This window comes from Fodinicurvata sp. EGI_FJ10296, assembly GCF_040712075.1.
In the GTDB taxonomy this organism is placed as follows: Bacteria; Pseudomonadota; Alphaproteobacteria; order DSM-16000; family Inquilinaceae; genus JBFCVL01.
Genome location: NZ_JBFCVL010000001.1, coordinates 65172 through 122284 on the forward strand (window position 1 = coordinate 65172; position 57113 = coordinate 122284).

Here is a 57113-nt window from a genome sequence, read left to right on the forward strand (position 1 = left end):
GGCATCGATCCGGTCGAAGACGGCGGTCAGGCGGGGGTCGTCAGCTGTCGGCTCCGCAGCCGGCTCTGATGAAGGCGTCGTCCGTGACGTCATGCGATCGGTCATCCGTTTGATCTCGGCTTGGGATGCCGAATCGGCCAAAGCCGATCCAGAATCATAGATGTACCGACGCACGATAGTCTGCCTTGAACGGATTTCGCAAGGATGGGGAACCCTCAACACGCCAACAACCCTGGCTCATTCTCCTTCGCGGTTCGAGAGCAGCATCTGCAGGTCGGCCATCAGCGTCGTGATCCGCTCGGCGGCTTCCCCCGTCTGTTCCGCCAGCGTCTTGATTTCGGTCGCAACCACCGTGAAGCCGGCGCCGAATTCACCGGCGCGGGCGGCTTCGATGCGCGCATTCAGCGCCAGCAGCTTCAGGGTTTTCAGGACGCTCAGAATAACGGTGGTATCGGCAACGATGTCCTGGCTGGTGCGCGCCACTTCCTGGAACATCAGGGCGTTCTTCTCTTCGTCCCGCTTGCGCAGGGCGATATCGACGACCAGACCTTCCAGACAGGCCAACCGTCCGTCGTCGTCGAAAACACCGCCGCCGATCTCACGTACCCAACGGCTGCCGCCGTCCGGCAGTGCAATACGGTACTGGACCTCCCAGCCGCGACGCTCTTTCACGGCGGCGTCGATCGCGGCATCGACGCTTCCGGCATCCTCGTGGTGGATCACGCCGGCATACGACTGCCGCGCCCCTTCGGTGAAATCCGTCGCCTGACGGCCGGTAAGGCGCGGGACGTCACCTTCCATGACCAGCATTGTATAGTCGGCATCATTGCGGCACCGGTAGAGAAAGCCGTTCATACGACCCGCAATGCTGATCAGCGCCGCAAGCCTGTCCGCGTCGCGATCCTCGACGATTTATATCATCGGTTGGCCTTCCGCATCCTGCACTGCCCGTGAACCCGGCCCCATGCCCCCGACCTGCGCGATCGAGTGCGGCCGCGGAGCGCGGAAACAGGGACGCATTAGCACTCCAACAATAATAACGTGTATTTATCATTTGATCTACTAGTTTTCGGATTGCTCTCGACACCAGATCGGCCACCGCGACACGTTGCCAATAACGAGCACAAATAGACTAAACTCTATTATAAGTTGATTCTTCGTTCGCTTTATAATGTTTTTACTATTCGCGGTCAGGTTGGGATTGCAGTTCGTATTTTCCCAAGCATGCGGCTTCGAAAATGCCGCCCATCGCCATAGGAGATCAACAGGCATGGCGACCGAGACCACCGAATCCAATAGTAAAAGCGGGTCGTCCAACGACCAACCCGAGTCGCACCACAATGACGACACAGCCGCCGGCCATGGCGGTGAAAGCCGCGGCAAGTTGGGGATCCGGGGCAAGTTGATGATCGCCTTCGGTGTCGTCGCCATGATGACCGTGCTGGCGAGCGGTGTTGCGCTGTTGTCGTTCCAGGGCGCGGAGGACGCCTTCACCGACATCACCGAGGAAAACCTGCCGGCGATATCCGCAGCACAGGATCTGGCGACGGCCACCAATCAATTCGCCGACGACATGACCAGTCTTTCCGAGGCCGAATCGACTGACGCCGTCACCCGTTTCGCCAACAACCTCCAGAACGATGCCACCGCCATGCATAGCGAACTGGATCGGCTTGAGAGGACCTTCGGCGCCGACGAATCGATCCGGATCATGCGTGGCGACGTCGAGTCGATGCTGGAGCAGTCCGACGCCCAGACGGATCTGGTCAACCGGGCGATCGCTCTGGACGCCTCGCTCAACGAGCGCCTCGTCCGACTGCGCGAGCTGCATCAATCCGCTCTGAATCTCGGCCGCCCGCGCGTACAGGCCGCGCGCATGAACATCGTACGCTTCGGGCTGGATCTCCGGGATGATGTAAGGTCAGCCGTGAACAACGTGACGGAGACGACATCCGGACAACTCGTCAACAGCATGGCGCTGCGTGGCGATCTGATTCAGATCGTGAGTCTTCTGCAGCGCTCGGTGAACGCCCTGACCGTCGAGGACGTCAACATCCTCCAGGAAGAGTTTGACGTGATAGCAGCCCGGGTCGCGGAAATTCGAGAGGAACTCGACGCCGGCACCGATCAGTTTTTCTTCAATCGCAATCTTGATCGGCTGCTGTCTTTCGGAACAGCAGGTTCGGAAACCAATCTCTTCGAGTTTCGCCAGCAATATCTGGGTGGCGATTATTCCGCGAGCCTGATCCGGCAGACGGTCGAAGTCGAAGAAGAAATGCGCAATACGTCGGGCAGCCTTCTGGAGACGATCGACCGGCTGACGCTGCAAGCCCGTCAACAGACGGAAGCTGCCGGTACGTTGCTGATGAACAATACCGAGGAAGTCGTCGACGAGCTTACGAACGTACAGACCCGCAACGTCGACGAACTGCAGGCGGTCGTGGCGAACACCAACCTGATCGTCGGGGTATTGAACGAAGCGGCGATTTCCGGGACCCTCGATCGCATCGGTGAACTGAATGATCAGTTCGCATCGGCAGCCAGCACCCTGGCCACGACGCTGTCCAATCTCGGCGGCCGAATGGACGTCGATGACCTCAACGAGACGGTGATGGCGATCATACAACTGGGCACCGGGGCCAACAGCATTTTTGACGATCGCACTGAACGGCTCGAACTCACCGAAGCTCTGGCGAACGAAAGTCAGCAAAACCAGGCGATGGTGAACGGCATGGTCGAAGCCGTCGCCGAATTGACGCAGGCCGTCAGAGCCAGAACCGATGCATCGACCGCCGCCGCCGGGGATCTGATCAATCAGAGCCGGATACTGCTGATCGCGATCGCCGCCACCGGAATCTTGGTTTCGGTCCTGATCGCCTGGCTCTATGTCGGCCGATCGATCGTGCGGCGCATGACGGGTCTGGCGGATTCGATGAAGGAACTCGCCGCCGGCAATCTCGAAATCGAGATCGACAAACGCGGCCGTGACGAGATCACCGGCATGGCGCAGTCTCTGGAAGTCTTTCGCCAGACGGCGATCGAGGTCGAAGAAGCCAACAAACGGGCGGAGGACGAGCGTCAGAAGGCGAGCGACGATCGCCGGCATGCCCGTCTGTCCCTGGCCGACCAGTTCCAGTCCAATGTCGGCGCCATCGTCGACGGTGTCTCTGCCGCCGCGACGGAAATGCAAGCCACGGCATCCGGCATGCGCGACACCGCCGACCGGACGGCGTCGGTCTCCGGCGACGCCGCCACCGCTGCGGAAACAGCGGCCAGCAATGTCCAGACGGTCGCCAGCGCGGCAGAGGAACTGTCCAGCGCTATCCACGAAATCGGACAGCAGGTTGCCCGATCGACCGATATTGCCGGACGCGCGGTCACCGATGCCGAAAGCACCAACGAGACCATCAAGAGTCTCGCCGAAGCCGCGAACCGCATCGGTCAGGTGGTCGACCTGATCAACGACATCGCCGAGCAGACCAACCTTCTGGCACTCAATGCGACGATCGAAGCCGCCCGCGCCGGCGAGGCCGGCAAGGGCTTTGCCGTCGTCGCCGCCGAGGTCAAGAACCTTGCCAACCAGACCGCCAAGGCGACTGGCGAGATCGGCCAGCAGATCGCGGCGATCCAGGCATCGACGGGCGATGCCGTCACCGCCATCGGCGGCATCACCGAAACGATTCGCACCATCAACGATATCGCCACCGGCGTCGCCGCCTCGGTCGAGGAGCAAAGCGCGGCCACCAGCGAAATCGCCCGAAGCGCTCAGGACGCCTCTACCGCCACCGGCGAGGTCACCGGCAATGTCGGACAGGCGACCGCCGCAGCGAACGATACCGGCCAGGCCGCCGGTGAAGTCCTCAGCGCCGCCGAGCAGCTCGCCCAGCAGGCGGATTCCCTGCGCACCCAGATGGGGTCGTTCCTCGACGACATACGTCAGGGCTGACCCCGACACCAGCGCCGGCAATGGTGCCAGCACGATCCGAAACGCCGCACCACTGAAGGTGCGGCGTTTCGTTCATTGGGCCTGCCGGGACCCCGGGCAACCATAGCTCGGGGCAGGCAGATTTCAGGACCCGACCATCAGAGATGCAAAGGCCAGGAGACAAAGGGCCGATCCTGACGTCCAGACCGTCATCTTCCACAGGCCCAGCCGGGCACGTGAATCCGGCAGCATCTCAGTCGCCGCCATCCAGATCATGGCGCCTGCCGCCAACCCCAGACCGGCCGGGAGCAGCGGTTCGAAAAGGGCGACCGAGGCAAAGGCCGGCACAGCCAGCAAAGGCTGCGGCAGCGATGAGAATATCGACCACCACGCCGCGCCGAGCACCGTCACACCGCGCGGCACCAGAACCAGGGCGATGGCCAAACCCTCGGGCATGTTGTGGATGCCGATCGCCAGCGTCATCAGCCATCCGAGATCCGCACCGCCGCCGAACGAGACGCCCACGCCGATGCCTTCGGCTGCGGAATGGACAGTCATGACGCCAACGATGAGCACGGCTTTGCGGGCATCGGCGCCGACCATCTCCCCGATCTTCATTTCATCGCCGTGGGGCATCAAACGCCCGGCCACGGCCATGAACACCGCACCCAGGACAGCGCCGATCACGGTAGAGCCGAGACCATAGGCCGTGCCCTCGATGATCAATTGAATGCTGGCGCCGATCATCAGGCCCCCGGCAACCGCACCACCGACGGCTTGCAGCCGTTCGCCTCCCTGCCTGGCCCACAGCAGCGGCAGGGCTCCCACTCCGGTCGCAATGGCGGTCAAAAGCGCCGCCACGAAGACCAGGGCCGTCGAAGGATCATCCATCGGGACCGTGGTGGTCGGTTTGATGCAGGACCCTGTCGCGAACGCCGGTCACATACTCGCGACCCGCAGGCGTCAGAACGGCGCCCATGGGAAAGGCGCTGCGAATAAGACCCTTTCGCTCCAGCGCCGTGAATACCGCCGGATTGGTTAGCCCCGTGGCGTCGCGCATCATGACCAGTGCCTGGCCGACATGCATGTGATTGCCGTGGGGCTGCGGAAACTGCCCGACGAAATAGCCGTCGCCGTCCGGTTCTTCGTAGCCGTGTCCTGCCTCGGCAAATCCCTGAAGAATCGCCAATGTCTTGCACTGCAGCGGATTCAGCCGCAGCGGGTTCGGTCGTCCGTCGATCGCCATGAAGTCTCTTTTCAGTGCAGGCTTCGTTGGCAGCAGAGTATAGGGACCTCGGCCGGCGGCAACAAGCCACGACAAATCTTCGCGGCACCCAGTAACGACGACATCCGGATCGGGGCCCCTGATCAAGTCAGGGACGATCAGGTGGGGTGGCGCGTTACCACCCGCCCCGATACCCGGCGCGGTAACGCCGGGTGCCGCCCCGGTCACCAGGTAAAGCGAAGCCCGGCCTGGCCGCGATGGTCGGCGTAGTTGTCGCCGAGGCTGCCGTCATAGGCGGCAAAAGGGTCAACGCTGTCGGTGACGCCGACATCGAGCGTGACACCCAGTTCGGCGATCTCGCGCGGCAGCCCTGTTTCGGCTGAAATCACCGTCAGGCAGCCCTATCGGTTCTGCCGAGTTGAGGCGCCCACGCGCGGCGACTCGCGCCCAGCTCCGCTCCCCACATACCTGCTATCAAAGCGTCCTGTTGAATTATCGGCCCGGCTATGGTTGCTTTCGCACCGATATCCTTGCAATCGGTGGTGGAGCAGTTCGATGAGTGCCTTCAAGACACTGGATGACGTCGACGTTGCGGGCAAAACCGTGCTGGTGCGCGCCGATCTCAATGTCCCGATGAGCGACGGCAAGGTCAGCGATACCACGCGGCTCGACCGGCTCGCACCGACGCTGACAGAACTGGCCGACAAGGGGGCAAAGGTCGTGGTCATGTCTCATTTCGGTCGACCCAAGGGCAAGCGCTCCGAAAAGGACAGCCTGCGCCCCGTCGCGGCGGCGCTCTCGGTCTCGCTGGACGGACGACCGGTCAGCTTCGCCGAGGACTGTATCGGCGCCCCTGCGGCCTCGGCCATCGAGGCGCTGACGCCGGGCGGCGTGTTGGTGCTCGAAAATCTGCGTTTTCACGCTGAGGAAGAGGCCAACGACGTCGAATTCGCCCGATCGCTGTCGGTGCTGGGCGATCTCTACGTCAATGATGCCTTTTCCGCCGCGCACCGTGCCCACGCCTCGACCGAGGCGATCGCCCGGCTGCTGCCGTCCGTGGCCGGCCGGCTGATGGAGCAGGAACTCACCGCCCTGACCAACGCCCTGGAAAAGCCGGAACGCCCGGTGCTTGCCGTCGTCGGCGGTGCCAAGATTTCCACCAAGCTCGATCTGCTCGGCAACATGATCGGCAAGGTCGACATGCTCGTGCTCGGCGGCGGCATGGCCAACACGTTCCTGCACGCCAAGGGCGTCGATGTCGGAACCTCGCTGTGCGAGTCGGACATGGCCGACGCGGCCCGCGACATCATGGCCAGGGCCGAAAAGTCGGGCTGCCGCATCATTCTGCCCAGTGACGCGGTCGTTGCGCGCAAGCTCGAAGCCGGCGCCCCGAACGAGACCGTGGCCATCGATGCCATCCCGTCCGATGCCATGATGCTCGATGTCGGCCCGGACACCATTGCCGCCCTCACGGCCGCTGTCGACGGTGTCAAGACGGTGCTCTGGAACGGGCCGCTTGGCGTCTTCGAGGTCGAACCCTTTGGCACCGGTACCTTTGCCCTGGCCCGCCACGTCGCCGAACTGACGGAAAAGGGTCGGGTCCTGTCGGTCGCCGGCGGCGGCGATACCGTCGCGGCCCTGAGCCGGGCCGGTGTCGATGACCGGTTCACCTATGTATCGAGTGCCGGCGGCGCCTTTCTGGAATGGCTTGAAGGCAAGGACCTGCCGGGCGTTGCCGCGCTGAAGACGGATTGACGGCCATGAAATGGGGGGCAGGAACGGTCGCGCTGTCGGTCGACGGCGGCGGCCGCCCCGCAGAGCCGGACCGTAGCATCTGGGACGATTTCTGCCGCTGGCCGGACCGCGTCGCGGACGGGTCCAGACCCTCGCGGGGGTCCGATTTCACCGGTCATCTGGACGAAGACCTGGCATCTTTCCGGGAAGCGGGGCTCGGCACGGCTGCCTTTACGGTCTCATGGTCGCGTATCGAGCCCACGGGTCGCGGCCGTGCCGACGCCGACGGCCTGGGTCACTACGACCGTCTGGTCGACCGGATCCTCGATGCCGAGCTGACGCCTTTGCCGACACTGCACCACTGGGACCTGCCGGCCGCGCTGGAAAACATGGTCGGACCCCACGGCGGCGGCTGGCTGAACCGCGATACCATATTCCGGTTTCGCGACTACGCCTGCACCGTCGCGGCCCGGCTGGGCGATCGGCTGGAGACCCTCCTGGTCATGAACGATCCCGCCCGGCTTGCGCTTGAGGGATATGGCGAGGGCCGCTTTCCTCCCGGCCGCAGCGGCGGGTCCTACGCCGCCGGCGGCCCCATCTTCGGCGCGTTGCATCATCAGACTCTGGCGGTTGCCGCGACGCTGGCGGCCTTGCGCGGCGAAACGCCGTCCACACGGCTCGGCACGATTGCGGGTGCGGTCGAGTGCGTGGCCGCCGACGACACGCAAGGCGCACTCGATGCTGCAGAAATGGTGTCGAGCTTTCTGAACCATGCCCATATTGGCGCATTGACCACCGGGCGCTATACGGCGCCGATCGCCGAAGCCTTCGGCGGGTGGTTCGAGGACGGCGATACCGACCACCTTGGCGCAGACCTGGATGTGCTCGGCGTGGATCCTGCCGGACGGGCAACAGTCGCTCATACCGGCGGACGCGTGCTGACGCCAAGGATGAGCCTGCCCCGGATCCCCCGATTACCGGATGACGCCGCCGACTGTTTCAACCGGTCGCTCGCCGACCTGTCGGGTCAGGAAGGCCTGAAGGCCGATATCATCGCGTTCGTCCGTCCGGGCAGCAGTATGGTGGACCAGCGGCGCCCCGGGCCCCCTGGCGGCCCCGACGCCATCGACGATGCCGACCGGGCGGACCGCCTGGCGGGCCTGATCGCCAGCGCCGAAGCCGCACCCGGTGTCACATCGGGCATTGTGCGGCCTTTCCTCGATGGCTTCGAACCGGTGGGCGGGCTCGCCGATCGGCAGGGGCTGATCCATGTCGACCACGCGACGCATCGCCGAATGCGAAAGCGAAGCTGGCATCTTCTGGCCCGCCATCTGGGCGCCGCCTGAATCGAATACAGCTCAAGGTTTTGTAAACGAACGTTATGTACCCTCATAACGATTATGGCCGGTGCGGCTGCACGGCAGCGGTCATTTCGCAAGCGCGTTGTCCGCGCGACACCGGAACAGGGGGAACGGATGCAGGCGACCATGCCCGAGCGGGTCGAGTATCTGGTGGTCGGAGCCGGCATTCAGGGGCTGGCCATTGCCGGCGCGATTGCCGAGCGGCTGGAGATGTCGGGCCGTGGTTCCGGAGACGGCGTTCTGGTCGTTGACAAGGCAGGCCCCGGTACCGGCGCTTCCTGGTCCGCATCCGGGTCCATCCATCGCTTCGACGCGTCGCCGGTGCTCTTCCCGATCATCGACCGGAGCCTAGATTTTCTGGCCAGCGATCCGGTCACCTACGGGTTCCAGCAGGTCGGCGCCATCCGCGAGACCGCCGAAGGCCCGACGGCCGCCGACACCCACCCCGAAATCCAGCATTTGTCGCCCGCAGCCATCGGCCGCCTGATCGACGACACATGGCCGGATCTGACAATTGCCGACGGGGCAGCGCTGTATCACGATCCCGCTGGCGGCTATGTCGGCGCCCGGCAGATGATTGCCGGCCTGACGGAAGCCGCGCGGCGCTGGGGCGTGCGGATCCACGCCGGAACCGAAGTCACGCGATACGAAACTGGCGGCATCGACGGATGCATTGTGTCGACGACGCGCGGCCAGACTCAAGCCGGGCACATCATCATCGCAGTCGGTCCCCATGCTCCTGAACACTGGTCCATGCTCGGCGAGATGCAGAACCTTCCGCCCATCGCAGGAGACCAGGCAGCACCCGGAACAGGCCCGTCGGGATGGCTGGCCCAGCCCTGCCTTGAGGGCGATGTCGAAACCACCGTCGGCTGGCGGGGCGCCGACCGGCGTAACGCGCCGCTGCTGATCCTGAATACCGAGACCATCACCGGTGACAAGGTATCCATCAGCCTGCGCCATGGCGGCGAACGTTTGGACGGCCAGGGGCTGCATGTTCGACTGATGCCCTGGGCACCCATCGACCCCGGCGGATCGACATCATGGTTTCAGGCCGTCGCACCTGACGCGATCGGCCGTCGCATGACGCGCTTTGCCGACGGTGCGACATTCGTCGACCGCCCGTGTACCGGCGGTATGGCCCTCAGCCCGGATCGGTTCCCGGTTGCGGACTATGTCGGCCCGTCGGTCTATTGGCTGGCCGATACCGGCTTGGGCGCCCGTGGCGTCGGTCTTGCCCAGTTCGCGGCCGACCATGTGGTCACCGGCGCGCGCGATCCCGCTCTTGCGCCATTCGCCATCGACCGGTTCCGCCGCGGCTGCCCGTTGCCGACCGCCGATGCGCCCCTGCCGGGGCTGTGACGGGATCTGGCTGAAAGGTCTCTATTCCCGCGTTTCAGGACGCCGGGGATCGCCGGTTGGCACCTGTTCGTTAATGTCGTCTGTGGCGGCGCCGCTTTCTTCGGTGCTTTCGCGCATGATCAGCGGAACCTGCGACAAGCCGAAGATCATCGACAGCGGCATGATGCCGAAGACCTTGAAGTTCACCCAGAAATCGGTCGAGAAATTCCGCCAGACGAGCTCGTTCAGCACCGCAAGAACGATGAAGAACAGCCCCCAGCGCAGACTCAGCGATCGCCATCCCTGGTCGGTCAGTGACAGCACGGTTCCCATCAGAATCTTCAGGAATGTGCGGCCGAACACCAATCCGACCAGGATGATCGTCGCGAACAGCAGGTTGACGAAAGTCGGCTTGATCTTGATGAAGACGTCGTCGTCCATGAACAGGGTCAGGGCGCCGAAAATGACCACGAAGCCGCAGGATATCAGCGGCATCATCGGCACCCGCCGTTCCAGCCTGAACGACACGGCAATGGCCACGACCGTGGTCGCCATCAGCCAGGCCGTGCCGACATAGATGCCTTCGAGCCGGTTGGCGATGAAGAACACGATCAGCGGGCCGGCTTCCAGCCCCAGCCGGATCCACGGGTTGATCGCATGCCTGCCACCGCCTGCGATTACTTGGTTTTCGGCCATGATATGGTAAGCCCCTATATATAACGGCACGTTCGAACAACAGCGCCGACCCCGTTCCGGCAAGGAGTGACAATGGCGATGACGACCGAAGATCGCAAGGACAACGCTTCTCCCGTGACCCGCGCCCCCGACGGTTCCTTCACCGTCGACGCCACCTATATCGCGCCGAAGCTGGGGCTCGAACCCGACCGTTTCATGGCATTGCTGCGCGACGGCCGGGTTTTTCAGGCGACCGAGCGTGGAACCGGCAGCGATGCGGGCACCTGGCGACTGACCTTTACCTGGGCATCGCACCGATGGCAAATCGTCGTCGATGACATCGGCCAGCTGCTGACAGAGGGGCCGCTATCCTGACCGGCGCCAACGACGGGCCATTGCCTATTGAAACGCCACCTCGCTGAAGCTGCGCAGCTTGCGGCTGTGCAATTTCTCCTGCCCCAGTGTGCGCAGCACCTCCATGGTGCGAATGCCGATTTTCAGATGCTGGCCGACCTGCTGCTTGTAAAAGGCATCGGCCATGCCGGGGAGCTTGAGTTCGCCGTGCAACGGCTTGTCTGACACGCACAACAAGGTGCCGTAAGGGACGCGGAAACGAAATCCGTTGGCCGCAATCGTCGCCGATTCCATGTCGAGCGCAATGGCCCGCGACTGGCTGAACCGCTGAACGGGTTCGTGATGATCGCGCAATTCCCAGTTTCGATTGTCGATCGTGGCAACGGTGCCGGTGCGCATGATCGATTTCAGCTCATAGTCCTTCAGCCCCGTAATTTCGCCGACCGCCGACTGGAGCGCCTGCTGCACTTCGGCCAGCGGCGGCAAAGGCACCCAGATCGGCAGATCGGCATCAAGGACGTGATCTTCGCGCACATAGCCATGAGCCAGCACATAGTCGCCGAGTTTCTGCGAGTTCCGGAGACCGGCGCAATGACCAAGCATCAGCCACGCATGCGGCCGCATCACGGCGATGTGATCGGTGATCGTCTTGGCGTTGGACGGCCCCACGCCGATATTCACCATGGTAATGCCGGTGTTGTTCGGCGCGACCAGATGATAGGCCGGCATCTGCGGCGCACGTTCCACGGCGGTGCCCTGCGGCCCCTCGGCACTCAGCCGCGTGTTGGGCGTGATCCGCCCTCCCGGCTCGACGAAAGCATCATAAGTCGGATCTCCCTGGGCCATCAAGGCCTGGGCATGCCGGATGAATTCATCGATATAGAACTGGTAGTTTGTGAACAGCACGAAGTTCTGGAAGTGCTCGCATGCGGTCGCCGTATAGTGCCGAAGGCGATGCAACGAATAGTCGATCCGCGGTGCGGTGAACATTGCCAACGGACGGTCGCCCGAACCGGGCGTAATGAAATGCGTGCCATTGACGATGCTGTCGTCCATCACCGCCAGATCAGGCACGTCGAACACATTGCGCAGGCCCCTGATGCGTTCCGGCGTCAGGTCGCTTTCGACATGCATGCCGTCGGGAAAGGCGAAATGGACGGGTATCGGGGTCGATGAGGTTCCGATCTCGATCGGCACCTGATGATTGTGCAGCAACTGCTCGAACTGCTGGTGCAGATAGGCGTTGAACAGATCCGGCCGGGTTATGGTGACGGAATAGCTTCCAGGGTCGGTCACAAAGCCGAAGGACAGGCGCGTATCCACCTGCGCCCAACCCGTCGTGCGGATTCTCACATAGGGATAAAAGGCCCGTTGCCGCTTCTGCGGATCTTTACCATGGGCGTATTCCCGGAAACGGTCGCGCAGGAACCGTGTGCCGGTATCGTAGATTTCCGCGACCCGCTGATACGCCGCCGTCAGGTCCGTGAATTGTTCGGCTGCGGCACTCACGCCGACCTCGACCGGCTCAACTTCAGCCGATTCTCCGGATGGGTCGATGATCCGGCCGCCGGCCGTTCCAATGCCTTCGACGTCCACGCCTGCCATGCCTTGTCCACCCCGTTTCGTTCTATCCATCACTTTCCACGCCGCAGTCGGCGGTCAGCCGTCGCTCAACCCCATCAGCGACCGCGCGAACTGCCGGGGCTCGAAGTCGCGCAGATCCTCGGCCGTCTCCCCAACGCCAACGGCGTGAACGGGCAGACCGAACGTTTCCGCAAGCGAAACGACGACGCCGCCACGCGCCGTCCCGTCCAGCTTGGTGACGATCAGCCCGGTGACATTGACCGCCTCCTGAAACGCTTCGACCTGTGCATGAGCATTCTGCCCGGTTGTCGCATCCAGGACGAGGACAACGTGATGGGGAATCGACGAATCCTGCTTTTTCAGGACTCGCACCACCTTGGTCAGCTCCTCCATCAGCGTTTTCTTGTTCTGCAGGCGGCCGGCGGTATCGACCAGCAGCACGTCGCTGCCTTCCTTGCGCGCCGATTCGTATGCGTCGAACGCCAGGCCGGCGGCGTCGGCGCCGATCGGCCGTGCAATGACCGGCGAGCCCGTTCGCGCGCCCCAGATCTTCAGCTGATCGACGGCCGCCGCGCGGAAAGTGTCGCCCGCCGCCATGGTCACCGACAGTCCCTGGCCGCGCCATAGATGCGCCAGCTTGCCAATCGTCGTGGTCTTGCCGGTCCCGTTGACGCCGACCATCAGGATCACCGTGGGCTTTCCGCCCTCGGGCCGCAACGGCTGTGCGACCTTGGCCAGAATCGCCGCCGCCTGTTCGGCAAGCGCCTCGCGGACCTCTTCCGGCGACACTTCCTTGCCGAAACGGGTGCGGGACAGTTCCGCCGTCATACGGGCGGCATTGGCCGGCCCCAGATCGGCGCCGATCAGCAGGTCCTCCAGTTCCTCAAGCGTCTCGTCGTCGAGTTTGCGCTTGGTGAAGATGCCGGTAATCCCTTCCGACAGCTTCGACGACGACCGCGACAGGCCGTCCTTCAAACGGCTGAACCAGCTTTTCTTCTTGCCGCCATCCGGGGCGTCGGGCGAGGAGACCATCTCTGGACCTTATGATACGTCGGTTGTTTCCGGTGGGGTTGCCGGGGAAAAGAACCCATGCGGTCCGCAAACCGCACGCCGGGTCTGAAGAACGCCGTCGTCATGGCCGATCACGACCGCCGCGATCAACGATCCGGCCGGTGCCGGCCCGTCGACCAGCCGGGCCGTGGCAAACTGTTCAGTGCGCCCCAGCCCGCTGTTTTCAATCAGCAACATCTCATGGCAGCCGACTCGGCTGTCAAGAAAACGCTGCTGCGCCGCCGCAGCGGCCTGGCGAAGCGCAGCAGCACGGGCCTTGCGGACATTGCCGGGTATCTGCGGCATGCGGGCTGCCGGCGTGCCCGGCCGTTCGGAATAGGGAAAAACATGGACCCATGTCAGGCCGCAGGCATCGATTGCCGCAAGCGTGTTGGCGGCCATTTCCCCAGTCTCGGTCGGGAACCCGGCGATCAGGTCGGCGCCGAACACGATGTCGGGCCGGATTCGTCGGGCGCGTTCGGTCAATGCCACGGCCTCGTCCGGCGTATGCCGCCGCTTCATCCGTTTCAGGATCATCGGATCGCCCGATTGCAGGGACAGGTGCAGATGCGGCATGAATCGATGGTCGTTCGCGATCACGTCCCACAATGCCTCGTCGACTTCGATACAGTCGAGCGAAGAAAGCCTGAGACGCGGCAGGTCGGGAACATGGCGCAGGACGGCCTGAACCAGATGTCCCAGAACCGGCTTTCCGGGAAGATCGCCGCCGTACGAGGTGATGTCGACGCCGCTCAGCACGACCTCACGCGTACCATTGCCGACCAGGGCCTGGATTTGCCGCACCACTTCGGCAACCGGAACCGACCGCGAGGGGCCGCGGCCATAGGGAATGATGCAGAACGTACAGCGATGGTCGCATCCCTGCTGTACCTGTACGAAACCACGCGTACGATCGGTGAAACCGTCCACGAGGTGCTGGGCCGTATCGCGCACCGACCCAATATCATTCACGAGAGCCCGCTGCGTGGCCGTTGCCGCGTCGGCCATGCCCGACCAGGTTTCCGGGCGAAGCTTTTCGGCATTGCCGACGACATGGTCGACCTCGGCCATGGCGGTGTAACGATCAGGGTCGATCTGGGCTGAACATCCGGTGACGACAACCCGGCATTCGGGCCGGTCGCGCTTGATCCGGCGGATGGTCTGTCGGGCCTGACGCTCGGCCTCGGCGGTCACGGCGCAGGTATTCACGACAACCGTTTCGGGACCGTCCGGACACTCGGCCTCGGCTGCGGCCAGGTGGCCGCGGATAACTTCGCTTTCGTAGGTGTTCAGCCGGCAGCCGAGCGTGATCACACGGCGCCGGTCCGCCGATGCCGGACCGGCATCGGGATCGGCGTTTACAGCTGCCCCCGTCGCTTCCATTGTCACCTCGTTGCCCGGCACACCGTCACCGGCCGTCAAGAAAGGCCGGATCCAGCGTGCCGGCGAACACCCGTGCCGCCGGTCCGGTCATCAGGACCCGGCCGTCATCGCCCCATTCGATCCGGAGGTCGCCGCCATCCAGTCGCACGGTCGCCGCCCGGCCGGTCAATCCGCGCCGGCACGCCGCAACGGCGGTCGCACACGCGCCCGATCCGCAGGCCTGGGTCACGCCGGCGCCGCGTTCCCAGACCCGCATCCGGATCAGATCCGGTGCCAGAATCTGCGCGAATTCGACATTGGTGCGGTCGGGAAAAAGCGTGTGGTTTTCGATCAGCGGCCCCAGACGTTCGACATCGACGGCATCGGCTTCGTCAACGAAGAAGACGACATGCGGGTTGCCCATGCCCACCGCGACCGGCTTTGCGACGTCGCCGACGGAAACGGGCAGGCTCATGGTGTCGACCTCCCGGGCCAGTGGGATGTCGCGCCAGTCCAGCCGTGCTTGTCCCATGTCGCAGGTCACGCTGCCGTCGGCGTTGCGGTGGCACGCGATCGCCCCGGCCACCGTATCGATGACGGTTTCACGCCGTCCGGTTTCGGACATAACCAGATCTGCCACGCAACGCGTGCCGTTTCCGCATGCCCTGGCTTCTCCGCCGTCGGGGTTGAGGATCCGCATATAGACGTCCACACCCTTGGTCGCCGTCGGTTCGATGATCAGCAACTGATCGAACCCCACACCCCGGCGCCGGTCGCCGATGCGCCTGACCTGATCGGCCGTCAGATCGACGACGTCACGACGCGCGTCGATAACGACGAAGTCATTGCCCAGACCGTGCATCTTGATGAAATTTTGCGTCATGATCGGGTTATAGGCGTCTGCCGGGACGTAGTAAACCGGCGCCGGCCGATGCCGGAATTGCGGCACACGCATTGCCGGCCGAGACCGTGGGGCCGCGCCAGATCACCAGCGCAGTATCTTTGCCGGTTTTTCAGGCCGGCTTCTTCAGGCCGGTAACGTCGGTGAGGTCGGCATCGCTCATGTTGCAGCCGTCCAGCCTGGCGTTGGACAGATCTGCATTCTGGAGATTTGCCCCGGTCAGATTGGCCCCACGAAGGTCGACGCCGGTCAGCACGGCCCCGGAAAGCTGCGCGTGGCTCATATCGGCTTCGAAAAGATTGGCGTCGCTCAGCCGGGCGCGCATGAGATTGGCCGACCACGTAAGCTTGTTCGCACCGGCGATTTCAACCGGCGACATCCGCGCCTGGGTCAGAGTCGCCCCGATCAGCGATGCACGCTGCAGGTTGGTGCCGCGCAGATCGGCCATCGTGAGGTCGGCGCCCCGCAGGTCGGCGAAGGTCATATCGGCCATCGCCAGACCGGCGCGGATGAGCTTGGCGTCCGACAGGCACACCGAGCGCATCAGCGAGGCCGACAGATTGCGCCCGGTAAAATCGCTCTCCGCCAGATCCAGTTCAGAGAAATCGATGCGTTCGCCGCTGCGGCCGTTGGTGACCGTCCACAGCGCGTGATCGCGCAGCACATCCAGGATCGGCCGGCGCAGGCTTCCCGACGGTTTCAGCACCCTGGCATTGGTCAGGTTGGCTTTCAGCAAATCGTTACGGTCGTAGATGGCGCCGACGAGATCGGCATTGGTCATGTTGCAGCCGATGACCTTGGCATTGCGCAGATCGGCACCGCTGAGATTCGCGCCGGTCAGATTGGCGTCGGACAGATCGGCGCCTTCCAGCACGCAGCCGGTCAGATCGGAATTGGTCAGGTTGGTCCTGATCAGCCGGGCGTCGCGCAGCACGCTGTCGGTCAGATCGGTCTGCATGACGAACGCGTTGGCCAGCTTCGCCCGTGTCAGATTGGCGTTGTTGATCTTGGCGCAGGTCAACTCGGTGATCGTGGTGTCGAAACTGATCGGCTCCAGCGATCCGTCGCTGCCGGGCGTGACGATAACGCCGTCGCGAAGGTCGGTGTCGATCATGCAGGCGCCGGTCAGAACCGCCCCCCGCAGGCAGGTGCCGCGCATATCGGCAAGGGTCAGGTCGGCATCGGTCAGATTGGCCAGCCTGAGATCGGCGCCGTAGAGATTGGCATGCGCAAGCACGGTGCCCACGATACGCGCACCATAGAGATTGGCTCCGGACAAATCGGCCTCGGAGAGGTCGCGGCCGGACATTTCGAGATGAGAAAGATCGACCAGCCGCAGGCATGCCCGCCGGCCCCCGCTGCGCCGCTGCAGATACCGGGCGTGATCGCGAATAACCCGGTCAAGTTCCTGCTGGGACAGGCGCTTGCGGTAGGATTCCTTATTGTCGTCGGTCGATCTTGGCACGGACTGCCGCCCCCTTCCGGGACCCGTTGACGCGAAGCTGGAAGTCGGCACTCTGCCGCAATATCCCGAATAAACCGTTAAATTCGGCACAACTTCCGATTTGTGGCCTCAACGGATGCAATCCTGCGATGCCTCGTAAAAATCTGGTAGCGGTCATGCCCGATGGATCGAACAGCCGCGCCCCCGACAAACATAGATGCCAACCTGGTTTCAGGCTGTCAAAGCCAATAGGGGCCTGACACCCGTTTATGGTAGAGAGGCGTGACGCGGGCGCCGCCGCCGGCAGGACAGTGGAAATGGAATCAATGACGGTATCGAACGACGCGGATTATATCGGTCTGCAGCGAATCGGTCGCATCGTGGCAGATACACTCGCTGCCATGGGCAAGGCACTGGAACCAGGAATAACCACGGCGGAACTCGACGGGCTTGGCCGCAGTATGCTCGACAAACTCGATGCCCGCTCGGCGCCGGAACTTGCCTATGGTTTTCCCGGTGCGACCTGCATCAGTGTCAACGAGGAAATCGCGCACGGCATTCCGGGGCCACGGCGGATCGAGCGCGGCGATCTGGTCAATATCGATGTGTCGGCAGAATGCGGCGGCTTTTACGCGGACACCGGCGCGTCGTTCGCGGTGCCGCCATTCTCGAAATCCATCGCCAGACTCTGCCGTGATGGCCGCAGAGCGATGGCGGCCGGTGTCGAACAGGCACGCGCCAACGGGCCGATCGCGGCGATCGGCAAGGCCGTCGGCCGGTTCGCACACCGCAATGGCTATTCCCTGGTGCGGAACCTTGAAAGCCACGGTGTCGGCCGGTCCCTGCACGAGGAGCCGGGTGGCATCGCCACCTGGCCCAACCCCAAGGACCGCCGGATGATCCATGACGGCCTCGTCTTTACCGTCGAACCGTTCCTGTCGCTGGGTGCCGAATGCGCCGAAAGCGGCGACGACGCCTGGACGCTTTACAGCTATCCCTCGGCACCGACCGTACAGTATGAGCACACCGTCATCGCAACCCGCAACGGACCGACGATCGTTACGCTGCCGAGCGGCGCCTGACGTCAGCCGCAGATGCCGATATCCGGCCCGTCCAGGGCGTTGGCCAGTTCGCCACGGCCATCGATGGCGACCGCCGTCAGGCCCAGCCATCGCGCCATCAATGCCAGTTCCGCCGCCAGCGGTCCGGCGACGGCATCGGCGCTAAAGCCGGGCTCCACATGCGCGGCACAGACCCTGAGAAGACCGGCGGCCCGGTCCGCTTTCAGATCCAGGCGGGCGGCAATGCTGTCGCCGAGCAGGAACGGCAGGACATAATACCCGTATTGCCGCTTATGGGCCGGCGTATAGATCTCCAGCCGGATGCGCGCCCCGAACAGCGCCTCGACCCGGCCCCGGCACCAGATCAACGGATCGAAAGGCGCAAGCAGCGCCCGGCCCGCCACGCGCCGGGGATGGCGCGCCTTGTGCCAGAGATAAGCCGGCCGCGCCCATCCCTTGACTTCGACGGGACGCAGCTCGCCGCTCTCCACCAGATCGGCGATCGCAGCCGACGCATCCGCCGGCCGGAAACGATAGTAATCGCGCATACATTGCTGGGACGCGATGCCCAGGGCCGACGCCGCCACCCGCATCAGGTCGCGCCGCGCATCGGCCGGATCGGGCGTCGGCATTGCCAGGATTGCCGGCGGCAGCACCCGGTCGGTCAGATCGTAGACCCGTTCGAAGGCGCCCCGACGGGTCGCCGTGGTGATCTCCCCGGCCCAGAACAGCCATTCCAGCGCACGCTTGCCCTCGGACCACCCCCACCAGCCGCCGGCGCCCCGGTCGCCGCCATCCTTGACGCGACTGAGATCCGATGCCGCGATCGGCCCGCGATCGGCAATTTCACGGCGAACCTCGTCGATGATATCCGCCCGTTCCCGGCCCCATCGGGCGAGTCCGGTATAGATATCCTCCCCCGCCGCTGCCCGCGCCATGCGCCACCGGAACAATGGCTGCAGGGAAACAGGCAGATACGACGCCTCGTGCCCCCAATATTCGAACAGCACCCGCCGCCGTCCCGCATAGGCCAGATGGTTCAGATCCGAAATGGTATAGGATCCGAGCCGCGAAAAACCCGGCAGAGTGTGGGCACGCGCGATCACGTTTACTGAATCGATCTGCAGAACGCCCAGACGGTCGATCATCCGGCGCAGTTGCGCCCGGCCGGGCGTGGCCGCATCGCGGTCGGCGCCGGTTCCCCGGCCCGAGAAGCCCTGGCCCGAAAAACCCTGCGCAGCAAGCGCGATGCGCCGTGCTGCCTTTTGTGACAATCGGTCGGACGATGTCGGCCGGACGGATGGCGCCAGATCAGTTGGCACCAGGTCGGATGGGGTCGGGCCAGTTGTGGCAAGTGCGGAACGGGGGGCCATGCCGCTCAACGTAGCAGCGATTGCGCCCCGTGCCATGCCTGATCAAGCACTTCCGCGGCGGGAATGGCCCTGGCCAGTGCGGCCGACTGCCCGGCCCAGGCCTGCATCCGATCGACGTCGCCCTCGTTCGTGCCGGCCGCGCGCATGGCGGCGGTCAAACCGCGCTGAATCGGGTACGGCGCCGGATCGGGCGCATCATTACCGGTCGCGGCGCGTACATAGCGGGTCGCGATGCTGCGCCCGGCCCGGCCGCTGAATACGCGGGACACCATGGTTTCCTCAGGCGGCGTGCGGGCCAGCGCGTCGGCCCAGGCCGCCGGGATGGTGGATTCCGGGCAGCGCAGAAAGCCGGTTCCGATCTGGGCCGCGCTCGCCCCCAGGGCAAGGGCGGCGGCGACGCCCCGGCCATCGGCGATGCCGCCGGTCGCGACCACCGGCAGTTTCACGGCATCGACGATGGCAGGGACCAGCGACACCAGACCGACGGCCGTTTGCTCGGCCGTTCCGGCGTCGAAACAACCGCGATGACCGCCGGCCTCAGCACCCTGGGCGACGATGACGTCGGCGCCGGCGTCTTCCGCCGCCCGGGCCTCGGCGACCGTGGAAACATTGGCGAACCAGGCGATACCGCGCCGTTTCATTTCGGCTACGAAGTCGGCGTCGTACAGCCCCATGACCGACGAGATGATTGGCGGCGCCGCTTCCAGCATCGCCGCGCATTGCGCCTTGAAATCCGGCGGGGCGGCATCGCCGGCGTCCGGCGCCACCTCAGGGCCCCACTGGCCGAGAAAGGCGCGGATGCGCGCCTCGGCGTCCGCATCACGCACCGGCGCCGGATCGGGGATCCAGATATTCAGTTGAAACGGACCATCGGTGCCGGCGCGCACGGTGTCGGCCCAGGACAGAATGTCCGCCGGCGGCATGAGCAGCACGCCTGCGGCGCCCAGACCGCCGGCCCGGGCCACGGCAATGGAAAGCGACGGCGGACACGCGCCCGCCATCGGCGCCAGCAGGATCGGCGCTTGCAGCCCGAAACGGCGGCAAAACTCTTCAGCTCTGGCCAGCGGTGCGCTCACCTTGGATTCTCCCGATCTTCGGCCCGGCATCGCCGATGCACAATCATTCAGAACGTATAAAAGCCGAGCAGCCGGAGTTGCAGAAATCCGGCCAGCAGCAGCGTATTGATCGACCAGACCACCGTCAGCCAGCGCGCAAGCAGCGCGTGGAGTTCCTGTTCGGCGTTCGGCGCGCAGCGCCAGACAGACACGACGATCCACAGCGTATAGGCCACAAATATCGGCAGCATGATCTGTTCGAGCCATATCACGGACTCGGCCAGCGCGAAGGCATATATGGCGGCCAGGACGGCGCTGGTCGCCACGCCATATATCCAGAAAACGCGCCAGAGCGGGCCGTTGCCGGTCCAATAGCGGTGCAATGCCGCAAGCGGTGACGTCCGGTCGGTCGGTGATTGAAGGGCGGCCATATCGGTACTCCCGTACAACCTGTGAGGGGTTTGTCATCAGTCGATCGGCTCAACGCCGCCATGGTATCACCGTATGACGATTTCGGGAACCAGCGGCCGCGTCGGTTGTTTATTGGCTGAAGCCGAAAGGAATCCGCCATGCATGAAGAACACATTGCCACACCGGAAAAGTCGCGGGCCTTCGCCCGGGAAGCCCTGATCAGCGAATTGCAGAATACCCACGCGCTCGAACGTCAGGCCATCAGCGTCCTGGAATCGCAGCTGAAAACCGTCTCGGCGTTTCCGGAGTTCCATGCCCGGCTCGCCCAGCATATCGGCGAGTCGCACGAGCAGTCCATGCGGCTCGAACGGGCTCTGGAGGCGTGCAACGCGGCCGGATCCTCACTCAAGGACGCGCTGGTCAGCTTTCTGGGCAAGGGCCAGTCGTCGTTCCGGTCGATCGGCGACGATGCGGTGTTGAAGGTGCTGCAGTCGAACACGATGTTCGAAAGCATGGAAATCGCCGCCTATCGGGGGCTGCTGGAACTGACCGACAAGGCGGGGATGGCCGAGCTTCGCCCTGAACTGGAGAAATCCCTGCAGGAAGAGGAAGCCATGGCCAGTTGGCTCCACGACAACCTGCAGAGTATCGTCGCCCGCTATGTGGAACTGGCCACGGCAGAACGCGTCGCCAACGAGGCCAACCAACCGGGATCGTCTCAGCCGGAGCGATCGGCCTCGGGTGCCGATGCAGACACGGACGACGAGGCGGGGCGCATGGATCCGTCGCCGCAGCAGGACAAACTGCACGGACCGAAGCGCGACCCTGAGTGACTCTCCGACCAGGGGCTGTCGACCTGTGTCAGGCGCGGATTCCCGATCCGTCGGCAGCGGCGGCGGCGCATCGCCGTGCCGCTACAACCGTCGTCGCCACCAGTCCTGCCGCCAGCAGAACGAATGCGATCGGGATCATCAAGGACATGACCGATATCAACGATGCCGTGACCTGCACGCAGAGAAGGATGAAGATGACCGGCGCACAGCAGGCGCTGCCCGCCAACAAGCCCGGCAGGCCCGCCAGAACCCCTGTCGCCGGGCTCAGCCCGCAAACGGCCGAGCAGCGCCGGGCGACGCGTGCCAGTCCGATCTGCATGCCGGTCAAAGCCCCCATGGCGGAACCGATTGCCAGGTTAACCGGCGAGATCAGCCAGACCAGATGCGGCGCTTCGACCACGGCGATCGGTTCGAACTGAAACGGCGCCCGTTCCCGCCACATCAGCCCTTCCCAATTCGCCACCAGAAAGAAACTGAATGGCCGCGCCGCGCCATCCAGAGTCAGATCCTGAACGGCGAGCTGATAGATCAGCAGATAGGCCAGCATCACCGACAGCGCCAGCAGCCATGCTCCCCGATCCCGGACCACGCGGCCCATGAGCCCATATTCCGCCATGCCCGCTTCCGTCCTCTTACTCATGCACGGCCGAGTCGGGATAGAACGCCGCCCAGGCGAACCACATCGCCGCGAACGCGTTCAGCGGCTCAAGACTATCGCCCCCCACCCATTCAACGGCGTGCGGCCCGGTCGGGTTGATGACAGCCTCGCCGGCCGTCTCGCCAATGAAGACGTAACCAGTATCGAGGATTTCGTCGTAGACGGCGGTGAAGACCTCGTCCCCAGCCTCCAGGACGAGTCGGCGCGCAGCCCGCAAGCTGTCCAGGTTGAAGGCCATGGCGACACGGTCGGTCCGGGCACCGATGAATACCTGTTTGTTGGCGAATCGGTCGTCGGTATTCATCAGCGGGAACATCGTTTCGCTATCCGGGACGTAGTAGCCCGAGATCGGGTTGTAGCCGCCATACGGGTCACGGTCGTAATTGCGCGCGAACCCGGTGTCGGTGGACAACACCCCGGTTTCAGGATGAGCAGACCGCCATCGCCCCCATGTCGTCCACAGCAATGCCCGTTCCCGCAATGACGCGCCGGCATGCGGGCCGCCAATGCCCCGCATCAGAATCTGCGGATACCAGGTATCGGTGTCCCGGTCGTACATGATGAGATTGCTGTTGACCAATTGACCCGTTACGCCGAATTCGGTGCCGCCGCGTTCGAAGGCGATCGCCGTCCCGGTCAGCGGGCAATAGGTGACGGCAATCCCGTCGCCGCCGACCGTATCGTTGACGATTTCGTGCCAGACCAGAATCCGTTGAGGATAGGCGCGCACGACACCGTTTTCGACCAGCCCGAAGACGACGTCATCCGGGGCGAGCCATGAATCGGCCTCGGCGGCACTATGGAAACGGGGATTGTCGATGGCGGGAATACCGTCCTTGCCCGGACCGCCCGACATTTTGGCGTCCCAATAGCTTTGGGCGTCGGCACCCATATGCCGATCGGTGCCGCTGACCGGGTAGCGTGGGACCGCCGCGAGAACCGATGCCGGCGCCGACGCGACGACCAGCAAGGGCAGGATGCCTGAAAGCACCGTTCGGCGTGTTGGCATGGGCTGTCTCCCGATCCGTTGACGGCAGGCACGCGGAAGCCCGCGCCTGACTATCGAACAAGAAGACGCCAGTTGCCTCTGATCATCAATTCGCGGAAACCGAAAGAGCCAGGTTTCGGAAGGTTGGCACGTTGGCGGGCAAGCGTGGTGCAGGCCCGCGACCGCGCAATTATTGCGCCTGTGGGGCCTGAGGCGTCTGGGGGGGATGTTCGTGATACCAGGCATCGATCGCCTCGTAGCAGGCCCGTGCCACGAGATCGGGCGAGCAGCCGGCATCGACGGCTTCCTGACAGATCTCATGGAGGTCGGCGGCTACGGCCGGAATGATCAGTTCGGACGGCGTATCACGCATTTTCAAACCCCTCAATGGTCCTTCCCGGGGTTCTGTCCGGCCCGGTCGGGACCGGCACCCCTTGTTCTGTTACGCAACGTCGGTGGCCGCCACGTCGTTCGACCCACTCTGTTGGATGGACCGGTTCGGCCGCGAAATCAATGAACCTTTCGAACAGGTAAGCTGTTCGAAGGGGCTTCGTCCATGTCTCGACCGACCAATCGCCATACCTCCGGGCGCGCAATGCTGCGACCTTAAGGGCTGGCGTATCGACGCCGGCAACGATGACCAGGCGCCGAACCGTACCGGCGGCGTGCAGGACGGGCAACAGATCGACCGCGTCGCGGCACGGCATGTGCACATTCGTTATAACCGTGCCGGGGCGATAGACGTCCAGCACCATGGCAAGCCGTTCCGACCGGGTCAGAGCGGCGAGGTCGACCCCGGCCGCGACCGCCACGGCGTCGACATAGCGCGCGAAATGGTCGTTGTCATCGAGAAAGACGATCGACCGGCCGCCGCGTCCCGGGCATGGGTCGGCAAGGGCACGATCCGGCAAAAGCCAATCGACGAATGTCATGGCGGCGATGCCGTTTGCGGGTGGGGCCCGAAACAGACGGGCCCTAATCCGCCTTCTCGGAGAACCAGTCTTTTCCCTGATAACGGTCGCCGCCTTCGGCCCCGATATTGGTGTCGGCGCTGCTTTCGGACTGGGTTTCGCTGTTCACCGCGACCTCGGTATTCGCCGCCGACCCCTGGTTGCCGTCGCTCAACTGGTCCGTTGTCTGATGAACCGTTCCGACTGATCCGTCAGACAAATTCTGCGTAATCTCGTTCAGATTGCCGACGGAGGTCGACGAACTGTTATAGGTATAATTATTGACGTACTGCTCCAGCGCCCCCTGTGCGCCGCTGCCACCGCCGCCATTGCGTTCCGCCTGCCGTTCGGCATGCTGGAATTGCGCGGCCATGCTGCGGTTGCGCTGGGACGGCGCCCAGGGCCGCTTGCCCATCTGCTGGGCCTCGGCCGACTGGACCGACAACGGCCCCGGCAGATTTCCGGCTTCCATTCCCAGTGTGACGGCGGCGATCGCGCAGAAGGCGGCCGAAAGAACGATGTAGCGCTTCATGAAAAACCTCCATGTGCGGCTTGCGCTGACGGCTTTGGCGGTGGGCGGATGGCCATACGGGGTGGGCGAACCCACCCCGCAGGCTCCCGCCATCCGATAAAAGCCGCATATCGAATGGTGGATGGCAGAGCGTCAGTCGTTGACGCCTCAGTTGTCGCCGGTCGGGTCGATATCGCCGACGGTGATGCTGATCGACTTGTTGTTGCCAACCGCCGTGGCGACGGAATTCACGATCGGACGATCGAGGTTGCCGAGGTTGGTGTAGTTGTGCAGCCAGACATCGTCGACGTTTGACTCGGCATCGACATTCGCCAGGGCGAACTGGGTGACGTCGCCGATCAGCGCACTGGAATCTTCAGCCATCATTTCACCGCTGAAGTTGTTGGCGACCGCCGTCGCCGCGCTGTCAACCGAAGAGTTCAGAACGTCGTCGACATCGGACTCCGCTTCGACCTCTGAATGCTCAAGCAGATCGAGGAGTGTGGCCGACGTTGCCAGACCCGAGATGACCAGACCCGAATTCAGGCTGTTCAACTGGCTATAGACACCGGTCAGCGCTTCTGCGTCGTCTTTGGCGTCCTCGTCGATGTAGCCGGGCACGTCAAAGGCGAATTGACCTTCGTGCAGCAGGATGCCGCCGCCGTCATGAGTGTCAGTGAATTCGGCATCGACGCTGGCATTGTTGGCGATGGCTGTCGCCGCACTGACGGTTTCTGGCAGTTCGGCTCCGGCGCCGAGAGCCTCCAACGGAACAACGTCGCCGATCTCGAACTCGGAGAGGTCGACAGCAACCACAAAGGTATTGCCATCGTTTGTGCATTCGGTGTCATTCGGGCCGGTATCCGAACACTGCAGCGTAGTTTCAGTCTCGCCACTAACGAGGCTGACACCATCGTTCGTGAACTTCAGCTTTGCTCCGCCGGTGATGGTTTCATCCCCGTGCCACTGAAAGTCGAAATCGCCATACGCATCCCAATCGACAGCGAACTCAATGATTCCAGGATCGCCCTCTCCCTCGCCCATGGGCTGGTTGTTCTCGACGTCGGAGACTTTGGATTCCGCATCGACGGAGCCGACGAAGATCTGCAGGTCCTCAACCATGCCGAGATTGTCGAGTTCGGTTGGATCGAACTCGTTGTTGAAGCTCCAGTCCAGATCGACGTTGGTGGTGACCTCGGCGTCCCATCCCCAGCCCACCTCATCGAAGGCAGTGGCCGGGGCGGCGGCGAGGGCCAGGCCCAGGGCGGCGACGGAGGCGCCGGCGAGCATTCCGAGCTTTTTCGTGCGTCTCATATCTCAGTTCTCCTGTGGACGATTGCGATCAAGGGTCTCGCTAAAGAACTCGGTCTCTGCCAGTTCGCATTCGGGACTGGACGGGAGGCCGAGGAAGTCCGTCATGATCTGATGGGTGGCCATCTCCACGACGGACCGCACGCCGAGTTGAAGCGGTTCGTTTTCGATACGACCCGCATCGAACTCCACGAGTTGGTCTCCGAAGAATCGGAAGACGTTGCCTTCGACTTCGTAGCCGGCAATCTGCTTCTGCAGCGTCGTGACGTACGGAACGTCGAAGGTGATCGGATTCACGACCCTGAGGTCGAGGCCGACATTGATGATGACCGAGCGCCCGCCGAACCCGGCGCCGCCGACATAAAGTCCGGCGCCCTGGCTGACGATGTTGTAGTTGAGCTCGGTCAGGGCGCCGAGGACGACGAAATTGGCCGGCCTGACGGTGGGACCCTGGGGATAGGTGCGCGGCATGATGCCCTGGCGGACCATTTCCCGGTCAGCCAGCGGGATGCGCAGGTCGAAGCGCTCGACCAGATTGACCTTGCCGGTCTCCCACAGGGCGCTCATGACCATTTCGGTCACGCCCTGGGTCAGCACCATGCTGTCGCTTTCCATATCGCGCTGGCCCGTCTTGTCCAGGATCTCTCCGACCGTAAAGGTGGGAAGGTTCTCACCCGGCAATTCCGACAGTTGCGCCAGACACTCGGTATAGGGTGTGTAGTTCGACGTTACCGGGAAGCTGTAAGACGGCTCGTGACCATTGGAATCAGTGGCAACGGTGGCGGCGCATCCGGTAAGTGTCGTCGCTGCAAGCAGCGATGCGGCTATAGTCGTTTTCATAATGACCTCTGTGCGGCTTTTCCAGAGATTTATTGCTGTCACTCACCGCACAAGACTATGAAAATGCGTCACTGTTGTATATTGGTATATCGGATCATTTATATTTCAGCAGGATAAAAGCAACTTTCCAATTTTTCCTTCTAATGAATATTATTCACTACATCAGGCGACTCTGTTTATCCGAAAGTCGCGCGCCGGCCATTGCCCGGAAATGAAGGGCGGAATCGAAAACGGACCGTCGGCGGGCGCCGACAGTCCGTTCCAGTTGACTTCTGCGATGTTCGGGATTGGACTCTCTTGGCGGGCGGCGCAGGACCAAGCCCTCTGCCAGAAGCTCACCCGAGCAGCGTCGCAAGGAATTCGCTTGCCCCGGACGCGATGCAGCACGAAGTGATGCTTCGCCGAGCCGGGGCCACACTATCATCGCTCTCGCGGGGCGTGTGGACCCCGGATGTCGCTTCGCCCCTTCGGGGATGAAATAGGGGGCGGATGCTGTGTCGAGAAACACAGTTGCCCGTTCGATGTCGTGCCGTCAGTGGGTGCTGGGCTCCAGCGGTGCGTCTGAACACACACCATGGGTAAGTCCCCAGATCGCGGCTTCGGTCCGGTTGGAGACCTTAACCTTGCGCAGCAGGTTCTTCAGGTGAAACTTCACCGTTGCCTCGGGCAGGGAAAGCCTGTGCGCAATCACCTTGTTCGGCTGTCCCTGAACCAGGCATTGCAGGATCTGCAGTTCCTTTTCCGACAGACCGGCCTGATCGGCAGCCGTCCCGTCGACGAAACGGTTCGACCCCTTGAAGGTCGTCACCAGAAAATCCGCCAATTCCGTCGGAAATACCACCTCGCCGGCCTTGACCAGTTCCAGCGACAGGTTCAGAGCATCGAGCGAAATGTCCGGCAGCACCAGAGCACGCGCGCCAGCCTGCAGAGCGCTTATCAGCGTTCTGGGATCGAGCTGGTCGGTCAATGCAACGATGCGATAATCACCCATTGCCTTCAGTTTGTGTATCCCGTCGAGAAAATCGTCATCATCGGCAAACCATTCGACCAGGATGAATGCATCGTGCGTATTCATTTCTCCGAGCTTTGGCAATACTGATGACAAATTCGCTCCTTCGAGAACGACCGAAAACGGTGCGCCCTCAAAAAGACTCCGCATCCCCTCACGGAACAATCTGCTCCTGTTGATTAGAATGATATTTGATTCAGTCATGCCGCCCCCTTTTGATTGATCGAGAACTTATTGATGATGATTCGTGCTTATGCTTCAGATTACATCCTCCTGGTAGCGTTTACAAACGTACTCATGGATGAAGGTCATTGTCAAATTGCGCGCGGAACTCGCCGTAAGGGTGGAGTTTTATCATACGATGATTTGCTGATAGTCATCCGAATGCACAATGGCTTCAAGTCCGTGCTAGATTGATCTAAATGCTTTTTCATTACCGTCAGCCGACTCATGCTTTTTTCCCGATACTCCCGGATTTTTTCGATCATTTTTTCAAGTCGTTTTTGTGATATATTCGTTTTTTGCGATTTTGTTAACGAAATATTAAATATTATTTTTCATACTTTACTTGATATTTTCGTATATATTATGGACGAAACGGTACCACAACATGACGCCACCTACAATGATAATAAAATCCCGTTTTTTGGGGTCGACCCTACCCAAAGGGGACATTACGATCGGCCCCCCTAGTTCATAGTAGGTAATCCAAAGGTATCGATATCGTCGATAACAGTCGGGAGCCCGATTTGTGCCAGTAATGCCGACGCCGGATTGTATCCGCCCGATTGTTCGGCACGGCCCACCCCGGTCGAATGACGGTTCAGGCTCCGCGACCATGAGTCTATGGCGCCGGCACGCATGTTGGGCTATCCATGCCCCGCCCCCTGACTATCGGGGCGATGCGATGGCGATAGCGGCAATGATCGACCCGCAATGATCAAGAGGTGACGATCGATGGCGTTGACCAATGACGCCGCGCTGAGCGGGCTGACTGTACTCGATTTGAGCCGGGTTCTTGCGGGCCCTTGGGCAACGCAGATCCTGGGCGATCTGGGCGCCGACATTCTCAAGGTCGAGCGGCCCGGCACCGGGGATGAAACCCGCGGCTGGGGTCCGCCATACCTGAAGGGCAGCAATGGCGGCGACAGCGACCGCGCGGCCTATTTCGCGGCGGCCAACCGCAACAAGCGCTCGGTCGCCGTCGACATGGCCCACCCGGACGGCGCGAAGCTGCTGCGCGATCTTGCCGCTGAGAGCGACATCGTCATCGAGAATTTCAAGGTTGGCGGACTGGCCAGATATGGCCTCGACTACGAGAGCCTGAGCGCGATCAATCCGCGCCTGATCTATTGCTCGATCACCGGATTCGGCCAGTCCGGCCCCTATGCCGCCCGGGGGGGATACGACTTTGTCATCCAGGCCATGTCGGGTCTGATGAGTGTCACCGGCGAACCAGACGGACAGCCGCAGAAAGTGGGCGTTGCGCTTACCGATGTGATGACGGGCCTTTATGCCGTGATCGGGATCCTTGCGGCCGTGTCGGAACGGGAGCGCTCGGGGCTGGGGCAGCATATCGATTTGTCGCTGCTCGATGTCGGGGTCGCGGCCATGGCCAATCAGGCAATGAACTATCTGGCCTCGGGCACCGCGCCGACACGCATGGGCAACGCGCATCCCAATATCGTCCCGTATCAGGTGTTCCCGACAAGGGACGGCCATGTGGTAATCGCAGTCGGCAACGACAGCCAGTTCCAGCGTCTGTGCAACGCCCTCGACCGGCCCGATCTGGCGGCGGATCCGGCTTTTGCGACCAACCGCGACCGGGTCGGCAGCCGTGAACGGCTGATCCCCCTGCTGACGGACGCCCTCGCCAGCGATACCACCACGTCCTGGGTCGGCCGTCTGGAAGACGTCGGCGTTCCCTGCGGCCCCGTCAACACCATGGCCGGCGTTTTCGACGACCCCCATGTCAAGGCGCGGGGACTGGCTCTTTCGCTGGACGATTCCGCCATCGGGCCGGTTCCGGGCGTGGCCAGTCCGCTAAATCTGTCGCGGACGCCGGCACGCGCCGTCACCGCCCCGCCCGCTCTGGGCGCCGACACCATGGCTGTTCTGCGCGAGCGACTGGCGCTGGACGATACGGCGCTGAGCAGGCTGCGGGACGCGGGCGCGATCGGCGGCAGAGAAGCCTCCAGTACCCAATCGTCGAAGAGCGGGCACGAGGCCGGCTCCAGCCGTAGCAAGGAGACCTCATGAACCGTCTCGCCGAATCGCTCGGTTTCGGAGCCCTGCTGTCGGCCATTTCCGTCACGCTGGCCATGGGCCTTTACCACGACCTGTCGCCGCTGTTTCTCCGCCCGGTCCTGCTGGCGGGTGCCGTCAGTCCGCTACTCGCCGGCACGTTGTGCTGGCTGCTGCTGAGGAAGTCGCACGATCTCCGCAGCGTTCTGATAACCGGGGCTGTGGCCGGGTTCCTGACCGTCGCGATCGGAACCGGGCTTTATGCCTCGGTCGCGCTTATTCCCGTCACTGCCGTTCTCGTCGGGCCGATCGTTTCGCTGCCGACGGCAGGCCTTGCGCTCGCCTATGCCCATTTTGCAGGACGGTGGTTGCCTCGTACCCTTAACAGTGCGGCGGGCGCATCGGACGCCTCACGGCTGGGATAGAGCCGGATACCGAACCTTGAGCTTTGTCGCGCCCAGTTCATAGACCAGCGGCGCCCGCACGAAATCGACTTCGCCATCATTCGCCACCGGGCGTGACTTCTCGAAGTCGATCCGGACTTCACGGGCCTCCATGGTTTCAAGTTCCGGGTCACGCTCGACCGAACCCAGGAACACGCGGGCCACCTGCTCCACCGCACCGAACCGGCTTTTCGGGTGCGATATGTAAACAGTCAGCGTGTCGCTATCGAGCGCAGGCCGGTCGAACAGCCGCCCGGCGCGAAAGCGGAACGCCGCCGCCGTGACGATCAGGGCCGTGGTTTCCACGTCGCGGACCTCGCCATCGGCAGTGATACGGACATGCATCGTCCGGTGACGCCGAAGCGCCCGATACGCCGCCCGCGCCATCGCCGCCCATTTGCCATAGCCGAACAGCCGCCGCCGCCGTTCACGGTCGATCACCATCTCGGGATAGAGACCCAGCGCCGACATGGTCAGGAACGGCTCACCATTCACGCGGCCGATACTGATCGGGCCGATCGGCGCCTGGCTGATCGCGGCCACGGCTTCGGACAGGTCAAGCGGAATGCCCAGATCGCGTGCCAGCAGATTCATGGTCCCGAGCGGCAGAACGCCCAGCGTCGTATCCGTTTCAAGGAAAAGCTCCGTTGCCGTTTTCAATGTTCCATCGCCGCCGCCGACCCAGACCTCGTCGGCTCTGGTGCGCGCATCGGCGAGTGCGTCGCGGATAGTCTCCGGCGACGACAACTCCACCTTTGGCGGCTCGCCGCCGGCGTCGGCCGCGGCCTTGTGAATGGCGTCGGTGATCTGCTGCTCGGTCATCTCGCGGACCGACCCCGCGCGCCTGTTGACGACGCAGACGATCGGCCTGGTCATGATGCGTCGCCTGAGAAGGTGGGGACTGAGCAGATGGGGAATGTCCCGTAGCGGGAGGGCATGGCGGTACTTTCGCGAAATAGAGTCGGGTTTGAGGGTAGGCAGAGGCGACACAAAGAACAAGCACCGGCCCAAAGCGTTCCAGCGGCAACCGCCCGGCCATTCGCCCCGTCTGCCCTCACAGGGGAAGCACGGCCACGAGTGCGGACAGCGTCAGCAGCGACAGCAACGTCGTCACCAGGATCGTGCCGGACGCCACCTGGCCGTAGATGCCATAGCGTTCCGCCAGAACGAAGACCGTGGCCGCCGAGGGCAGCGCGGCCAGCAGTATGGCCGCCGACACCCGGTCGGGCGGCAGATCGAAGAAGGCGGCGGCGAACCACCAGGTCAGCAGCGGCTGCGCAACCAGTTTCAGCGCCGAAAGTACGCCAACCTCTACCATGCCGTCACCGATCCGGGTCTTGACCAGAAACAGGCCCAAGGCGAACAGTGCACACGGTCCGGCCGACTGGCCGAGCAAATCGAGAAATCGGTGGACGGGTCCGATAACCGGCACCCCGATGACAGCCACCGCCAGGCCCAGCACGGGCGCCATGATCATCGGATTTGTGGCAATGGCGGCGGCGATGGCCCGCATTCGGGCGCCGGACGGGACATCGGATTTCACGTCCGCCTCGATCATGACGACGCCCAACGTAACCCCGACCAACCCATAGACCAGCGTCACCAGGGCGGCCGGGGCCGTGCCTTCGGGCCCGAAGGCCGAGACAAACAGCGGAATGCCCATGTAGCCCGAATTGGCGAAGGCGCCGGCCAGCCCGGCCAGCGACCAGACGGCCGCCCGGCGATGGCCGAGCAGCCGGGCGAAAAAGCCGCTGGCCACCGCTACCGCCAGTGCGGGGACGAAGAAGACGACCAGAAAGGCGATATCGAGCAGTTCGGCCGGATCGACGCTCGCCAGGGCCAGAAACAGCATCGCCGGCAGGGCGATATAATAGACATAGGCGTTCAGTCCGCCGCTGCTGTCGGTACCCAGCAAACCGCGCCATCCCGCCAGATAGCCGGCGAGAATAATGGCGAAGATCGGCAATACGACATCGATGATCGCGGTCACGAAACGGGACTCCCGGCGTGGATCAGGGGGGCGGGAACGAAAAGGCGGGCCGGTCGCAGGCACCGGGAGAGTGGCCCATGCCAGCCCCCGGAACAAGACCCCGGAACAAGACCGGCCGGACAGGAAACCGGCACCCGCTGCCCGGACTTTCGGCAGTTGAGCTATGGCCGGACCGTGGTATTCTCCCGCCCATAGATCGGGCGCCGGCCCAAAGGCGCGGCGGCCACAGCCCCACTTGATCCGGTGACCCATGTCCTATTCCATCGATTCCGACCGCCTGATGGCGGACCTCCGCGCACTGGCCGAATTCGGCAAACGCCCGCCCGGCGTCCACCGCCCCGCGTTTTCCGCCGAAGACATCGCCGCGCGCAAATGGCTGATGACAAAGCTGAAAGAGGCGGGTCTGACGCCGGAGATGGACCGGCTGGGCACCGTCATCGGACGCCATCCGGGGGCCAAACGGGCGATCCTGGTCGGCTCGCACACAGACACGGTCCCCAACGGCGGCTGGCTCGACGGCGCCATGGGCGTGATCTATGCGCTGGAGATCGCTCGGACGATCATGGAAAACGAGCCCGACGGCGAAATCGGCGTCGATGTCATCGATTTCCAGGACGAGGAAGGCAGCTTCCTGTCCGTGCTGGGCAGCAAGGTGTTTGTCGGCTCGGCCAGCCTGGAGGATGCGCTGGACCAGACAAATCACGAGGGCGTCAAGCTGGCCGAAATCCTGCCGACGCTCGATCTGCCCGATGGCGACATCCGGCTGGACCGCGACCGGCATGTCGCCTTTCTGGAAACCCATATCGAGCAGGGCCCGCGCCTGCTGTCGGCGGGCGTTCCCATCGGCGTCGTCCCGTCGATCGCCGGAATCCGCCGCTATGAAATCAGCACAGAGGGCCGCCCCGACCATGCCGGCACGACCCCCGTGCCGGTTCGCCGCGATGCCGGCATGGCGGTGATGTGCGTGGCGACCGCAATCGATGCGGCGTTCCGGCAGGCGGCATCGGACGGATCGACCGGCCCCGGTGCCGGCGATGCGGTCTGGAATGCAGGTGCCATCACGTTCCGGCCGGGCGCCTATAACGTCGTCCCCGAAGCCGCGGATCTCCTTTTTGAAATCCGTGCGCCGGACGCAGAGACCATCGCCGCCATGGACAGCGTCATCAGAAAGACGGCAGAGCGGGAGGCGCGTGCCCGGGATGTCGAGCTCACGATCACCGACAAGGCCAACGTCGCACCGACCGCGATGGATGACGGTGCGCAGCAGGCGCTGCGGGACGGGGCCGGCGACCTGCAGATGAAGTATATGGACCTGACATCGGGCGCCGGACACGATGCCATGGTCATGGCCGACCATGTGCCGACGGGACTGATGTTCGTTCCCAGCATCAACGGCCGAAGCCATTGCCTGGACGAGGACACCGACGAGGCCGACATCATCGCCGGCTGCAAGGCGATGTTCCAGGCCGTGCGCCGGCTGCGTTCGAGCCTGTCTTAACCGGCTGCCGTCCGTATAATCAGCTCCTTTTCTCCTCCTCGGCGGCGCGAAGCGTCATCCGGCAACTGTGTTTATCAATGCAGCATCCGCCCCCTATCTCATCCCCGGAAGCACGAAGTGCTGTCCGGGGTCCACACATTCCGCGAGAGCCCGTCCCGCGTTTCGTCCGCCGAGAGCCACGGCACCCGATCCCGGGTCGGCAGCGCGTCACTTCGCGCCGCGCTGCGCACGGGAATTGGAGAAGGTGGAAAGCGCCCCGGACCACCTTTTCCTGCCCCGGAAGCGCGCAGCGTCATCCGGCAACTGTGTTTATTGCCTCAGCATCCGCCCCCTATCTCATCCCCGGAAGCACGAAGTGCTGTCCGGGGTCCACACGCTCCGCGAGAGCGCTGATAGTGCAGGCCCCGGCACTCTGCAGGCAAAATCGTCCAAGCAAATCCGATTCATCGACCTCGATCGATGTCGACGCCTGCATACCGTAGGCGTTCACGGGGTCGCCGGAAAGACGGCTTGCGTTCCCAAGCGAGACAGGATATTTCACAACCAAAGCATATGAAATAGAAGGGTCGGCGGCGCCGCGCGCCGCCGGCGTCCTTTTTCGTCGCGCCTGCGGAGACGATCGATTCCTGCCGAAGCCACGACCCGCCATCAAAGCGTCGAAAGTGTCTCGACGCGCTTAGGCCGACTTATCCCCGGCCTCGCCGTTTGCACCCTGCTCGGCGGATTGGCACTGGGCGCCAACAGCCTCGTCGCTTTTCTGCCGGCCGTCGCCGTCGCCCTGGCGGCCGGCATGACGGCGCGCGCCGCCATCGGCGACCGGCCAAGCCTCGATCCCGGCATCGCCTATGCGGCACGGACTCTGCTGCGTCTGGCGGTCGCGCTCATGGGCGCGCGATTGTCGATCGACGTGGTCGCGGGCGTCGGCTCGATACCGCTGATTCTGGCGATTGCCGGCGTAACGGGAACCCTGTCGATCGGCTATGCGCTCGGCCGGCTGCTGGGGCTGACGCGCGGTCTCAGCCTGACCGCCAGCGGCGCCACCGCGATCTGCGGCGCCTCGGCGGCGCTGGCGATTGCTGCCACCCTGCCGGCTACCGAACGCCGACAAGCCGAAACCGTGTTTGCGGTCGTCGGCGTCACGGCGCTCAGCACCGTGGCGATGCTCGTTTATCCATGGGCGGCTGGTCAGATCGGCGTCTCCGATCTCGTCGCCGGGCTGTTCTTCGGGGCAACGATCCACGACGTCGCCCAGGTCGTCGGTGCCGGCGCGCTGGTCAGCGTCGACGCAACCGCCGTCGCTACCTATACCAAGATGCTGCGGGTGATGCTGCTGGCGCCCGTGGTCACCGTCACCGCCATCATTGCCCTGCGCTGGGAAACCGACGCCGCGGCGCCGAAAAAGGGCTGGAGGGCGCTGGTGCCGCCGCCGTTCGTCATCGCCTTCCTGGTGCTGGGCGCTGCCACCGTTGCCGGCCTGATCCCCGACATGATCCAGCAGGCGGCAACGGCGACATCAAGCGGCCTGCTGGTGGTCGCCATTGCCGCACTCGGGTTCCGGACGACGGTGGGCGGGCTGGCATCATTCGGCCTGCGCGGGCTGGGCTATATGCTGATGCTGACGGCCCTGATCGCCGCCATCGGTTTCACCCTGCTCGCGCTGCTGGCCTGACCGGCGGCCAGTTCAGGACTGGCCGCCGACCGAGGTCTTCTGAACTTCGGCCTCGGAGTCGGCAGTGCCGCCGACCCAGTTCGCCGCCTTGTCCTTCAGATCGCCGAACTTGTTGGACATCTCGGTAAGCCGGGCATCCCAGGCCGGATCCGGGCTCTGCCCCTCGATCGTCTTGAAGAAGACCTGCATCATGCAGGTGACGGCGAATGGCTCGACGATGGCGACCTTGACGCTCCAGGCAAGGAGAATGGCGATGACCACGCCGATCGCGCTCCAGCTGCCCGGGAACAGCGCCGCAATGCCGGCCGCAGGTGCCAGCATCACCAGGAAGATGACGATGGACAGGCCGTAAACCGCCAGGGTCAGCCAAACGGCGTTTTTCAGCATCGTCTGATAGTTCTGGCCATAATAGACGAGCGCGGTGCGGGCCGATTCCCACGGGTTGGTCGCCCGCGTCCGGATGGCATAGGCCAGAATGACCTCATCGATATAGCCGACCGCCGTTTTCAGGAACGCATGGATGATCGACACCAGATTGCGGACCCCGGGAATGGGCAGGATCGTGAAAACGGTCTTGATCATGCCCATGATCGCACGCAGCACGCCCTTGACCAGCTGATCGATACCGAACAGCACGCTGGCTTCAACGAAACGTTCCTTGACCACCGATTGCGCATGACCGATCTGGGATTGGCCGCCGGGCATCGGCTGGCCGTCCATCTTCTCGACCAGAACGGCAATATGCCCTGCCTTCACGATGTAAAGCAGGTATTCCCGGAACCAGTAGACGACGAAGCCGACCAGCGAAAAACCGATGAACCCGCCCCAGAATGTCGATCCGGCCCGGAAGCCTTCCTCACCCAATCCGCCGACGCCCCAACCGACTCCCGCGCCCGTTCCGGTGCCCAGAATATAGGCCAGCGTAATACCGAAATAGACCGCGAGACGCAGCAGTATGAAGGGCATGGTTTGCAGGAGCAAACCAATCGCCCTGCCAATGCTGAAATCCCACATTCTTGCCCGCTCCCGATAATTGTTTTCGTATGCTTTTTGTTCGTGTCTCAGCGTTGAAATGCGCGCCGATTTCGTTCTATCGGCGCCCAGTTTGGAAGAAGGTGCCAAAAAAGTATCGGGCGAACAAGGCTGCTGTAGTCCGTTTGCGCCAGGGCGCTGATACTTTCGGGGGAACGGACCCACCCAACAAGGCAATGAAGTCAAATATTAACTTCTTGCGGCAAGACTGCCGCCTTGCAGGCTGGGCAATCGGGTCAGGGGAGCTACGCGTGGCAACAGAAAAGTCTTTCATGCCGTCGGAGGAGGAAATCGACCGCCTCGCGACTCAGGAATCCATGGAAGAGGCGCGGGATATCATCTCGGACATGGAGTTGAAGCTCCAGGAGGCGCGCACCAACAGCCGCGACGGCGCCGTCATCGCCAAGGATCTCCTTCAGGCCGCCAGCAATCTGCGCCTCAAGGTCAGGGCCGTTTCCTTGCCGGGCCTTGGTGCGCTGACGCACCGGCTGGAAGATTACCTGACCAGCATTCGCACGATCGAGAAGCCGCATATCGCCGATCTGCAGCATTTCTCCGATCGAATCTCGGCCCTGCTGGATGGTGACGAATTGCCGGCAACCGACATTCCGTCGGTCGTCCGCGATCTTCCGCGCAAGCGCACCTTCGATGTCGAGGACATCTCGACCGTCGAGATCGACGTCACACTGGTCATGCCGCAGCGAACCGCCGCCCGTGTGGTTGAACGGGAACTTGCCGCCTGCGGCTATCGTGTTTCGACCGTGCTCGATCCGTTCGAGGCGCTGGAACTGATCCTGGAAACGAAGCCGGATCTCGTCGTCACCGGCATGGTCATGCCGCGCCTGACCGGCGTCGATCTGGCCTGCGCCCTTGCCGCGATGCCGAGCACGCGGTCCACGCCCGTGGCTGTGCTGACGAGCCTTGCGCCCGGTCACCCGGATCTGGCCGCCCTGCCGATGCATGCCGGACTGATCCGGCGCGGCGCCCAGTTCGGTGACGATCTGGCCCACGTCCTGCAGCGGTTCAGTATAACGTGAGAAATCCGCTCTAGTGAACGGCGGCGGGCTCTCTTGGGCCGGCCACCGGTGACTCTGCGTGTGTATCCACTCGTGAAGCCACTCGTGAAGCCACTGGGGCCGATTTCAGCGGTGACGCCGCCGGGATGCCGCCGATCTGGCCGTGCTGGCGAAGCAGCGACGCCAGCGCGCCGACGAACAGCGCTTCGCCGCGGCGGTTGGTCGGTTCGCGCATCAGAATTTCATGAATATCGGCCATCATGGCGGCCAGGGCGATATCCTCGATCCGGGATTCCACGAACCGCACCAGGCCGCCCTTGCCGGTGGTCAGGCTGTTTACCAGTCGGCGGACCACGGTGTCAGGAAGGATGAACAACCTTCCGGCGGTGCCGGCCAGCGTGCGGCCAGCTTCGTGGATGGCGGCGCGCGGTTCAAGCCGCCGACCGGGATTGGCCAGAAGCACGCTGCCCGTTTCGACCGTGACGGGCTTGTCATCGAGGATCGCCGCCAAACCGCCGTGCGGCGCGATCAGTATGCGGAAAGCTTCCGGATCGTCGGCCCGCTCGACAACCAACGGCCCCGGGGCAGGACCGGGGCCAGGACCGGGGCCGGAAGCGGGCGTCGCCCGGTAATCGATTGTCGAAACGACAATACCGGGCGGGCCGAGGATTGGACACGTCACGCGATCGACCATGTGTTGCTACCGCATGAGAAATTTTTGACTGCTTATTAAGCATGCCCGATCCCAACTGCAAGTCAACACCTTCGGTTGATAATTTTCAATTCCTTTGTTCTTTTTGCGCGCAACGCGGGGACGCCAGCGTGCCCGGCTCAGCCATAAGCCGGTGGCACCCCCAGAACGGTATCGGCGCGGCCGAGCAGCCCTTCGATCGATTGCGCGACCGCCAGCAGCCGCGGCTCGCTCCAGGCCCGGCCCAGCAATTGAAGACCGATCGGCATATCGGCACCATCCTTGCCGACCGGCATGGTGACGGCGGCCAGTGTCATCAGATTGCCGATGGCGGTGTTGCGCAGCGCCAGCATATTCGCCCTGGGGTATGCCCCTTCTTCGGCCAGACTGTCGACAGTCGGCGGCGTCGACGCCACCGTCGGCGTCAGGACGGCATCGACATCGGCGATCGCCGCGTCGGCATCTCTTGCCATCGAGTTGAGAATTTCGCGACGCCGGACATACTCCCATGACGACACCTGGTCGGCCCCGTCGACCCGATGGCGCACGTTCGGATCGAGGATGTCGAGCCATTCCGGCAGATGGCCGCGCAGAAAGGCGGCCAGTTCGCAGGCCGACAGGGCGCCCAGCTTGAACATGTCGAACGCTTCGTCGCAGCGTGGCAGGTCAAGCGTCACGATACGCGCGCCGGCCTGCTCCAGGCGTCCGATCGCCGCCCGGACCCCCTCTGCGACGCCGGGGCTGCAATCGTCGAAGAAGTATTGCTCCGGAACGCCCAGGCGCAGATCCGAAATCAGCGGCGGCGACATGACAGACATGGAGCGCGGCGACAATGCGCCATCGATGGCGTCATAGGCGAAGGCCAGATCGTCCACGCTGCGCGCCAGCAGACCGGGCGTATCGAGGGTGCTGGACAACGGCACGATGCCGGCTGTCGACCAGCGCCCGCTTGTGGTCTTGAGTCCGGCGACGCCGGTCATCGACGCCGGGACCCGGACCGAGCCGGCGGTATCGGTGCCGAAGGCCAGCATGGCCGATCCTTCAATCAGCGAAACGCCGGCGCCCGCACTCGATCCTCCGGGAACGCGGTGTTGCTCGCCGTCCCAGGGGTTGCGCGGCGTGCCCCAATGCGAATTCGTGCCCAGGCCACCGAAGGCGAATTCCACCGAATGGGTCTTGCCGGTGATCGGCGCCATCTGCTGCAGGACGGCCATGACCATCGGTCCCGCCTGCTCCCAATCTGCCGGTAATTGCCGCGACGACCCGGCATAGATCGGCATGCCGGGCACGCCGAAAATGTCCTTGATCGAGATCGGCACGCCCATCAGCGGTCCGGCGTCGCGGCCGTTGGCGATCATCCGGTCGACGATATCGGCCGTCTCCGCCGCGCGGTCGCCGTCCCATGTCTTGTAGGTGTTGTTCGCCCGATGGTGCGACTTGTAAGCGCTCGTCGCCTCGGCCATCAGGGCCGTCGCCGAGACCCGTCCGTCGCGAAGCGCGGCGGCTGTCTGGCGCAGGGTCGAACCTGGAATCGAGAAATCGGTCATCGCGCGTGTCCCGCTGTTATTGATGAGTTGCTGCCCGAAAGGGGTAAGCTCGGTGGGGAGTGGCAGAAGATCGCACGGCATCTGTAGCCGAGAATCGATCCGGCCGAAAGAAGCCGCCCGCCAGGAAGTGCCGGTGACTGGACTATACGACCCTCAGCCGCCGATAGGGGCGGCCGCGCGTAAACGAGGTCGCAGCATCGGCAATCGAATCGGCGTCGATGCCGTAATAGCGATAGAGTTCCGATACCGAGCCGGTCTGGCCGAAATGCTCCACGCCCAGCGGTTTGACACGATGGCCGCAGACGCCGCCCAGCCAGCCGAGCGTCGTGGGGTGGCCGTCGATGACGGTGACGATACCGGCATCCAGCGGCACATCGGCCATCAGCCGTTCCGCCGGCGAGATCGCTTCGGCGTCGCCACGGCGCCGGGCCCGTTCGGCGGCGTGCCAGCCAGCGGTCAGCCGATCGGCCGAGGTCACAGCCAGCAGTCCGACGCCGCGCCGGGCTTCCGCCAGCATGGCCACCGCCGTGATCGCTTCGGAAACGATGGCGCCGGCATAGGCGATCACGACCTCGCAACCCGGCCCCGGCGGCTTGAGCCAGTAGCCGCCCTCGATGATCCCGCGCTTCAGATCGTCGGTCATGCTGCGCACCGGCTGTTCGATGACGCGGGTCGACAGGCGCAGATAGACGGAGCCGCCGGTCTCGTCGCGCAACCAGCTGGTTTCGTACTGGCCCCCACCCTCGCTGCCGCCGTCCTCGCTCGCGCTCGCATCGCGCTGCATATAGTCGAAGCCCCACCCCATGATGACGGCCAGTTCGTCGACGAAGGCCGGTTCGAAAGCCGCCAACCCGTCCTGCGCCATGCCGATCAACGGTGTGGAAATCGACTGGTGCGCCCCGCCCTCGGCGGCCAGCGATATGCCCGACGGCGTCGCCACCAGCATGAAGCGCGCATCCTGATAGCAGGCATAGTTCAGCGCATCGAGACCGCGCTGGATGAACGGGTCATAGAGCGTCCCGATCGGCAGCAGCCGCTGCCCGAACAGGCTGTGTGACAGTCCCATCGCGGCCAGCGCCAGGAACAGATTGTTCTCCGCGATGCCCAGTTCCAGATGCTGGCCCTTGGGACCCATCGACCATTTCTGCGTCGAGGCGATGCCCTGTTCGCGGAAGATATCAGCAACCGTATCGCGGTCGTAAAGGCCGCGCCGGTTCACCCATGGCCCCAGATTGGTGGACACGGTCACATCGGGCGAGGTGGTGATGATGCGAGCGGCCAGATCGTCGTCGGATCGGGCGATCTCGTTCAGCACGCGCCCGAACCCGTCCTGGGTCGACATCTCCCGCCCCGCGCGGAACGAAAGCTGCGTCGGCACGGCGATCCGCTGGGCCCGGAAACGGCGCGGCCCCTCTGCATCGAAAGGCACGCGGGCGAGGAAGTCCTGCACCGCTTCGGGGTTGTTCACCCCCTCCATCGGCTCCCATTCATGGCCCTGGCGGATGGCATGGGCTGCCCGCAATTCGGCCATCTGATCGTCGGTCAGCAGTCCGGCGTGATTGTCCTTGTGCCCGGCCAGCGGCAAGCCGAAACCCTTGATGGTATAGGCGATGAAGCAGACCGGCCGGTCATGGTCGATCGACGCGAACGCTTCCCGCAGGGTCTCGCGGTCATGACCGGCCAGGTTGGTCATTAGCGCGCCCAGTTCGGTATCGGACATTGCTCCGATCCGGTCCAGAAGCGCCGGCTCGCCACTCAGGTCCTGGCCCAGCCGCTCGCGCCAGGCCGCTCCGCCGCGAAAGGTCAGCGCAGAATAGACGGCATTGGGACAGGCGTCGATCCAGTCGCGCAAGGCGTCGCCGCCCGGTTCGGCAAAGGCGGCCTCCAGCTTTCGGCCGTATTTCAGTATCCGCAGATCCCAGCCCAGCCCCTGAAACATCTCCGCGAATCGGGCATGCAGCCCCTCGCGGATGACGCCATCCAGGCTGTGCCGGTTGTAGTCGATAATCCACCAGGTGTTGCGCAGCCGATGCTTATAGCCCTCGAACAGCGCCTCGAAGATGTTGCCCTCGTCCAGTTCGGCATCCCCGACCAGCGCCACCATCCGCCCCTCACGGGTGTCGGGGCCGCGCCAGTCATGGGCGGCCAGATAGTCCTGGACCAGGCTGGCAAAGCAGGTCACCGCTGCCCCGAGGCCTACCGAACCTGTGGAAAAATCGACGTCATCGGTATCCTTGGTCCGGCTGGGATAGCTTTGAGCACCACCGAAGCCGCGGAAATCGCGCAGCTTTTCGATCGACTGATTGCCCAGCAGATACTGAATGGCGTGGAAGACCGGCGAGGCGTGCGGCTTGACCGCCACCCGGTCGGCCGGTCGCAATATGTCGAAATACAGTGTCGACAGGATGGTCGCCGACGACGCGCTGGACGCCTGATGGCCACCGACCTTCACCCCGTCCGGATTGGGCCGGATGCGGTTGGCGTGATGAATCATCCATGTCGACAGCCAGAGCACCTTGCGCTCCAGGTCGTCGACCACCGCCGTCCGATTGCTGTCCATGAAGCGCCCCCTGGGTTGCCGCCAGACCGCCCGCGCGATCCGTATAACTCTGATCGATACCGAAGCATCAGGCAACACCGCTACGCGCTCATGTCTTTTCCGTCTGTCCGGCTCCAGTTCTGCTGCCGGTCAGAACCTCGCGCACCACCATGCGTGCCGAGGGGCGGCGGCCGGGGCGCCACGGCAGCGGGCGGACCTCGTCGGCGATGGCCAGGGTCAGGCGCGCCACCAGAAGCCCGTTCAGAACGCCGACACCGGCACGGCGGGAAAGCTGGGTTGCCAGGCCAGAGCCGACGAGATCGCCGATCAGATCGTCGGCGGCGTCGATCGCACCGGCGGCGATCACCGTGAAAAAGGCCCGGCGCACCAGCGTCACCGTTCCCAGCCGGCCGGGCCGGACACCATAGATGGCGGCAATGCGCGATGCCGCCCGCGCCGTCAGCGCGACCGTCGCCATCATGTCCAGCGCCGCGAACGGGCTGACGGCCGTGATCACGGCGGCGCGGCGGGCCGTCTCGGCCACCACGCGGCGGGTCCGGCGGTCCAGCGGCGCCAGCACCCGGTCGTCCAGAGCGTCAACCAGCGCCGCCGCCCCCGCGATCGACACGCGGTCGTCGCGAAAGGCGGCGATCGGCCATTCCATGTCGGGACGGCGGCGATAGAGGTCGATCACCGATCCGCACACGCCTTCGGCCAGGGCGCGGGTATCACCGTGCTTGGCCGCCTGCGCCTGGCGGCGCAACCGGGTGACGGAACCCAGCCTGGACAGTGCCGCCAGATCGCGCGCCACCATTGCCACCAGCACGACGATCAGAAGCCCGGCGCCAGCCAGCGCCGCGCCCGCCCAGACACCATCGCCGTCGATGAACCGGGTCAGGGCGGCAGAGGCGAGCGCGCCCAGAACCCCCGTGACGACCAGCCCTACAGCCAGCGCGGTCAGCGAGCGGACGAGGCGTGCCAGCACGCCCGGCCGCTCCGGCCACGCCGCAACGTCGTCTGGATCGTCGGCAAAGACGGTGTCGGCCACCGGCGCCACCTTTGCTGCGTCCAGCGTCTCCGGCGCCGCACCGGCCTTTCGCGCTTGCTCTTCGCGCGCGCGCTCGGCCGCCGCCGCGGTCTCCAGCACATCGGCATCGGTCTCGATCGTGCGGGGACCGGTATTGGCGGCCCGCCGCCCCGAGTTGTTCCCGGCGTCGTTCCCGTTGTCGGACCCGGCGCCGCTCATACCGTCAGATCCCCGACCAGGAAATCGATTGCGCGATCCAGGCGCGTGTGGGGCCAGGACGCCCCGACGCCCAGCCCGTCGGGCGGCGCAAAGGCCGCAACGCTGAAATCTCCTTCCGCAGGACGCGTGCCCGGTTCGGGCAGCAGGCCCGGATAATGCGCGATCGGACGGCCGTCCGACGCCCGCTTGCCACTGACATAGGTCTCGTCGGCCGACCACGGCCCCTTGGGCCGGGCGTCGACCGTCGAGCGCAGCGCCGCCAGCGTCTGCATGGCCATGCCTGCGCCGGAAAAGGCGACCCGCCGGCGCGCTTCGGCCATCACATGCTCGAAATTGGCCTGCAGCCGCGGATGCTGGTCAGAGGGCACATGGTCGGCCTTGGTCGCCGCGAACAGCACCCGGTCGATCCGGGGCGACAACCAGCGCGGCATCCAGCCCGACCCCAGCTTCAGGGTTTCCAGCACCGGCATCAGGGCGGCGACCGCGCCTTCCGGCCCGTCCGCTCGCTGCAGATGCGACAGCAGGTCGAACAGCACGACCTGCCGGTCCAGCCGGGCAAAGTGGTCGCGGAAAAAGGGCCGGACGACACGATCGACATAGCTGTCGTAGCGATCGGCGAGCAACCGGCGCGTCGTGTTGCGACGGCCGCGCCCCCCATCCCCCATCAGGCCGTCGCCCATCATCCCGCCAGACCTGTCGCCGGGCGGGACTGGCGAGAAGGTCATCAGCGGCGATCCTTCCAGATCGCCCGGCATCAGGAAACGCCCCGGCTGCAGGCGGTCCGGCCCGCCCCCTTCGCGACGGACGGCGTCGAGCCACGCCGTATACAGCCGGGCCAGTTCAATCGCCCAGCGTTCCGCCTCGGCTGCCGGCAGACGCGGATCGTCCAGCGGCGCCCCGGAAACAGCATCGAGCCAGGCGTCGGCCTCCGGCAGTCGGCGGCGGTCGCGCTCGACACGGGCGACCATACGCTCGGACCATTGGGCGAATGATAGCGACATCAGCTCCAGATCCAGCAGCCACTCGCCGGGATAGTCAAAGACATCGATATGCAGGACCCGATCGCCCAGGCGCGCCGCCAACCCCTCGGGCGTATAGCGGACCGACACGCGCAGTTCGGCGACCCGGCGCGTGCTTTCCGGCCATTCCGGCGGATTGCCGACACTGCCGGTGAGCCGGGCCACCGCATCTTCATAGGGAAACCGAGGGATGTTCTGGCGCGGCTGGGGCCGCAGCACCGCCGCCTTGTAGCGGCCCGCGGAAACCGGACCGAATGCTGTCAGCCGGTCCGGATGCAGCAATGCGTGCACAAGCGCCGTGACGAAAACCGTCTTGCCCGCCCGGCTGAGCCCGGTGACCCCCAGCCGCACCCGCCTTTCGACCAGGGCGCGGCTTCGGTCCATGACCGTATCGATCAGATCCATGACGCCGTTCTACAACGCCTGACGCAGTATCGCCAAGCGGGCCGACGCCCACGCGCACTTTGCGCATTCATCGAAACCACGCGTGACGCCGCCGCCGCTTGTCGCTAGGATGCGGCGACCATTGAATGTCAAACGGGGGACGAGCCTTGGAAGATCCGCGTATGGACCCGCGCCGCGAGCTGGCGAGCGCCGCCGGCCTTCTTGCTCTGGGGGTCGTGCTGATCCTCCTGCTGGGCGCGCCGCGCTTCCCCGGCATGGACTGGATCGGCAGTTCCCTGACGTTTCTTGTCGGACTTGCCGTTGTGCCGCTGATCAGTCTGGCCCTCGACATGCTCATGAACCGGTCGTAACGGCCGGACGCCGGGCACCCACACGAATTCCCGCCCACGGATAACCCATGGAATTGACCCTGCTCGGCACCGGGTGTCCGGTGGTCAGCACCACCCGGTACGGCCCGGCCCAACTGGTCCGTCATGCCGGCCGCTCGCTGTTGATCGATTGCGGCAGCGGCGTGACCCAACGGCTGGTCGCCGCCGGCTGCCCCGGCCGCGACCTCGACGCCATCGTCCTGACCCACCTGCATTCCGACCATCTGGTCGATCTGTATCAGTTGATCATTTCGTCCTGGCACCAGGGCCGCGAACGGCCGCAGCGCATTTTCGGCCCAGCCGGAACGCGCGCCCATGTCGAGGGGCTGATGGCGCTGTGGGCACCGGAACGCCAACTGCGCATCACCCACGAACAGCGCCCGTCAACCGCCGCGCTCGATATCGAAGTCACGGAGATCGACGCCGACTGGACCATGCACTGGGCCACGGACTGGGCCACGGACTGGGACAGCCTGACCGTCTCGGCCATACCCGTCGACCATCGCCCGGTGTCGCCGGCCTTTGGGTTTGCCTTTGCCGCCGATGACCGACGCATCGTCTTTTCCGGCGATACGCGCCCGTGCGCGGCCCTTGAAAAGGCCGCTTCCGGCGCCGACCTGCTATTGCACGAGGTATTCGTTCACCGGGAAATGCCGGTGATCGAAGGCGTCCGATCGGCGGAGACCGTGGCCAGCGTTGCCGGCTATCACACTCTTTCCACACAAGTCGGGGAACTTGCGGCTCGCGCAGGGGTTGGTTGTCTGGCACTAACGCATTTCGTGCCGCCAGGCTGCGACCGCGAGGCACTGCTGGCAGAGATCGGGGCGGATTTCACCGGGCCGATCATCATCGGCGAGGACCTGATGACCTTCGATCTGCATCGCCGGATGCTCTGCTATGGCAATGCGCGGCTGACATTGCCTTTGGCCGACACCGTACGGCCCTGAGCTATGAAAGCGGCACACGGCTGATCGGCACCGGCGCCGCTTGACTAACGTGCTGCGCTGCAGCATTTGTAATGGTATAAACGCAGGGAGCATGCAAAGAGCAACGATCATGACGAAATATACGACCCGATACGATCCCCCCGATATCTTCGAAGCACTGGACGCCGCCGAAGGGCTGACCGACGATGCGGCTGAGCAGGCCGAAATCGCGGCATCGCTGCTGGGTGTCTCTGTTGACGATGCCAGGGCTGCCATCGACAAACGCGCCGAAGCCGTTGAGGCCCGCCGTGCGCGGATGGAACGGATCGCAACTTCGGCGTCGCGCCAGCGCGCACCGGCTACCGGTAATGGCGCCTATGCCTCGTCGCCGGACATGACCCCGCCCGACATGAGCTGGTATCACGGTTTCAAGGCCCCCCAGCATGGCGGCAGCGGCGAGAATGGCCATCCGCTCGACAATCGCGGGATGGACCAGCACCGGCCCAGCCACGGGCGCAGGGCCCAGTCGTCGACACCGGAAGTCGTTGTCGTCCGCAAGGGCAAACCACGTTCGACCGCCACGCCGCACGACGCAGCCCGACCTGCCAGCGCCCGCAGACCTTCGCTCGAAGGCAAGCTGCGCCTCAACCTGAACAATTGAGGCGCAACGCTTCCACCGCTCCCGTTGTTGCTACATCATCGCGTTCGCGACGTCGTACCACATCCTGAGCGCCGTCAGGCCGAGGAAGATGGCGAATGCGGCCTGCAGGCGGCCCGGCGCCATGGTGTGGGCCAGCTTGGCGCCGTAGGGCGCGAGCAGCATGGTCGTCGGGACGATCAGCGCAACGCCGATCAGATTGATGTAGCCGACCGTGAACGGCGGTCGGCCATCCGCCCCCAGACCGCTGATCAGGAATCCGGTCGCGCCGGGAATGGCGATGATCACGCCGATGGCGGCGGCCGTTCCGACGGCCCGGCGGATCGGCCAGGAATAGGCGGTCAGGATCGGAACGCTGAGCGTTCCGCCGCCGATACCCATCATGGTCGAGATCATACCGATAAAAGCCGCAATGGCACCGCGCGCCGGCTGCCCGGGCAGCGCCTCGCCCGCGCGCCAGCCCTTGTCCCCGCGCAGCATATTGGCTGAGACCAGGATCGCGATGGTCGCGAAGATCGCCGACAGCACCAGGCCTGACACCAGCGAGGCGACGAACGCGCCGACGACGACGCCGCCCAGCAGCGGCGGCCCCCACTGCTTCAGCAGCGGCACGTCGACAGAACCGCGCTTGTAGTGGGAGCGCGCGGAGATGATCGATGTCGGAATGATGATCGCCAGAGACGTGCCGACGGCAACGTGCATGCGGATCAGCTCGTCGATGTTGACAGCCGTGAGCACGATATAAAGCGCCGGCACGATCACGATTCCGCCGCCGACGCCGAGCAAACCGGCGATCAGACCTGCGAATGCACCGACGGTGACCATCGCCAGCGCCCATAGAACAAGGGTAGTCGGATCTTCGATACCAAACACGAATTGGGTTTCCCGAATTTCTTGCGGTGACCGACGGGCGAATGCCGACCGGCGAGGACGAGGTGCGACCGCTATGCCCGTGCCTATGTCCGTCGCCGAGCCCGTCGCTATGGATGATGGCCGACACGCTACATTGCGCATCAGCCGCCTTAAAGCTAAAACATACCTTCATCCTCAGCCGACGTCCTCCTCCTCTCCGCCACGGAGTCGATCGGACCGAGGTGAACTCGAAATGAAAATGGAAGCGGTTTCGATGCCCTCAGCCTTGCCCCGAATGTCCTTCGACATGCCTTATTCCGGCGGACGTATGCCCGTCATGGCCCGCAACATGGTGTCGACGTCGCAGCCGCTGGCGGCCCAGGCCGGCCTGCGCATGCTGGCTTCGGGCGGTAATGCCGTGGACGCGGCCCTCGCAGCGGCGATCGCGCTGCCGGTCGTCGAGCCGACCGGCAATGGCCTTGGCAGCGATGCCTTTGCGATACTCCACGATGGCAAAGAGATCCACGGCCTGAACGCTTCCGGCCGGTCTCCGGCCGCCTGGACGCCGGACCGCTTTGCCGGTCGCGATACCATGCCGGAAAGAGGCTGGGATTCGGTGACGGTGCCCGGGGCGGTTTCGGCCTGGGTGGCGCTGTCGGATCGTTTCGGCAAATTGCCCTTTGCCCGCCTGTTCGAGCCGGCGATCGATTATGCCGAACGCGGATTCGCGGTGACGCCGTATATCGGCCGCCTGTGGAAGCGTGGCGCCGAAGTGCTGAGCGAGCAGCCGGGCTTTCGTGAAGCTTTCATGCCGGACGGCAAGGTGCCGGAGGTCGGGCAGATCTTCACCTTTCCGGCACTCGCCCGCTCGCTGCGCCTGATCGCCGAGTCCAAAGGCAAGGCATTCTACGAAGGCGAACTGGCCGAAGCCATTGCCGCTTTCTCGGCGGCCAATGGCGGCGCCATGACCGTCGCCGACCTCGCGGCCCACAAGCCGGACTGGTGCGGCACGGTCAAGAAGACCTATCGGTCGGTGACGGCCCATGAGATACCGCCCAACGGCCAGGGCATTGCCGCGCTGATCGCGCTCGGCATTCTTGAGAACACGAGCATTCGCGATCACGGCCCCGACAGCGTTGCCGGGCTTCATCTTCAGATTGAGGCAATGAAACTGGCGCTCGCCGACACCTATGCCAATGTCGCCGACCCCGATGCCATGACGGTTTCCACCGACGCCATGCTCGATCAGGCCTATCTGAAGGAGCGTGCGGCGCTGATCGATACCGGCCGCGCCGGCGATCCGCCGCATGGTCTGCCCCGGCCCGGCGGCACGGTCTATCTGACCGCCGCCGACGAGAACGGCATGATGATTTCCTATATCCAGTCCAATTATTCAGGCTTCGGTTCGGGTGTCGTCGTCCCCGATACCGGCATCAGCCTGCAGAACCGCGGGTCGGGCTTCAGCCTGAAAGAGAACCACCCGAACCGCGTTGCACCCGGAAAGCGGCCATTTCATACGATCATCCCCGGCTTTCTCACCGATGCCAACGGCGAGGGGCTGACCTCCTACGGCGTCATGGGAGGGCCGATGCAGGCCCAGGGTCACGTTCAGATGATATTGCGGCTCGTCGATTTCGGGCAGAACCCGCAAACGGCCGCCGATGCGCCGCGCTGGCGCGTGCTGTCCGGGCGCAAGGTGGCGATGGAGTCGAGCTATCCCCAGGCGACCCTGGACGCCCTTTCGGCGATGGGCCACGAAATTTCCATCGAGCCGCCGGAAGCCGCCTTCGGGTTCGGCGGGGCGCAGTTGATCCATCGGATGGACGGGCACTATGTCGGTGGCTCTGACCCCCGCAAGGACGGGCAAGCTGTCGGCTTCTAAATCATAAGATACGAATACATCTTTAAGTTGTTTAAATAAGCTTCTTTTACTACCATTCCGGGTCGGCCCATCGCTTTGGCGGCCGCAACCCGGAATGTGCAGGAGAAAGAAGCGATGACAGACGCCCCGGCGACAGCCCATCAACAAGATCAGGTGGCCGCCGACACGATCAACAACACAACCATGGGCAACAACACAACCATGGGCAACAACACAACCATGGGCGACGGGTCGATTCCGCTATGCCCACACCAGGGCTGCGGCTTCAAATGCTGCACCTTCCAGCAGGGAAACTTCATCGTCCTGCACCCCGGCGAACTGGATGCCGCCAAGGCGTCAGGCGCGGGCACCGATCATCTGGAGCTGTTGGAAAACTATCACGGCGGTCACAAGGTCGTATGCCGCGCCGCCGACACCGCAAATTGCGATGGCGGATACAAGCCGCTGGACTGCGCTTCGTATCCGTTCTTTCCGACCGTGAATGAGGCGACCGGCGTCGTCGAAGGCACGCTCAAGGGCGCAAAATGCCCGCTTACGACAGCGATCGCCAATTTCCACCGCCTCTGGGTCGAAGATCAATGGCGCCGGCTGGCCGATACCAATGCCGAGGTCAAGCCGTGGCTGGCGAAAGTCGCTCTGGTCGGCTACGAGACAGTCGACCGGCCCGACTGACGGGTTGGCGGAAATGGTGACTGCCACCCCCTCTGATCGTCCCGGGCGCTGCGCGGCCACGAAGTGACGCGCTGCAGACCCGGGACCTCGTGCAGCAACTCTCGATCGTGGCACGCGAACCGGGTTCATGCGTCTCGGGGTCCCCGATCGATGTCGGGGGCGATCAGAATGGAGCGGGCAGGATGAGAGCGGGCAGGGCAACCTGAATTGGGGAAGCATTGGCGTTCCAGCCGTAAACGCCCTCGCCCGGCGGAACTCAGGCAGATTGCCAGATGCCGGCCACACTGCCAGGCACTGTTGCTTTACGAACCTTTAAATCCATACCCCTATGTTGATCTGATCGGGAACCGCTGCAGCCGCTTTTGGCTCCGGTCGATCCGGACGGGATACGGGGTGGGATAAGGGCTTATGAATTTCGGAACCCTGATCGGGATCATACTCGGCGCCGCCGTGCTCGTCGGTGCGGCGATCGCCATGTCGGCCGATCCTGCCATCCTCTGGAATCCGGTCGGCCTGCTGGTCGTTCTGGGCGGCACCGCCGCCGCGACCTTCGTGTCGTTCCGGATGGACGACGTGCTGCGCGCGCTCAAGGGATTCGTCATCATCTTCCGGGAAGACGATCTGGCGCCCAAACGCAATATTTCCGACATGCTCAAGGTGGCGCGGATCTGGGCAAAGGGCGATGTCCGCGGCGCGTCCGGCCTGATCCGTACCATGCCCAATCCGTTTCTGCGCCTGGGGCTTGAACTGGCCATCGATTCGACCACCCCGCTGGACGACATCGTGCAGACATTGCGGTGGCGGATCGAGAAACTGCGCAACCGCGAAGACGCCGATGCGGCAATCTTCCGGGCCATGGCCTCATATGCCCCGGCATTCGGCATGCTGGGCACCCTGCTCGGCCTGATCGAAATGCTGCGCATGGTCGGCGACGGACCGGGTCTCGACTTTTCCGAGCTGACCGGCGCCATGGCGGTCGCCCTGATGACGACGCTTTACGGGTTGTTGCTGGCCAATCTGGTTTTCCGGCCGATCGCGACCAAGCTCGACCGGCGCACCCGCCTGCGCGTCGCCGAGATGAACCTGATCGTGGCCAGCATCGTGGTGATGCGCACGAAGCGGTCGATGGGCGTTGTCCGTGAAACGCTGGAGAATTTCGTCACAGAGCAAGCCGACGAACTGTCGGACCGCCACGCGGAACGCCCCGACCCGGTGACGCCATGACCACCAGCCACGCGGGCCGCACCGATCCCGGTGTTCCCGATTCCGGTGTTCCCGATCCCGCTGCCCCGGACCGGCGCAACGAAGCCCTGCAACACGGGGACGGTAGAGCGGCCGAAACCGCGCTCACACTTTCTGCGCTGCAACGCAATCTCTCTCACCATATGGGCGACGAGGGCGGCTGGTATTCCGACACCGATGGCGGATCGGATGCCGAACCGTGGCAGATCACCTATCTCGACACGATCACGCTGCTGCTGATCCTGTTTATCCTTCTGTCGGCGCTGCAACCGGTGTCGACCTTGCCCCGGTTCGCCGACACCGGCGGCAGCAGCGAATCCGGCGGAGAAGACCGGCCGGAACGGCGGACGCTGGTCGATCTGAACCTGCCGATGATGGAACCGGTTCCCGGCAGCGTCGTGCAGCCTCCGGTCGCCGTCGGCCCCAGGGGCCTTTCCGACGACGATATCGCGGCGCTATCACAACCGCAGCCGACCGACGAAGCCGAGCGTCGGACCGAGACCGACGGCACGGGCGCGGAACCGGCCCGCGACCTGCGCGACGACGTTTCCGCCCTGATCGCCGAACAGAACCTTCAGGATTCCGTGGACCTGTCGCTCGATTCCGCCACGGTGTCGATTACGATGCGCGATGCGCTGCTGTTCCCATCGGGAAGAGACGCCCTGACGCCTGAAGGCGCGGACATCCTGGCGGACGTCGCACCGCTGCTGACCACGATTGACGGTGAAATCTCGATCGAAGGCCACACCGACCCGGTTCCGATCAGCACGGCGCAATTTCCCAGCAACTGGCATCTGTCCACTGCCAGAGCAGTCAGCGTCCTGCGCGAACTGATCGGCGAAGGCGTGCCCGCCGAAACGCTGCGCGCCGTCGGCCACGCCGACACCCGCCCGGTTGCCGACAACACCCGTGCCGACGGCCGCGCCCGCAACCGGCGCGTTTCCATCGTGGTGACCATGGCCACGGACGACCATGCCGGCGGCATTCCCGATCTGCGATAACCGTTGCATTCTCCGGAATGGCGCGTGACCATCGGCGGTCCCGTCATCCTGGGACCGTCTTTACGGAACACGAGGAATCGCATGACCGAAATCAACAAGCCCGACGTGGTGGAAGCCGTCCGTCAAGCATTCATGGGCTATGAGAAAGCTGTCGTAACCAACGATGTCCAGGCCCTGGATGACTATTTCTGGCGAAGCGAGCACACGCTGCGCTATGGCGTTAACGAAATCCTGTACGGCCACGACCAGATCGCCGCCTTTCGCGCCAGCCGATCGGCCATCGGACTGGACCGCACCCTCGCCAACACGAAGATCGTTACGTTCGGCGACGACACCGCCGTCGCCAACACCGAGTTCTACCGCAAGGGCAGCGACCGCGTCGGCCGGCAGAGCCAGACCTGGCGACGGTTTTCAGACGGTTGGAAGATTGTCTCTGCCCATGTCAGCCTGATGGAGTAAACTGTTCCGGCTGCGCAGTCGGTAACCGACGACGGGCGCGAAACGCCGGGAGAGAACAGCGATGGACACGCCAGGCGGGTTCGACCTGATACGCCGTGCGCCGCCGCCTCGATTGGCCGGCCTCGTCTCCGGCATGACGGGGTATCGCGAATCGGCCCCGGCCAGCACATAGTCCAGGGCGCATAATTCCGGGCGACTAACCGTCCGCCAACGGCGAACCATTGTCCGGCCGGACCGGATCGGCGAAAAGTTCATCCAGATCGAGCGTCGATCCGACGCCGATCCGGTCGAAATGGGCGTCGAGCCAGAGGTCGGCCCAGCTGCGGCCCCGCTCGAACAGCAATTCCAGATAGGACCACTCGGCATTCATCTTGCTGGAGGCGGCAAGGTCCTGCACTTCGCCGTCGGCATGCACCAGATGCAGATAGGTCCGTCCGGCGGGACCGATATCCAGCCCCTCGGCGTCGATGATGCGCTGCATCAGGTCGATCGCCCGCAGCTCCTTGACGAGGGCGCCGTTGAAGCTGATCTCGTTCACCCGATTGATGATCTCGCGTGCGCTGCGCGGGATCTCGTGACGCGTGAGCGGGTTGATCTGGACGATCAGGATGTCGGGCGTGGCGCGGCTTTCGACCAGCGGCTGCAGCGCCGGATTGCCGCTGAAACCGCCATCCCAGTAGTATTCACCATCGATTTCCACCGAGGGATACACTTGCGGCAGGCAGGCCGAGGCCATCACCGCGTCAGCGGTCACTTCGCCGCGCGAGAAAATCCGTGCCGTGCCATTGCGGACATTGGTCGCCGTGACATGCACGGCGATCGATTGGCATCGATTCACATTGTCGAAATCAACCTGCGATTCCAGCAGGTCGCGCAGCGGGTTGATGTTCAGCGGGTTCAGATCGTAGGGCGACCAGATTCGGCTGAGGCCCTCCATGAACAGATAGCCGGGCGAGTGATCGAGGCTGTAGCGACCGAGCAACCGGTCCCAAAGGCTGCGCTGGGCCGGAGAAAAACGCGCCGCTTCGCTGACCGCCCGCCAGAAGGCGGCCAGCGCGTCGCGGGCGCCCTGACGCCCGCCCCGCTCGCAGCCATCCGCCAGAACCACGGCGTTCATGGCGCCGGCGCTGGTTCCGCTGACCTCGGCGATGGATAACCGATCATCCTCCAGAATGCGGTCCAGAACGCCCCATGTCAGGGCGCCGTGAGACCCGCCCCCTTGCAGGGCGAGATTGATCGGCTTCGGGCTGTCGGGTGTCGTCGCTGGCTTGGGGGTGTCGTGTTGCATCGCAGCATCCTACGTTCCCCGCCGCCCCGCTTCAACCCTGGCGCATTGGCCTGCCGCTGCGGTCAGTGATCAGGGACGCAGTGCCGTGCAGGCGATTGGCATCATGCGGCCGACGGTCCACATTGCATCCCGGCGCTGACCGCGCAGTTCGTGGGTCGCCGTGGCATAGCGAAAGCCGGACCCGGCCGGCTGCTGCGGCAGGACGAGCGGATCGGCACCCCTTTCGGTCGTGACCGTGGTCCGATCGCCGTCGAAATCGACCGATAGCCGCAGGCCGCCATCGCACGCATAGACGACGGGAGGCTGGCTCGCCCCCTCCTGCTCGTCCCTCACTGAATCCGACCCGACCGGATCGGCTGTACCGGCCGTCCGGGACGCAGGCGCCTGCCGATCGCCGGCTGACCCGGCACAAGCCGAAAGCGCAACAGTGACGATCAATGCCGAAAGGGCCGTCGCCGACGGGACACCATGGACTTTCATACGATTATTCTCTTGTTTCTTGTGGCCTCGGGAATGGATGTGCGGGGCCTGAGATCCGGTTCGCTATTTACCGCCGGCGAAGTCCTTGAACGCGGCGGCATAGCCGGGATGCCAGCGCGACAGCGGCGGTCTGTTCTCTGTGATGTCGCCAGCTGCCCAGGCAATGCGCTTTTCATCGGTGGCGCGATCGACCTCGTTATCGGGACACAGAATATAGAAATCGCCTTCGCCCAGCCGCTCCAGCATGAACTCGATCGTCTGTTCCGGCGTCCAGGCACCGTCCGGTTTCTCCGTCCGGCCCTTTGCCGTCAGTGGCGTGAAGACGAATCCCGGGATCAGCAGATGGGCGCTGATGCGACAGCCCGGGGTCTCGCGCAGGCTGTGCTGCAGCGCCTCGGTAAACGTCTTCACGCCGGACTTCGACACGTTATAGGCCGGATCGCCCGGTGGGCATGTAATCCCCTGTTTCGACCCCGTATTGATGATCAGTCCGGGCCGGGACTGAGCGATCATGTTGGGCGCGAAAATCTGAGATCCGTTGATCACGCCCCACAGATTGACCCGGAGGATTTCCTGCCACGCATCGGCAGGTCCGAATATGTCGCTGCCGGGCTGAATGCCGGCATTGTTCATCAGCACATCGACCCGGCCGAATTGATCACGAACGGCCGACTCAAGCACCCGGATCGCATCGGCGTCGCCCATGTCGGTTGGCACGGCCATAACGGCATCCACCCCGTCCGGCGCCATCCGGGCGACGCGGCTGGCCGCCTGTTCCAGCCGCTCGCCGGCAAGATCGGCCAGGCAAACGCGCAGGCCCAGTCCGGCAAACCGCTCGGCGGCGGCAAGACCGATCCCGGAGGCGGCGCCGGTGATGACCGCCACGTTTCCGGCGGCAAGGCTTTCGTGGTTCATTTGTATCGCTCCCTTTCGGAATAATTATACAGCTACGCCAACCGAGTCAGACGACATTGATCTCCCGCAACGGCTCTCCCCGGATCAGGCGCCCGATCCCCAAAGGCGACAGATCCAGGCTTCGATAGCCGCCATGGACAATCAGTTCCGCCAGCCCCCGGCCGACCGCCGGCGCCTGCTGCAGGCCGTGGCCGCTGAATCCGGTCGCCATATAGAACCCTTCAACACCCGGCACGCCCCCGACGATCGCATTGCTGTCGAATACATTCATATCATAGTGCCCGGCCCAGGCGGGACCGGTGCGCAACCGTTCGAATGCGGGGATGCGCCGTGCCAGAACAGGCCAGATCGTCTCCTCGAACAGCGTGTGGTCGACGTCGTAATCGTAACAATCAGGGTCCCGGTCGGCCGGCGGCGACATACCGCAAATGAACCCCTGGCCTTCGGGACGGCAGTAGACACCGCCTGGATCGACCACGAGCGGCATGTCCGGAACCGGGTCCGGACAGGTAAAGGTGAAAACCATCCGTTTGCGGCTGTGAACGGGAACAGCGACACCGCAGGTCATGGCGATCCCGGCGGCCGCCGTCCCGGCGCAGTCGACGACCACCGCCGCCGGGCAGACCCCGCCATCGGCGAGCCGCACCCCCGTCACCCGGCCGCCCGCCGTGGTTACGCCGGTCGCCACGCCGGTGCGATAAGTCACGCCGCCGGCCACCGCCCGCCGCCGGAAAGCCCGCATCAGCCCGTAGCCGTCATACCAGCCTTCGCCGCTGCGCCCCCAGCAGCCGCCGGCGATATCATCCACCGCCAACCATGGAAACCGCGCCGAAAGGTCGTCCGGGGACAAGCGCAGGATATCGGCGCCGCGCTGGGTCTGAATGCGATGATTGCTGTCCAGGATATCCAGCTTCTCCGGCGTCGCCAGAAAAAGATAGCCCCCCTCGGTCAGGGCGATGTCGGGCCGATCGCCGTCAACGGCCAGATCGTCGCCCAGCGACCGCATCGCCTGGATGCCATAGAGCGAGATATCGATGTTCAGGGGTGTGGAGAACTGCTGGCGGATCGAGGCCGC

At 64.2% G+C, this 57113-nt stretch carries 55 protein-coding genes (2 of these 55 cut by a window edge); 20 read left to right on the forward strand and 35 right to left on the reverse strand.

Annotation, left to right across the window (positions count from 1 at the left end; translation table 11 throughout):
* Positions 1–93: the 5' portion of an acetylornithine deacetylase/succinyl-diaminopimelate desuccinylase family protein gene (locus tag ABZ728_RS00265; protein ID WP_366653530.1), read on the reverse strand. Its footprint begins 1239 nt before the window's first position; the window shows 93 of its 1332 coding nt (coding positions 1–93); the start codon lies at positions 91–93; its stop codon lies beyond the left edge, outside the window.
* 144 nt (positions 94–237) lie between these two features.
* Positions 238–855 (reverse strand): methyl-accepting chemotaxis protein, encoded by a 618-nt coding sequence (locus tag ABZ728_RS00270; protein ID WP_366653531.1) that lies wholly within the window; start codon positions 853–855, stop codon positions 238–240.
* A 415-nt stretch (positions 856–1270) separates the two neighbouring features.
* On the opposite strand from ABZ728_RS00270, the gene ABZ728_RS00275 reads away from it, so the two are divergent.
* On the forward strand, positions 1271–3946 hold the full coding sequence (locus ABZ728_RS00275) for a methyl-accepting chemotaxis protein (protein ID WP_366653532.1): 2676 nt from the start codon (positions 1271–1273) through the stop codon (positions 3944–3946).
* Between the two features lie 123 nt (positions 3947–4069).
* On the opposite strand, the gene ABZ728_RS00280 is transcribed toward ABZ728_RS00275, so the two are convergent.
* The 3 genes from ABZ728_RS00280 to ABZ728_RS00290 form a co-directional block, all read right to left on the reverse strand.
* Entirely contained in the window at positions 4070–4816 is a 747-nt protein-coding gene (locus tag ABZ728_RS00280; protein WP_366653533.1) for a ZIP family metal transporter, read from the reverse strand.
* A complete protein-coding gene (locus ABZ728_RS00285; RefSeq protein ID WP_366653535.1) occupies positions 4809–5171 on the reverse strand; it encodes a hypothetical protein in 363 nt (120 codons plus the stop codon). The genes ABZ728_RS00280 and ABZ728_RS00285 overlap by 8 nt, the downstream gene beginning before the upstream one ends.
* Positions 5172–5374: 203 nt before the next feature.
* Positions 5375–5539 carry an autotransporter outer membrane beta-barrel domain-containing protein gene (locus tag ABZ728_RS00290; RefSeq protein WP_366653536.1) on the reverse strand — a complete coding sequence of 55 codons (165 nt, stop codon included), beginning with the start codon at positions 5537–5539 and terminating at the stop codon, positions 5375–5377.
* Positions 5540–5705: 166 nt separating this feature from the next.
* On the opposite strand from ABZ728_RS00290, the gene pgk reads away from it, so the two are divergent.
* The 3 genes from pgk (at position 5706) to ABZ728_RS00305 (ending at position 9607) form a co-directional block, all read left to right on the forward strand.
* The gene (gene pgk / locus ABZ728_RS00295; protein ID WP_366653539.1) at positions 5706–6905 is read left to right on the forward strand and encodes a phosphoglycerate kinase; all 1200 of its coding nucleotides are present in this window, start codon (positions 5706–5708) and stop codon (positions 6903–6905) included.
* A gap of 5 nt (positions 6906–6910) precedes the next feature.
* Entirely contained in the window at positions 6911–8230 is a 1320-nt protein-coding gene (locus ABZ728_RS00300) for a family 1 glycosylhydrolase (protein WP_366653540.1), read from the forward strand.
* Between the two features lie 129 nt (positions 8231–8359).
* Positions 8360–9607 carry an FAD-binding oxidoreductase gene (locus tag ABZ728_RS00305; RefSeq protein WP_366653542.1) on the forward strand — a complete coding sequence of 416 codons (1248 nt, stop codon included), beginning with the start codon at positions 8360–8362 and terminating at the stop codon, positions 9605–9607.
* 21 nt (positions 9608–9628) lie between these two features.
* Here ABZ728_RS00305 and ABZ728_RS00310 read toward each other — a convergent pair whose 3' ends face one another.
* A complete protein-coding gene (locus ABZ728_RS00310; RefSeq protein ID WP_366653543.1) occupies positions 9629–10282 on the reverse strand; it encodes a septation protein A in 654 nt (217 codons plus the stop codon).
* A gap of 72 nt (positions 10283–10354) precedes the next feature.
* Between ABZ728_RS00310 and ABZ728_RS00315 the strand changes: the two genes are divergently transcribed.
* A complete protein-coding gene (locus tag ABZ728_RS00315) occupies positions 10355–10636 on the forward strand; it encodes a DUF6522 family protein (protein ID WP_366653544.1) in 282 nt (93 codons plus the stop codon).
* Between the two features lie 24 nt (positions 10637–10660).
* Here the strand turns inward: ABZ728_RS00315 and ABZ728_RS00320 are convergent, their stop codons facing one another.
* The 5 genes from ABZ728_RS00320 to ABZ728_RS00340 all read right to left on the reverse strand — a co-directional run bounded on the left by ABZ728_RS00320 (position 10661) and on the right by ABZ728_RS00340 (position 16977).
* Positions 10661–12220 carry an AMP nucleosidase gene (locus ABZ728_RS00320; RefSeq protein ID WP_366653545.1) on the reverse strand — a complete coding sequence of 520 codons (1560 nt, stop codon included), beginning with the start codon at positions 12218–12220 and terminating at the stop codon, positions 10661–10663.
* 54 nt (positions 12221–12274) lie between these two features.
* Positions 12275–13231 (reverse strand): signal recognition particle-docking protein FtsY, encoded by a 957-nt coding sequence (gene ftsY, locus ABZ728_RS00325; protein WP_366653546.1) that lies wholly within the window; start codon positions 13229–13231, stop codon positions 12275–12277.
* A gap of 9 nt (positions 13232–13240) precedes the next feature.
* The gene (gene mtaB / locus ABZ728_RS00330; protein WP_366653547.1) at positions 13241–14671 is read right to left on the reverse strand and encodes a tRNA (N(6)-L-threonylcarbamoyladenosine(37)-C(2))-methylthiotransferase MtaB; all 1431 of its coding nucleotides are present in this window, start codon (positions 14669–14671) and stop codon (positions 13241–13243) included.
* Positions 14658–15494 carry a diaminopimelate epimerase gene (dapF, locus tag ABZ728_RS00335; protein WP_366654332.1) on the reverse strand — a complete coding sequence of 279 codons (837 nt, stop codon included), beginning with the start codon at positions 15492–15494 and terminating at the stop codon, positions 14658–14660. Before dapF ends, mtaB begins: the two co-directional genes overlap by 14 nt.
* A gap of 130 nt (positions 15495–15624) precedes the next feature.
* Positions 15625–16977 carry a pentapeptide repeat-containing protein gene (locus tag ABZ728_RS00340; protein ID WP_366653548.1) on the reverse strand — a complete coding sequence of 451 codons (1353 nt, stop codon included), beginning with the start codon at positions 16975–16977 and terminating at the stop codon, positions 15625–15627.
* Between the two features lie 305 nt (positions 16978–17282).
* Here ABZ728_RS00340 and map point away from each other — a divergent pair, with 305 nt between their 5' ends.
* A complete protein-coding gene (gene map / locus ABZ728_RS00345) occupies positions 17283–18038 on the forward strand; it encodes a type I methionyl aminopeptidase (RefSeq protein ID WP_366653550.1) in 756 nt (251 codons plus the stop codon).
* Positions 18039–18040: 2 nt separating this feature from the next.
* Here the strand turns inward: map and ABZ728_RS00350 are convergent, their stop codons facing one another.
* From ABZ728_RS00350 to ABZ728_RS00360, 3 genes are read right to left on the reverse strand one after another with little or no spacing between them, the layout of a single operon-like run.
* A complete protein-coding gene (locus ABZ728_RS00350; protein WP_366653551.1) occupies positions 18041–19426 on the reverse strand; it encodes a winged helix-turn-helix domain-containing protein in 1386 nt (461 codons plus the stop codon).
* A complete protein-coding gene (locus ABZ728_RS00355; RefSeq protein WP_366653552.1) occupies positions 19396–20466 on the reverse strand; it encodes a nitronate monooxygenase in 1071 nt (356 codons plus the stop codon). The genes ABZ728_RS00350 and ABZ728_RS00355 overlap by 31 nt, the downstream gene beginning before the upstream one ends.
* A 47-nt stretch (positions 20467–20513) precedes the next feature.
* Positions 20514–20876 (reverse strand): hypothetical protein, encoded by a 363-nt coding sequence (locus tag ABZ728_RS00360; protein WP_366653553.1) that lies wholly within the window; start codon positions 20874–20876, stop codon positions 20514–20516.
* Positions 20877–21014: 138 nt separating this feature from the next.
* Between ABZ728_RS00360 and ABZ728_RS00365 the strand changes: the two genes are divergently transcribed.
* Positions 21015–21689 (forward strand): DUF892 family protein, encoded by a 675-nt coding sequence (locus ABZ728_RS00365; protein WP_366653554.1) that lies wholly within the window; start codon positions 21015–21017, stop codon positions 21687–21689.
* Positions 21690–21717: 28 nt separating this feature from the next.
* On the opposite strand, the gene ABZ728_RS00370 is transcribed toward ABZ728_RS00365, so the two are convergent.
* The 8 genes from ABZ728_RS00370 to ABZ728_RS00405 form a co-directional block, all read right to left on the reverse strand.
* Positions 21718–22329, reverse strand: a complete 612-nt coding sequence (locus tag ABZ728_RS00370; RefSeq protein ID WP_366653555.1) for a hypothetical protein — start codon at positions 22327–22329, stop codon at positions 21718–21720.
* Positions 22322–23356: a DUF3179 domain-containing protein gene (locus ABZ728_RS00375; protein ID WP_366653556.1), complete on the reverse strand. Its 1035-nt coding sequence runs from the start codon at positions 23354–23356 to the stop codon at positions 22322–22324. The genes ABZ728_RS00370 and ABZ728_RS00375 overlap by 8 nt, the downstream gene beginning before the upstream one ends.
* Positions 23357–23525: 169 nt before the next feature.
* Entirely contained in the window at positions 23526–23708 is a 183-nt protein-coding gene (locus ABZ728_RS00380; RefSeq protein WP_366653557.1) for a hypothetical protein, read from the reverse strand.
* Positions 23701–24267 carry a hypothetical protein gene (locus tag ABZ728_RS00385; protein WP_366653558.1) on the reverse strand — a complete coding sequence of 189 codons (567 nt, stop codon included), beginning with the start codon at positions 24265–24267 and terminating at the stop codon, positions 23701–23703. The genes ABZ728_RS00380 and ABZ728_RS00385 overlap by 8 nt, the downstream gene beginning before the upstream one ends.
* 43 nt (positions 24268–24310) lie before the next feature.
* Complete coding sequence (locus ABZ728_RS00390) at positions 24311–24817, reverse strand: hypothetical protein (RefSeq protein WP_366653560.1); 507 nt, start codon at positions 24815–24817, stop codon at positions 24311–24313.
* Between the two features lie 147 nt (positions 24818–24964).
* The gene (locus ABZ728_RS00395; RefSeq protein WP_366653561.1) at positions 24965–26110 is read right to left on the reverse strand and encodes a hypothetical protein; all 1146 of its coding nucleotides are present in this window, start codon (positions 26108–26110) and stop codon (positions 24965–24967) included.
* Positions 26111–26113: 3 nt separating this feature from the next.
* Complete coding sequence (locus ABZ728_RS00400) at positions 26114–26947, reverse strand: CsgG/HfaB family protein (RefSeq protein ID WP_366653562.1); 834 nt, start codon at positions 26945–26947, stop codon at positions 26114–26116.
* A gap of 532 nt (positions 26948–27479) precedes the next feature.
* Positions 27480–28022: a response regulator transcription factor gene (locus ABZ728_RS00405; RefSeq protein ID WP_366653563.1), complete on the reverse strand. Its 543-nt coding sequence runs from the start codon at positions 28020–28022 to the stop codon at positions 27480–27482.
* An 891-nt stretch (positions 28023–28913) separates the two neighbouring features.
* Here ABZ728_RS00405 and ABZ728_RS00410 point away from each other — a divergent pair.
* On the forward strand, positions 28914–30215 hold the full coding sequence (locus ABZ728_RS00410; protein ID WP_366653564.1) for a CaiB/BaiF CoA-transferase family protein: 1302 nt from the start codon (positions 28914–28916) through the stop codon (positions 30213–30215).
* A complete protein-coding gene (locus ABZ728_RS00415; protein ID WP_366653565.1) occupies positions 30212–30625 on the forward strand; it encodes a hypothetical protein in 414 nt (137 codons plus the stop codon). The genes ABZ728_RS00410 and ABZ728_RS00415 overlap by 4 nt, the downstream gene beginning before the upstream one ends.
* On the opposite strand, the gene ABZ728_RS00420 is transcribed toward ABZ728_RS00415, so the two are convergent.
* A complete protein-coding gene (locus ABZ728_RS00420; RefSeq protein ID WP_366653567.1) occupies positions 30611–31519 on the reverse strand; it encodes a diacylglycerol kinase family protein in 909 nt (302 codons plus the stop codon). The two genes, ABZ728_RS00415 and ABZ728_RS00420, sit on opposite strands and share 15 nt — an antisense overlap.
* Positions 31520–31697: 178 nt before the next feature.
* Positions 31698–32633, reverse strand: a complete 936-nt coding sequence (locus ABZ728_RS00425) for an AEC family transporter (protein WP_366653569.1) — start codon at positions 32631–32633, stop codon at positions 31698–31700.
* A 250-nt stretch (positions 32634–32883) separates the two neighbouring features.
* On the opposite strand from ABZ728_RS00425, the gene ABZ728_RS00430 reads away from it, so the two are divergent.
* The gene (locus ABZ728_RS00430; RefSeq protein WP_366653571.1) at positions 32884–34131 is read left to right on the forward strand and encodes a hydantoinase/carbamoylase family amidase; all 1248 of its coding nucleotides are present in this window, start codon (positions 32884–32886) and stop codon (positions 34129–34131) included.
* A gap of 688 nt (positions 34132–34819) precedes the next feature.
* Entirely contained in the window at positions 34820–35800 is a 981-nt protein-coding gene (locus tag ABZ728_RS00435; RefSeq protein WP_366654333.1) for a putative sulfate exporter family transporter, read from the forward strand.
* A gap of 12 nt (positions 35801–35812) precedes the next feature.
* On the opposite strand, the gene ABZ728_RS00440 is transcribed toward ABZ728_RS00435, so the two are convergent.
* Positions 35813–36814 (reverse strand): hypothetical protein, encoded by a 1002-nt coding sequence (locus tag ABZ728_RS00440; protein ID WP_366653572.1) that lies wholly within the window; start codon positions 36812–36814, stop codon positions 35813–35815.
* A 269-nt stretch (positions 36815–37083) separates the two neighbouring features.
* Between ABZ728_RS00440 and ABZ728_RS00445 the strand changes: the two genes are divergently transcribed.
* Positions 37084–37869 (forward strand): response regulator, encoded by a 786-nt coding sequence (locus tag ABZ728_RS00445; protein ID WP_366653573.1) that lies wholly within the window; start codon positions 37084–37086, stop codon positions 37867–37869.
* 10 nt (positions 37870–37879) lie between these two features.
* On the opposite strand, the gene ABZ728_RS00450 is transcribed toward ABZ728_RS00445, so the two are convergent.
* The 5 genes from ABZ728_RS00450 to ABZ728_RS00470 all read right to left on the reverse strand — a co-directional run bounded on the left by ABZ728_RS00450 (position 37880) and on the right by ABZ728_RS00470 (position 45295).
* Entirely contained in the window at positions 37880–38542 is a 663-nt protein-coding gene (locus ABZ728_RS00450) for a hypothetical protein (RefSeq protein WP_366653574.1), read from the reverse strand.
* 137 nt (positions 38543–38679) lie between these two features.
* A complete protein-coding gene (locus tag ABZ728_RS00455; protein ID WP_366653575.1) occupies positions 38680–40086 on the reverse strand; it encodes an amidase in 1407 nt (468 codons plus the stop codon).
* 142 nt (positions 40087–40228) lie between these two features.
* Entirely contained in the window at positions 40229–42646 is a 2418-nt protein-coding gene (locus ABZ728_RS00460) for a transketolase (RefSeq protein ID WP_366653576.1), read from the reverse strand.
* A gap of 88 nt (positions 42647–42734) precedes the next feature.
* Entirely contained in the window at positions 42735–43871 is a 1137-nt protein-coding gene (locus ABZ728_RS00465; RefSeq protein ID WP_366653577.1) for a TIGR01620 family protein, read from the reverse strand.
* Positions 43868–45295 (reverse strand): YcjX family protein, encoded by a 1428-nt coding sequence (locus ABZ728_RS00470; RefSeq protein ID WP_366653579.1) that lies wholly within the window; start codon positions 45293–45295, stop codon positions 43868–43870. The genes ABZ728_RS00465 and ABZ728_RS00470 overlap by 4 nt, the downstream gene beginning before the upstream one ends.
* 161 nt (positions 45296–45456) lie before the next feature.
* On the opposite strand from ABZ728_RS00470, the gene ABZ728_RS00475 reads away from it, so the two are divergent.
* The 3 genes from ABZ728_RS00475 (at position 45457) to ABZ728_RS00485 (ending at position 47250) form a co-directional block, all read left to right on the forward strand.
* Positions 45457–45645 carry a hypothetical protein gene (locus ABZ728_RS00475; protein ID WP_366653580.1) on the forward strand — a complete coding sequence of 63 codons (189 nt, stop codon included), beginning with the start codon at positions 45457–45459 and terminating at the stop codon, positions 45643–45645.
* A 47-nt stretch (positions 45646–45692) separates the two neighbouring features.
* Complete coding sequence (locus tag ABZ728_RS00480) at positions 45693–46610, forward strand: MBL fold metallo-hydrolase (RefSeq protein ID WP_366653582.1); 918 nt, start codon at positions 45693–45695, stop codon at positions 46608–46610.
* 109 nt (positions 46611–46719) lie between these two features.
* Entirely contained in the window at positions 46720–47250 is a 531-nt protein-coding gene (locus tag ABZ728_RS00485; RefSeq protein WP_366653584.1) for a hypothetical protein, read from the forward strand.
* A gap of 30 nt (positions 47251–47280) precedes the next feature.
* Here the strand turns inward: ABZ728_RS00485 and ABZ728_RS00490 are convergent, their stop codons facing one another.
* Entirely contained in the window at positions 47281–48120 is an 840-nt protein-coding gene (locus ABZ728_RS00490; protein WP_366653585.1) for a sulfite exporter TauE/SafE family protein, read from the reverse strand.
* A gap of 232 nt (positions 48121–48352) precedes the next feature.
* On the opposite strand from ABZ728_RS00490, the gene ABZ728_RS00495 reads away from it, so the two are divergent.
* The 5 genes from ABZ728_RS00495 (at position 48353) to hpxZ (ending at position 53355) form a co-directional block, all read left to right on the forward strand.
* Positions 48353–49981 (forward strand): gamma-glutamyltransferase family protein, encoded by a 1629-nt coding sequence (locus ABZ728_RS00495; RefSeq protein WP_366653586.1) that lies wholly within the window; start codon positions 48353–48355, stop codon positions 49979–49981.
* Positions 49982–50095: 114 nt separating this feature from the next.
* Positions 50096–50653 carry a hypothetical protein gene (locus tag ABZ728_RS00500; RefSeq protein WP_366653587.1) on the forward strand — a complete coding sequence of 186 codons (558 nt, stop codon included), beginning with the start codon at positions 50096–50098 and terminating at the stop codon, positions 50651–50653.
* A 408-nt stretch (positions 50654–51061) separates the two neighbouring features.
* Positions 51062–51877 carry a MotA/TolQ/ExbB proton channel family protein gene (locus tag ABZ728_RS00505; protein WP_366653588.1) on the forward strand — a complete coding sequence of 272 codons (816 nt, stop codon included), beginning with the start codon at positions 51062–51064 and terminating at the stop codon, positions 51875–51877.
* A complete protein-coding gene (locus ABZ728_RS00510; RefSeq protein WP_366653590.1) occupies positions 51874–52896 on the forward strand; it encodes an OmpA family protein in 1023 nt (340 codons plus the stop codon). The genes ABZ728_RS00505 and ABZ728_RS00510 overlap by 4 nt, the downstream gene beginning before the upstream one ends.
* Before the next feature lie 81 nt (positions 52897–52977).
* Positions 52978–53355 (forward strand): oxalurate catabolism protein HpxZ, encoded by a 378-nt coding sequence (gene hpxZ / locus ABZ728_RS00515; RefSeq protein WP_366653591.1) that lies wholly within the window; start codon positions 52978–52980, stop codon positions 53353–53355.
* A gap of 196 nt (positions 53356–53551) precedes the next feature.
* On the opposite strand, the gene ABZ728_RS00520 is transcribed toward hpxZ, so the two are convergent.
* The 4 genes from ABZ728_RS00520 to ABZ728_RS00535 form a co-directional block, all read right to left on the reverse strand.
* Positions 53552–54643 carry a patatin-like phospholipase family protein gene (locus tag ABZ728_RS00520; RefSeq protein ID WP_366653592.1) on the reverse strand — a complete coding sequence of 364 codons (1092 nt, stop codon included), beginning with the start codon at positions 54641–54643 and terminating at the stop codon, positions 53552–53554.
* A 69-nt stretch (positions 54644–54712) separates the two neighbouring features.
* Positions 54713–55123 (reverse strand): MliC family protein, encoded by a 411-nt coding sequence (locus ABZ728_RS00525; RefSeq protein WP_366653593.1) that lies wholly within the window; start codon positions 55121–55123, stop codon positions 54713–54715.
* Positions 55124–55186: 63 nt separating this feature from the next.
* Positions 55187–56038 carry an SDR family NAD(P)-dependent oxidoreductase gene (locus ABZ728_RS00530; RefSeq protein ID WP_366653594.1) on the reverse strand — a complete coding sequence of 284 codons (852 nt, stop codon included), beginning with the start codon at positions 56036–56038 and terminating at the stop codon, positions 55187–55189.
* A 46-nt stretch (positions 56039–56084) separates the two neighbouring features.
* Positions 56085–57113, reverse strand: partial view of an FAD-binding oxidoreductase gene (locus ABZ728_RS00535; RefSeq protein ID WP_366653595.1) — the 3' portion only. The gene runs 171 nt beyond the window's last position; 1029 of the gene's 1200 nt are visible here — the last part of the coding sequence; its start codon lies off the right edge, out of view — the gene reads right to left on this strand; its stop codon occupies positions 56085–56087.

Bases quoted from the DNA above. Each gene is read 5' to 3' on its own strand.
- ABZ728_RS00270 (WP_366653531.1), bottom strand. From the start codon at position 855: ATGAACGGCTTTCTCTACCGGTGCCGCAATGATGCCGACTATACAATG.
- ABZ728_RS00275 (WP_366653532.1), top strand. From the start codon at position 1,271: ATGGCGACCGAGACCACCGAATCCAATAGTAAAAGCGGGTCGTCCAAC.
- ABZ728_RS00280 (WP_366653533.1), bottom strand. From the start codon at position 4,816: ATGGATGATCCTTCGACGGCCCTGGTCTTCGTGGCGGCGCTTTTGACC.
- ABZ728_RS00285 (WP_366653535.1), bottom strand. From the start codon at position 5,171: ATGGCGATCGACGGACGACCGAACCCGCTGCGGCTGAATCCGCTGCAG.
- pgk (WP_366653539.1), top strand. From the start codon at position 5,706: ATGAGTGCCTTCAAGACACTGGATGACGTCGACGTTGCGGGCAAAACC.
- ABZ728_RS00300 (WP_366653540.1), top strand. From the start codon at position 6,911: ATGAAATGGGGGGCAGGAACGGTCGCGCTGTCGGTCGACGGCGGCGGC.
- ABZ728_RS00305 (WP_366653542.1), top strand. From the start codon at position 8,360: ATGCAGGCGACCATGCCCGAGCGGGTCGAGTATCTGGTGGTCGGAGCC.
- ABZ728_RS00310 (WP_366653543.1), bottom strand. From the start codon at position 10,282: ATGGCCGAAAACCAAGTAATCGCAGGCGGTGGCAGGCATGCGATCAAC.
- ABZ728_RS00315 (WP_366653544.1), top strand. From the start codon at position 10,355: ATGGCGATGACGACCGAAGATCGCAAGGACAACGCTTCTCCCGTGACC.
- ABZ728_RS00320 (WP_366653545.1), bottom strand. From the start codon at position 12,220: ATGGCAGGCGTGGACGTCGAAGGCATTGGAACGGCCGGCGGCCGGATC.
- ftsY (WP_366653546.1), bottom strand. From the start codon at position 13,231: ATGGTCTCCTCGCCCGACGCCCCGGATGGCGGCAAGAAGAAAAGCTGG.
- dapF (WP_366654332.1), bottom strand. From the start codon at position 15,494: ATGACGCAAAATTTCATCAAGATGCACGGTCTGGGCAATGACTTCGTC.
- map (WP_366653550.1), top strand. From the start codon at position 17,283: ATGACGGTATCGAACGACGCGGATTATATCGGTCTGCAGCGAATCGGT.
- ABZ728_RS00350 (WP_366653551.1), bottom strand. From the start codon at position 19,426: ATGGCACGGGGCGCAATCGCTGCTACGTTGAGCGGCATGGCCCCCCGT.
- ABZ728_RS00360 (WP_366653553.1), bottom strand. From the start codon at position 20,876: ATGGCCGCCCTTCAATCACCGACCGACCGGACGTCACCGCTTGCGGCA.
- ABZ728_RS00365 (WP_366653554.1), top strand. From the start codon at position 21,015: ATGCATGAAGAACACATTGCCACACCGGAAAAGTCGCGGGCCTTCGCC.
- ABZ728_RS00370 (WP_366653555.1), bottom strand. From the start codon at position 22,329: ATGAGTAAGAGGACGGAAGCGGGCATGGCGGAATATGGGCTCATGGGC.
- ABZ728_RS00375 (WP_366653556.1), bottom strand. From the start codon at position 23,356: ATGCCAACACGCCGAACGGTGCTTTCAGGCATCCTGCCCTTGCTGGTC.
- ABZ728_RS00380 (WP_366653557.1), bottom strand. From the start codon at position 23,708: ATGCGTGATACGCCGTCCGAACTGATCATTCCGGCCGTAGCCGCCGAC.
- ABZ728_RS00385 (WP_366653558.1), bottom strand. From the start codon at position 24,267: ATGACATTCGTCGATTGGCTTTTGCCGGATCGTGCCCTTGCCGACCCA.
- ABZ728_RS00390 (WP_366653560.1), bottom strand. From the start codon at position 24,817: ATGAAGCGCTACATCGTTCTTTCGGCCGCCTTCTGCGCGATCGCCGCC.
- ABZ728_RS00395 (WP_366653561.1), bottom strand. From the start codon at position 26,110: ATGAGACGCACGAAAAAGCTCGGAATGCTCGCCGGCGCCTCCGTCGCC.
- ABZ728_RS00400 (WP_366653562.1), bottom strand. From the start codon at position 26,947: ATGAAAACGACTATAGCCGCATCGCTGCTTGCAGCGACGACACTTACC.
- ABZ728_RS00405 (WP_366653563.1), bottom strand. From the start codon at position 28,022: ATGAATACGCACGATGCATTCATCCTGGTCGAATGGTTTGCCGATGAT.
- ABZ728_RS00410 (WP_366653564.1), top strand. From the start codon at position 28,914: ATGGCGTTGACCAATGACGCCGCGCTGAGCGGGCTGACTGTACTCGAT.
- ABZ728_RS00415 (WP_366653565.1), top strand. From the start codon at position 30,212: ATGAACCGTCTCGCCGAATCGCTCGGTTTCGGAGCCCTGCTGTCGGCC.
- ABZ728_RS00420 (WP_366653567.1), bottom strand. From the start codon at position 31,519: ATGACCAGGCCGATCGTCTGCGTCGTCAACAGGCGCGCGGGGTCGGTC.
- ABZ728_RS00430 (WP_366653571.1), top strand. From the start codon at position 32,884: ATGTCCTATTCCATCGATTCCGACCGCCTGATGGCGGACCTCCGCGCA.
- ABZ728_RS00440 (WP_366653572.1), bottom strand. From the start codon at position 36,814: ATGTGGGATTTCAGCATTGGCAGGGCGATTGGTTTGCTCCTGCAAACC.
- ABZ728_RS00450 (WP_366653574.1), bottom strand. From the start codon at position 38,542: ATGGTCGATCGCGTGACGTGTCCAATCCTCGGCCCGCCCGGTATTGTC.
- ABZ728_RS00455 (WP_366653575.1), bottom strand. From the start codon at position 40,086: ATGACCGATTTCTCGATTCCAGGTTCGACCCTGCGCCAGACAGCCGCC.
- ABZ728_RS00460 (WP_366653576.1), bottom strand. From the start codon at position 42,646: ATGGACAGCAATCGGACGGCGGTGGTCGACGACCTGGAGCGCAAGGTG.
- ABZ728_RS00465 (WP_366653577.1), bottom strand. From the start codon at position 43,871: ATGAGCGGCGCCGGGTCCGACAACGGGAACGACGCCGGGAACAACTCG.
- ABZ728_RS00470 (WP_366653579.1), bottom strand. From the start codon at position 45,295: ATGGATCTGATCGATACGGTCATGGACCGAAGCCGCGCCCTGGTCGAA.
- ABZ728_RS00475 (WP_366653580.1), top strand. From the start codon at position 45,457: ATGGACCCGCGCCGCGAGCTGGCGAGCGCCGCCGGCCTTCTTGCTCTG.
- ABZ728_RS00480 (WP_366653582.1), top strand. From the start codon at position 45,693: ATGGAATTGACCCTGCTCGGCACCGGGTGTCCGGTGGTCAGCACCACC.
- ABZ728_RS00485 (WP_366653584.1), top strand. From the start codon at position 46,720: ATGACGAAATATACGACCCGATACGATCCCCCCGATATCTTCGAAGCA.
- ABZ728_RS00495 (WP_366653586.1), top strand. From the start codon at position 48,353: ATGAAAATGGAAGCGGTTTCGATGCCCTCAGCCTTGCCCCGAATGTCC.
- ABZ728_RS00500 (WP_366653587.1), top strand. From the start codon at position 50,096: ATGACAGACGCCCCGGCGACAGCCCATCAACAAGATCAGGTGGCCGCC.
- ABZ728_RS00505 (WP_366653588.1), top strand. From the start codon at position 51,062: ATGAATTTCGGAACCCTGATCGGGATCATACTCGGCGCCGCCGTGCTC.
- ABZ728_RS00510 (WP_366653590.1), top strand. From the start codon at position 51,874: ATGACCACCAGCCACGCGGGCCGCACCGATCCCGGTGTTCCCGATTCC.
- hpxZ (WP_366653591.1), top strand. From the start codon at position 52,978: ATGACCGAAATCAACAAGCCCGACGTGGTGGAAGCCGTCCGTCAAGCA.
- ABZ728_RS00520 (WP_366653592.1), bottom strand. From the start codon at position 54,643: ATGCAACACGACACCCCCAAGCCAGCGACGACACCCGACAGCCCGAAG.
- ABZ728_RS00525 (WP_366653593.1), bottom strand. From the start codon at position 55,123: ATGAAAGTCCATGGTGTCCCGTCGGCGACGGCCCTTTCGGCATTGATC.
- ABZ728_RS00530 (WP_366653594.1), bottom strand. From the start codon at position 56,038: ATGAACCACGAAAGCCTTGCCGCCGGAAACGTGGCGGTCATCACCGGC.